The organism is Catenulispora yoronensis, from assembly GCF_039531695.1.
GTDB lineage: Bacteria > Actinomycetota > Actinomycetes > Streptomycetales > Catenulisporaceae > Catenulispora > Catenulispora yoronensis.
In genome coordinates this window covers 1-57,671 of sequence record NZ_BAAAQN010000020.1, presented here as the reverse complement: position 1 = coordinate 57,671, position 57,671 = coordinate 1, and the positions used below count along the sequence as shown (strand labels likewise).

Here is a 57,671-nt window from a genome sequence, read left to right as displayed (position 1 = left end):
GTCGAGCTGCTGGTCGAGCTGCTCGCGGTGGTGGAGGCGCTGCTCGCCGCCGTCGCCGCGCTCGTGGTGCCGCCGGCGCTGTCCTTCGCGGCGGCCTTCGACCCGGTGCTGCCGCAGCCCGCCGCGGTCACCAGCACGGCCGCGCCGGCCAGCGCCGCGCCCAAAGTCCGTATCCTCATTACTGGCTCCTCCCCTTGCCGCCGCCCGCATGCGGCGAACGCTCCACCACGACGGTCGTCGACTTGATCACCGCGACCGCCGCCGATCCGACTTCCAGCCCGAGCTCCTCGACCGCCTCCCGGCTCATCAGCGAGACGATCCGGAACGGCCCGGCCTGGATGTCGACCTGCGCCATCACGGTGTCCTTGACGATCGAGGTGACGATCCCGCGCAGCCGGTTGCGGGCCGAGGACAGCTCCGAACGCTCCTCCGGCCCCTCGCCGAGCGAACGCGCGAACGCCGCGAGCTCCGCCCCGGCGATGACGCGATGCCCGGCGTCGTCCCGGGCGGCGCTCAGCTTCCCGGCGTCCGCCCAACGGCGCACGGTGTCGACGCTGACACCCAGCAGTTCGGCGGCCTCGCCGATCCGATACACGGTCACGCCGGTAAGCCTAGCGCGCAGATGCGAGGGTGTATGACGAGGTGCCCTTGCAGATCCATAACGGAACGCCGCGATCGGGCCGCAACCGCTGTGAGGAGATCGACCGGGATCCCTGGGGCGGTCGCGCCCGGCAAGCTACGCGGTCGCGCCCCGCTGGGCCAGCATGTCCGACATCAGCCGGATCTCGGCCAGCTGGCCGTCCACGATGGTCCCCGCCAGCCGCAGCACCTGCGGCTGCTTGCCCAGACCGGCCTCGGCCTGCGCCATCTGCACCCCGCCCTTGTGGTGGGCGATCATCAGCTTCAGGAACTGGATCTCGGCGTCCTTGCCGTGGGCCGCCCGCAACGCCGTGAGCTGCTCGTCGGTGGCCATGCCGGGCATGAGGGCGCCGCCGGGGGCCATGCTGTGCGCGGCTCCCATCCAGGCCATCGGCTCGGCCGGGCTGTAGACGGGCAGCTGCCAGGCGGCCAGCCAGCCGAGCATCATGCCGCGCTGGTTGGCCTGGGTGTTGATGATGTCGAAGGCCAGGCGGCGCACCTGCTCGTCGTCGGTGGCGTCGCGGATCGTGAACGCCATGTCGACGGCCTGCTGATGGTGGATCGCCATGTCGCGGACGAAGCCCGCGTCGGCCGAGTCGCCGGCCGGCACGGAGGCGGACGACGATGCGGACGACGAGGAACTGCGCGCCAGCGGCCAGGCGCCGGCCGCGCCGACGACCAGGCCGACGACGACGGCGACCAGCACGGCCGTCATTGGCAGTCGGCGGCGGCCAGGAGCGGGAGCGGTGTCGGGATCGGTGTCGGATTCAGGATCGGTGTCGGAGTCGGGAGCGGAGTCGGAGTCGGATTCAGGAGCGGCGTCAGAGTCGGGATCGGTGTCAGAGTCAGGAGCGGAGTCGGGCACAGTTTCGCCAGCTCCATCGGCCCTGGCTTCGCCAGCTCCATCGGCCCTGGCTTCGGCAGTGCCGTCGGCCCCGCTGTCGGCCGTGACCTCGGTCGCATCCCCAGCAGCGGCCTCAGCCGAAGGCCCGGCCACCCCCGACCCCTCCGCCTCCTGGCTCACGCCTTGTCCTTGCCGCCGGTGCACACCGCCCCGGGCTCAGGCGTCTGCGGCCCCTGCACGAACGCCGCGAAGAACTTGTCGACCCGCGGGTCCGACGCGGAGTCCACGGTCAGCTGCTTGCCCCACGCGGTCAGCATGATCGCGCCGGGCTGCCCCGGGTAGGGGCTCATCAGCGTGTAAGGCGTCTGCGACACCTTCGCGGCCAGCGCCTTCACGTCGGCCTCCGGCGCGGCGGCGGTGTAGGTCACCCATACCGATCCGTGCTCCATCGCGTGCACGGCGTTCTCGTTGCGCAGCGCCTTGGTGTAGACCTGCCCGTTGCAGTTCTGCCACACCGGGTCGTGGTCGCCGCCGACCGGCGGCACCTGCCCGTACGCCACCGACGTCGTCACGTGGTTGCGCTTGCTCACCGTGAACCTGTTCAGCCCGGCGATGCCGGAGGTGTCGGGACTGGTGTCCGGCACCGCCTGCGCCGCGCCCTGCGCCGCCGACGCGGCCTTGGAGCCGCCGGAGTCGTGGTTCTGCGCGATCACGATCACGCCGGCCACCACCGCCGCCACCGCCACCGACGCGCCGCTGACGACGGCGATCCGCCGCCGGCGCAGCCGCAGGATCTCGGCCCGCCTGGCCTCGGCTATCTTCGCGCGCCGGTCGGTCGCCGTGGGTTTCGCACCGCGGGGCATGGACTCTCCTCATGATCGGATGTCGGCCAAGTCTAAAGGCCGGACAGACCTGGAGCAGACATCGCGGAAGGTCACCTTCTCCTCACGATGTGACAGGTCGGGCCGGGCCGCCGCGGAGCCCGTCGTCCGAACCGGGATGGCCAAGGCGACTAAGGCAACTACGACAGCACACGACAACGCACGACAGTGGCGGCCGCATTCGATGCCGCGGCCACCACTGTCATCGCAAGCCCTACTGCAATCGCAAGCCCTAGTGCAATCGCAAGCGCTAGTGCCTATGCCCCTTCCCCGCGTAGTGCTTCACAGGCCACTTCTTCGGGGCCTGATCCGACACCAGCTTCGACCCCGTGCACGAACCGGTCTCGCCCGACGGGCACGTCGTCGACGCATCCGTCGCCGCCTCGATGCCCTTGGTCCCGTCGTAGGCGGCCTCGAACGTCCAGTTCTTGCCGTCGTACGGCCAGGCGAGCGGGATCGTCACCAGGATGGTGCCCGGGTTCTCGTCGACCGCGGACTCCGAAAGGTCGGCCCCGGCCAGATACGCGCCGGTGAAGTCCGCGCCCTGGAGACACGTCTTGCTCAGATGCGCCCCCTCGCCGGTCCCGGTGGAGCTCAGGTGGGTGCCCTGGAAATCGGTGTTGACCAGGCAGGCGTAGTCGAAGTTCACGCCGTAGCATTGGTTGTTGGCGATGCTCTTGAACTCCAGCCCCAGCAGGTAGGCCGAGGCGAAGTCCGTGTCCTGGATGATCGCGCCGGAGAGTTTGGCGGCGTCCCCGAACAGATACACGCCGGTCATCGTGGTGCCGGTCAGGTTGGCGTTGCTCAGGTCGACCTCTTCCAGGTACGACTCGGACAGCACGGCCGCGTGGCCGACCGCTTCGTATTCCTGGAGCTGGACGTTGTCCATCCTCGCCAGCTTCAGGTTGCAGTTGGTCATCGACGCGCCGCACAGGTTGGCGTTCGACAGGATCGCGCCGCCGAGGTTGTGGTTCGCCAGCGTCCAGCCCTGCATGAGCGAGGACTGGGCATTCAGGTTCGACAGGTCCTGCGGCAGGCCGTCGATCGTGATGCCGACCAGGTTCATGAACGACCAGTTGAGGCCGATCTGCGAGAAGCCGATGATGCCGTGGCTCAGGTTCGTCAGGTGGGTCGCGTCGTCGGACCAGACCGGCGGGTTGGAGAACGTCGCCAACCGCAGGTCGCAGCCCTGGAAGTTCGTACCCTTCATCTGGGCGCCCGTGAAGTTCACGTCCTTCATGGCCAGGCCCGCGAACTTCGTACTCAGCAGCGCGCAGGAGAACCGCGCGCCTTGGATCGTCTTCGCGACCGAGAAGTCGACGCCGGCCAGGTTCGCCTTCGGCCCGCCGCTGTCGCCGCTGTCGGCGAACAGCGTGTTCGTCAGGTTCGCCTGCGCCAGGTAGGCGCCGGTCATCGTGACCCCGACGAACTTCTGGCCGGTCAGATCGACGTTGTCGAACCGCGCGTTCGAGAGGTTCGCGCCGGTGAAGACAGTGCCCTGCAACGACTTGACCGTCCGGAAGTCGGCAGCGGTCAGATCGCAGCCGGTGAAGTCCACCCCGCTCAAGTCCACCCCGGCGAACTGCGCGCCGTTCAGCTTCACCCCGGCCAGCTTCGTCCCCGCCAGCGAGTAGACCCGGCGGAAATCGGCCCCCGACAGGTCGCTGCCGTGGAAGTTCGTCCCGGTCAGATCCGCCCCGGCGAACTTCGCGTCGGTCATCGTGATGCCCGAGTAGTCCTCGCCGCTGATGTCCACGAACGAGTAGTCGGCACCCGGTGGGACGACGTTGCCGAGCCACTGCCTGGCATGCGCGGCCGACGGCGCGTCCACCCGCAATGAGTAGACGTAGCTTTTCGGCGGCACGTTCGAGGTCGACCAGCCGAAGAACTCGCCTCCGCTCGTTGGCACCCACAGCCCGAAAACACCGTTCGCCGGGCCGTCGATGGCGGAGAAGGAGTTGGTCTTCTCGTCATCGTCGTCCTTGAACAGGAACCGGACCGCCTTCTCGTCCGACGAGCCGCCGGTGGTGCTGCCGAAGCCGTTCGTCTTGACGACGTAGGCGGAGGCGGCGCGTTGAGTGAGGTAACTCTTGGCCAGCTGAGCGGGGTTCTTCGCCTCGACGCCGTCGGGCTGCACCGCGCAGTAGACGTAGTCGACGCTGCCCGAGCCGCCCATCCGGTAGAGGATCAGCGGTTCGCCGTCGCCGAGCGAGCTCTGGAAGGTCCAGAACTTGAACAGGACGTCGTCCTGCACCCGCCACTTGCCGCGGAACGGCCAGGTGGCGCTCATCTTCCGCCGCTCTCGTGGTGGCCGGGGCCGTCGTGGTCGTGGTCGTGGCCATGGCTGCCATGGTCGTGGCCGTCGTGGCCGTCGTGGCCGTCGTGGCCGTCGTGGCCGTCGTGACCGTCGTGGCCGTGATCATGCCCATGCCCATGCCCGCTCCCCACCGGACCCGCCGGATTGACCGGCGCCGGCGGCAGCCACTTGCTCACCGACGGCTGCGCCCGCCCCGTGGTGTCCAGGATCGTCTCGTAGTTCAACGTGTACAGACTCCGCAGCAAGTCCACCGTGAACCGCGCGGCGCACACCCCCTGCGTCATGACCAGGAACGATCCGTCGGGATTGAACAGGTCGACCCAGTACTGGCTCGGGGTGCTGCCGTCCCCGGTGTAGGACAGCACATAGATATAGCCCTTCGACTCCACCGCCAGATCGAGCAGCGTCGTGGACGTCCTGGGCACCAGCTTCATCGTCGGGATCTGGGTGCCGGGGTCGCCCGGATCGGCGAAGTAGTTGACCGGGTTGCCGTACGTGTCGAAGGCCTGCACCCGGTTGTTCGTGCCGGCCTCCAGCACCAGGATCCGACCGTCCAGCGCGGTGCAGATCGCCACCGGCGACTCGATCAGGCCGTCCCGCTGGCCGCTGCCCGCCGCCTGCGTGGCCATCGGCGCTGATACGTCGGGCCGGCCGACCGGCGTCTTGCCGTCGGCCGCCACATCCTTGACCACGTCCAGGATGAAGATCTTGTCGGTGGCGTTGTTGACCCCGACCAGGAAGCCCTGCGGGTGCATCATGCAGCGGTCCATCGGCATCGGGAACCGGCCGTAGCTCTCGTTGTTCCCCGGGGTGAACACCGGCGCCTGCGTGCTGGTCAGCGCCAGCCGGCGCAGATGCACGCCGCCGCCGGGGTTCGTGCCGGGGTCGAACGTGCCCCGGGTCGGGTCCAGGAAGAAGTTCCGGCCCAGACCGTCGTTCGAGCTGGCCAGGTCGTAGTCGATCAGCGGCTGCCCGGTGAAGGCGACCTTCGGGGCGCTCAGGCCCTTGGACGGGTATTGCAGCGCCGACAGGTTCTGCAACGCCCACATCGCATAGTTCTGCGGCGGCTGGTCGGGCGTGTTCGGGGGCAGGTTCAGGCCGGTGGCCTGCCAGCAGTAGCCCATCATCTCCGGGGCCTGCGCCACCGTGATCCCGGCGAGGTACTGGACCACCTTGCCCTTGTCGCCGTAGGGCGGCGGCGTCTTGACGGTTGCCGTCGGCGGCTGCGCGGTCGGCACCCAGCCGAGCTGGTTGACGCCGTTGACGGTCGTCATGCCGATCTTCTCTTCGTGGATGTAGACGCTGTTCTTGTCCAGCGGCGGGGTGTTGCTGTCGATATAGACCTTGAACGCCAGCTGCCCGGAGTCCACGACCGTGTCGATCCAGTCGCTGTTCCCCTGCCCGGACTGCCAGCCGTCCTCGGCGTAGAAGGCGACCAGGACCTTGACGGAGCCGCCGGACGGGAGCGCCGGGAAGGTGACGGTGATGTCCTCGCTCAGCGTCCCCGGCGGCAGGTGGTTGGTGACCACGCCGGCCGTCGCGCCGGTGTCGTAGGTGACGGTGACCGTGTAGTGGTCGTGCTGTTCGGGGAACTCGCTGAAGCTCTCCGACGGTGTCAGCGTCACCTTCAGCTCGACCGACCGGGTCAGGTCGGTCTCGTAGACGAACGGCGATTGCAGCACCTCGACCGTGGTCTGCGCCAGCTCCGCGAGGGTCACCGCGGCGTCGAGCACCTCCAGCGCCAGGTCGACGAACGGGATCGCGTCGGCGATCTCGGCCTCGGTGATCTGCTGGTACACCCACATGCCCAGCGAGGTCGCCGGGCTCAGGAACAGCGGCCCGAACTCGGTGGCCAGGCCGGTCGCGGCGGCGCCGGGGTCCTGCGAGGTCCCGATGTACGCCGCGGTCGCGCCGGTGACCAGGAAGCCGCCGACCGCGCAGGTCGCGAACAGCACGTCGGAGTCGGCCAGGATGGACTTCACAGTCGCGGAGTTGGTGATCGCCGCGGTGGCCCACATCAGGAACACCGGCAGCGCCAGCTCCGCCATGCAGGTCATGACCAGGCCGATCGGCGCGACCCCGGAGTTGTACTCGCCGGTGCCCAGCCCGCCCCACAGGAACCGCACGCTGCTGACCTTGTCCCACACCGGGACCGTGATCCGGGTCGGTTCCGGCGAGATCGGTATGCCGAACACGGTGTCCACCGGCGGCACCATCTTGACGAACTTGTAGTTCGGGTCCGACTCGAACGTGCCCCGCAGGTAGCCGGGGAGCTGCTCGACCCAGTTGTCGGGGAACGGCAGTACCTTTCCGTCGCTGCCGATGTACTGGACGCACGCCGACAGGTGCCGCAGCCAGTGGTTGGTGCACTCGATGGACAGGGTTCCGGTGCCGGCCGCGTCGGTGATCTGGATCGGCGCGGTGGCCGGTGTCTTGCCCCCGTCAGGATCCGGATACGAGAACCCCGCGGAGATCGGGCCCGGCTCGTCATGGAGCATGACCGAGACGGCGTAGGTCAGGCCGCTGACACCGGTGTTCAGCGAGCAGGTGGCCTGCGCGGTGGCGGTCGTGACGATGCTCGGCGAGGCCGGCTTGAACGCGACCGAGTACAGCGACTGCATGGTGTCCGGATCGGTGCCGTTCGGCACCAGGACGCCGGTGAGCAGCCCGTTCGGGTACTTCGCCGAGCTGATCACGATCGACACCTGGCCGTCGGCGATCCGCTGCGGCAGGTCACCGCGGTCGGTGCCGGTCCCGGTGTAGGGCAGCGGGAAGGCCGGGTCGTTGATCGACCAGAGCCCGTTGCCGGTCCAGGTCGGCACGGTCGGCGGAGCCTGGTACTCGATGCTGGAGGCGTCCACGGCCAGGCCGTTGGACGGCGTCAGGTTCTTCGCCGCCCAGTTCCCGGCGTCGGCGTTGGCGGCCAGGTCGAACGACCCGCGCGGAACGTGCCCGTGCGACTGTCCCGGGGCCGGCGCGGGACCGTCCGTCGTGGCGTTGTAGGTCGACGAGGTGACGCCATAGCGCGGGCGCCACAACACACCCTGCAGGGCGGTGTCGCTCTGCGACTCCTTCAGCGCCAGCTGGAGCGGCCCGGTCATCAGCTTCTGAACCGTGGCCGAGGGCACGGTGCTGAGCGCCTCGCTGCCCTCGATCTGGCTGGTGACCAGCCAGGCGTCGCCCTCGATCTCGATCTCCTGCACCAGGGTGCCGGTGTGCTTGCAGGCCTCGGCTATCAGGCTGCTGATGTAGGACGGAGTGGCACCGCCCTCGCTGGTGTCGAGATTGATCAGGTTCTGGTGGTGGTAGAGCAGGGCGATCGCGGCGTCGAGCGCGGTGACGTGGCCGGTGACGTGGTCCGGGAAGGTCGGGATGCCGTCCTTGCCGTCCTGTCCGTCGCCGAGCACTGCCACGGCCTGCTCCCAGGTCACGCCGTGCCGCGCGAGCTTCGGATGCACCTCGCGCGGCAGCTCGGTCCCGCGCCGGCGCGCCTGCTCCGCACGGTGCTGCCGGTACCGCTCGGCGCCGAGCAGTTCGCCCGCCAACGGGATGTGGATCGCCATGTGCACGACGTGGTCGACGACGCGCTCCCCGATCCGCTGCTTGACGCTGACCGAGTTGACGCCGATCGCGTCGGTGTGGAGGTCGGCCGCGACGAAGTGGGTCAGATGCCGGTCCGGGATCAGCCGCAGGACCGGCATCTCCCGCCGGGCCTGGGCCCGCGTGCGGTCGGTGTGCCGCTGGAGCGGCTGCCGGCGGGCGCCGTGCCGGAACGTGAATTCACGCTCCGGCTCCCCCGGATGTGCCAGATGTGCCAGGTCGTAATGCAGGACTCTGTGTTCCGTGGGACGCATGAGCGTACCCCCACCTTCCGTTGAACGCGCCTGGAAAACGGATGTCAGAAAGACCCCATCCGGCAAACACGCACGCCGAAGAACCGAGCGGCCTGGGCGTCGGCTTGCTCGGTGGGCGTGAACGAACGGATCCCCCCTGTGCATCGGTGTACCAGCGGCATCAGAAGGCTGCAATGCACACAGTCAGAGTTCTGTCACCTAGGGGAGTGCTTCCACCTGCGGGATCCGGTCCGTCATTTCGCGCGCTTATTCGGGTCCTGGCCCGCGCGCCGCAGGAGATTGCGCATCATCCCGCCGAAAACCAGGGCGTGAAACGGCGCGACGGCCCACCAGTACAAATGGCCGAACAACCCATGGGGAAAGAACAATGCCCGCTGGCTGTATCTTGTCCGGCCCTTGTCCGTCTCCTCCACCCGCATCTCCAGCCAGGCCAGTCCGGGCAGCTTCATCTCGGCGCGCAGCCGCAGCAGGCTGCCCCGCGTGATCGCCTCGACCCGCCAGAAGTCGAGCGTGTCGCCCAGCCGCAGCGAGTGCGGGTCCCGGCGCCCCCGCCGCAGCCCGATCCCGCCGACCATGCGGTCCAGCCAGCCCCGCGCGGCCCAGGCCAGCGGGAACGAGTACCAGCCGGTCTGTCCGCCGATCGCCTCCACGGCCCGCCACACCCGGTCGGCCGGGATGTCCACCTCGGCCTGGCGGAGGTCGCGGTACAGGCTGCCGCCGGCCCACGCCGGGTCGGTCGGCAGCGGATCGCTGGGCGCGCCCGGCACCGAGGCCGACGACCAGCGGGTCGTCACATTCGCCTCCTGCACCCGGGTCCGCGCCAGCCGCACCGCGTCGTCGAAGCCGACCAGGCCCTCCGGCGGGTCCGGCACCAGCTCGGCGATCCGCCGATCCGCGCACACCACCTCGTGGCGCAGCGACTCCACCAGGGGCCTGGCGATCGACGCCGGGACCGGGGTCACCGCACCCACCCAATGGCTGGACAGACCGGTGGTGAGCACCGGCACGGGCACGATCAGCCGCTTCGGCAGCCCGGCCACGCGGGCGTAGCGCAGCATCATCGCGCGATAGGTCAGGACATCCGGTCCGCCGATGTCATAGACGCCGCCCTCCCCCGACGCCTTCGCGGCGCCCACCAAGTAGCGCAGCACATCGCGCACCGCGATGGGCTGAATCCGAGTCCCGACCCACTTCGGCGTGATCATCGCCGGCAACCGCTCGGTGAGGTAGCGCAGCATCTCGAACGACGCGGAGCCCGAACCGATGACCACCGCCGCGCGGAGCTCGACGGTCGGGATCCCGCTCTCCCGCAGCACCCGGCCCACCTGCACCCGCGAGCGCAGGTGCGCGGACAACTCCGAGGGCGGAGTATCCGGCGGAGCCATGCCGCCCAAATAGATGATCCGCTTGACGCCGGCGTCCTTCGCGGCGCTCGCGAACGTCCGCGCCGCCAGCTCCTCGGTCTGCTCGAACCCGGCCCCGGTGTTCAGCGAGTGGATCAGATAGAAGGCGACGTCGCCGTCGGCCAGAGCCGGCCCCAGCGTCTCGGGCGCCAGCACGTCGCAGCGCACCCGCTCCACCTGATCGGCCCAGCCGTAGTCCCGCAGCCGATCGGGGTCCCGCGCCAGGCACCGCACCGCGAACCCGGCGTCCAGCAGCTCCGGGACCAGACGGCCGCCGATGTACCCGGTCGCCCCGGTCACCACCGCCAATGGTTTCATGACCCCACGACCTCGCCTCGATACCGATATGCGACGATTGTCGATTATATCCGCATCAACCGACGGAGACCCGATGACCGACGCGCCGACCGAGCCGATCGCCGACCGGACCGCCGAGCCGATCGCCGACCCGATGGATTTCTGGACCGAACGCCGCCTCTGCTCCCTGGCGACGGTCCGCAAGGACGGCACCCCGCACCTGGTCCCGGTCGGCGTCACCTACGATCCGCAGACCGGGATCGCCCGCGTCATCACCAGCTCCACGAGCGCGAAGGCCCGCCGCATCCTGGCCGCCGGGGCGCTGCCGGCCGCCGTCAGCCAGGTCGATGGCGCGCGCTGGACCACCCTTGAGGGCGTGGCCCGGGTGAATCAGGACCCGGACGCCATCGCCGACGCCGTGAGCCGCTACGCGAAGCGCTACCGCCGGCCCGGTGTGAACCCGCTCCGCGTCGTGATCGAGATCCAGGTGACCCGGGTCCTGGGAACGGTGAAGGTGCCGCTGCCTACCGCTTGACCAGCGCCCGGCGGCCCGCCTCGGCGACGACCCGAGCAGCGGTCTGCTCCGGAGTCAGCGCCGAGGTGTCGAACCACCACCCGACATCGCCGAACTCCCGCCGCATGGCCGCTTCCAAGCCCTCGTAGCCGTCAAAGAAGAACTGATGATCCGGATGGCGAATCGTATTGCGATAAACGCACGCGTCGATCCCCGGCGAGAGAACGACCAGCAGAACCGGCCGCGGCGCCAACCGGTCCACGATGTCGTCCACCTGCCGCCGATCGGGAAGCAGGGAATCGATCACCGGAGTGAACCCGGCATCCGCGAAGTTCGCCGACAGCATCGCCATATTGCGATTCATCAAATCGATCTGCCGGTTCCACTCCTCCACCGGCTCCTGCCCGAACCCGACCCGCCCGCCGAGCACCAGCCGGTTGATGAAGTCGCCGTCCAGGCAGGCGGCCCGCGGCAGCGACTCGGCGACCAGTCGCGACACCGTCGACTTCCCGGCCCCCGGCATCCCGGTGAGGATCAAGCACTCTGACTTCTCGGCACTGATCACGCCGGTGATCGTGTCCTGCGACACCTTGGCGGGCAAGCGATTTTCGCGGCGGGTGGAGCGGGACCACCGCCCCGCGTGTCGCATATGGGGGCATATCGGCCTCAATGGTTGAATTTCGAGCGTGAGACGTCTCGTACTCCTGCTGACCGGCCTCGCCCTGGTCACTGTCCTGGCCTCGGCCGGTACCGCGGCTCACGCGGCACCGGCTCCCCTCTCCATCACCTACGTCGCACGCTCCTGCGACAACTACAGCCAGGTGATGGCCAACAAGGCGCGCAACAACATCCAGGAGTCCCTCCGCGACCTGGGTCCCGACTCCAATTACAGCCGCAGCGAGGCCGTCTCCGCCGCGAAGGAGCAGGCCGGTACTCCCGCGCCGCCCTGCTCGCCCCTCGTCGGCTGGCGCTTCTCGACCGGGACCGGCTACACCGGCAAGACCGCGGCGACGCTCCAGCTCAGTACCGCCACCGGGCTGATGCGGTCCGACATCGTGACGCAGGGCTCCACCCCCGAGCTCGACGCCGCCGGCAACGACACCGGCCGGACGCTCGCCGGTGCGGTGACCGTGCAGCTCGACCCCGCCGAGCTGGACGCCGCCGGCGGCAACCGGCTCTGGGTCCAGGGCGGCACTCCCTCCGCGCCGCTCAACGGGATGCAGGACCAATACGGCTTCGCCGCGCTGCGCTGCGCCCAGGACGCCGTCAACGGCGACAATGTCGAGACCATCTCCTTCCCCTCCGGCGCGCGCCACGTCTTCTGCTACTACTACGCGATCACTCCCCCGCCGGGCGCGGGTCTGATCACCGTGGTGAAGAAGGTCATGCCGACGGCGAACGGGTCCGGTACCTTCCGCTTCGACGGCAACATCTCCTACGCCGACACCAACAACGACGGCGTCAACGACTTCTCTCTCACCGCCTCCGAATCGCAGGACGGCTCGCAGACCTTCGTCCGCGGCGAGACGCGCCCCGGCGACGAGCCGTGGACCTTCCAGGAGCAGTTCACCCCTGGCTGGCTCCCGCCCACAGCGCCGGACTGCACGCAGACCGCAGCCGACGGCGGTCCGGGCACCAGCGCGATCACCGTGACCAGCGCCGCCGAGGCGTCGATCACGCTGCACGCCGGCGACCACGTGACCTGCGTCTACACCGACAACCGCGCCGCCGGCCCGAGCTTGTTGCAGAAGGTCTCGCTGAACAACGTCGGCACCTTCGGCATCGATGTGCAGCCGCCGCCGGGCTCCCCGCCGCTGGGCATCCCGCCGGTGGTCACCGCGCAGGACGGGGTTCCGGTCACCGTGATCGGCGCCGACGCGGTCCGGCCCGGCGTGTACACGCTCTCCGAGGACCTCCCGGCCCGGGACGTCACCGGCTTCTGGTCGCTCCCGGAGGCGTACTGCGACGGCAAGAAGCTCGCGGTCACGACGACACCGCCGGACGCCGCGCACCCGAACGGCACCTGGCAGGCCTCCTACGACATCGAGTCGCCGGAGAACACCCGCTGCGTGCTGACCAACCACTTCAACCCGGCGGGCACCCTGGTCGTCGAGAAGGTCACCGAGGGGCCGGCGGGCAACGACACCGGCACCTTCCACTTCCAGATCACCGAGCACCCGGCCGACCGCCCCGCCAGACCGAGCGATATGACGCTGCGCGCCACGGCGATCACCACCTCGCCCGACAGCCCGACCCAGGCGCACCCCGACGGCCAGATCCTCGGCCCGGCCGCGACCGGACTGCACGTGGACAGCGCGCTGAGCTACACGGTCCAGGAACTGCTGCCCGCTCCGAACGAGTTCGGGTCCTGGCACCTGGTCAGCGCCGACTGCGGCGGCCGCCCGGCGCGCGTCGAGCCGGTCACCGCCGCCATCGAGGTGCGCATCACCCCGGACCAGCCGCACGCCGCGTGCCTGTTCACCAACCGGTTCGTCGCGCTGACCACGCTGGACGTCGCCAAGTCGTCCAGCGACGACAGCACCCTGCGCCCCGGCGCCGCGCTGCTGTCCCTGATCTGCTCGGACGACACCGCCGACCGCCTCACCCTGGCCGCCGCCCATCTCGCGGCCGCGCTGCGGCAGCACGCGTTCGCGGAGGACACCACGTGCACGGTCGGCGAGACGGCGACCGGCGCGGCGTCCGGAGTCACGGTCAGCACCAGCGCGACGCGCACGGTGGACGACGGCGCCCCGACGCCGCTGGAGCTCGGCTCCGCATTCGAGGTCAAAGCAGGCACACACACCACGATCGCGGTACTCAACACCCTGACGAAGAAGACGGTGCCCGGCGACCCCGACCCGGGCGGCTCGACCCCGCCGCCCACCACCACCCCGCCTCCGCCTTCGAAGCCGACACCGACACCGACACCCCCGCCGGCCAAGCCCGTACCCCCGGCCGCCAAGCCCCGGCCGTGGCTCCCGGCCACCGGTATGGACCTGCGTACAGCGGCCTCCGCGATCAGTCTGACGGTGACCGGCGGGGTCCTGCTGGCGGCGAGCCTCAAGCGGCGACGGGTCCGATAGTCCCGCGCCCACAACCTCAGGAACCCCAGCCGCCCCTAGGGACATCCCCGTAGAACCCACCCGACCAATCCGATCGGCCACCGGCTCCGAATGCATGGCGTCGAAGCGTCATTCAGGAGGTTCCGGTGGCCGATTCCACTCGGTGGCACAACGCCCGCTCCCGTCAGGACGACGCCGGCCGGGCGCGAGTCGCCGTGGTCGGCTCCGGCATCGCCGGGCTGACCGCGGCGTGGCTCCTTCAACGCCGCTATGACGTGCTGCTTTTCGAATCCGATTCCCGGCCCGGCGGCCATGCGCACACGCACGAGGTCGCCGACCCGACCGGGCGCATACTCTCCGTGGACAGCGGTTTCATCGTCCACAACCGCCGCACCTATCCGCACCTCATCCGGCTGTTCGACGAACTCGGCGTCGGCACGCAGCCCACCGACATGTCGATGAGCGTGCGTTGTGAAGGCTGCGGCCTGGAATATGCCGGGGCCAAGGGTCCGCGTGGCTTGTTCGCCACGCCCGGGCAGGCTCTGCGGCCAGGGTTCCTCCGGATGCTGTTGGAGGTGCGGCGTTTCCATCACGACGCGCGCGCCCTGCTGGACGGGTCCGCGCGGCCCGCCGCGTCCGGAGGCACATTAGGCGAGTTCCTCAACGCCGGCGGCTACTCCCGCTTCTTCACCGACCACTTCGTCCTGCCGCTGGTCAGCGCGGTGTGGTCGTCCGGGCGGGAGACCGCCGAACGGTATCCGGCGCGGTACCTGTTCGAGTTCCTCAACCACCACGGCATGCTGGCGGTGACCGGGTCGCCGCAGTGGCGCACCGTGACCGGCGGGTCGAAGACATACGTGGACCGCGCGCTGAAGGACCTGCACGCCGTGCACCTGAGCACACCGGTCCGCTCGATGCGCCGCGGCGCCGACGGTGTCCGGATCCGCGACGACGCCGACACCGTCCACGTCGTCTCGCACGTGGTCGTCGCCACCCACTCCGACCAGGCGTTGCGGCTGCTCGCCGACGCCACGCGCGCGGAGCGGGAGGTGCTCGGCGCGATCGGATACACGACGAACGAGACCGTGCTGCACACCGACGCGCGGATGCTGCCGTCGGCGCGCGCCGCTCGCGGTTCGTGGAACTACCTGCTGCCGTCGTGTGCCCGGAGCGAACGCGCGGCCACTGCGGCGGCCCCGAACCCGGGCGCGAACCGCGCCGTCGTGACCTACGCGATGAATCGCCTCCACCGCATCGAGTCCCCGACCGAGTACCTGGTCAGCATGAACGCCGCCGACCGAATCGACCCGGCCGCCGTGATCGAGCGCATGGTCTACGAGCACCCCGTCTACACGCCCGAATCGGTGGCGGCGCAGGCCCGCCTGCCCGAGCTGACCACCGCGCGCACTGCTTTCGCAGGGGCCTACCACGGTTGGGGCTTCCACGAGGACGGCTGCGCCTCGGGCGTCGCGGCGGCTGCCGCATTCGGGGTGACGTGGTGAACGCGCCGGCGTTGTACGAGTGCCGGATCCGCCATGTGCGGCACGGACCGGTCGTGAACGACTTCACCTACGGGTCCTACCTGTGGCTGGTCGACCTCGACGACCTGCCGCGCCTGCCCGGTCCGCTGCGCCTGCTCGCCGGCTTCCCGGCGGCCGACCATTTCTCGGGCCGCGACGGCTCCGTTCGCGGCGGCGTGGAACGTTTTCTGGCGGCGCACGGGATCGAGCTCAATGGCGGCAGGATCCTGACACTCACGGCGGCCCGGGTGTTCGGGTACGTGTTCAATCCGCTGACCGTCCACTGGTGCCATGACGCCGACGATCGGCTTGTCTGCGTCGTGGCCGAGGTCCACAACACCTACGGCGAGCGCCATGCCTATTTGCTCTTTCCCGATGCCGAGGGCCGTGCGCAGACCGACAAGGACTTCTATGTCTCGCCGTTCCTGCCGATCGAGGGCGGTGTCTATCGGATGCGGCTTCCGGAACCGGGTGAGCGGCTGAGCTTGTCGGTGCGACTGGATCTGCCGGGTGCGGCGCCGTTCGTCGCCAGCGTGCACGGGGTGCGGCGGGCTGGGACGGCGTCGGGGCTGCTGCGGTTGGCAGCGCGGTATCCGTTGGCGCCGCTGGCAGTGGCGGCCCGGATCCGGCGGCAGGGCGTCGCGTTGTTCCTGCGCGGGCTGCCGGTGGTGCCGCGAAGTCATCGAGGGAACTTGCGGGCGGGCAGCGGGGCGGCCTCAGCAGTAGCAGGGGCAACAGCGGCAGCGGCACGGGAAGGATGTGAGCATGCTCGGCGGTAGTGGCTGGTCGTTCCCGGCTGTCTCGGCAGTGAACGCGGCGGTGTTGTTCGTGGTGTTCACCGGTGTTTTCGCGGCGGGCCAGGCGCGGCAGCGCCACCGGTATGTCGATGCGACGTGGGGCAGCGCGTTCGCCGTTGTGGCGGTGGTGACGCTGGTCTTGTCCGGCGGCGGGGATACGCAGCACTGGGACACGGTCCGCAGAGTGTTGCTGGTGGTGTGCACCGTGGTGTGGGGTGTGCGGTTGTCGGTGCATATCGCGTGGCGGGGCCGGGGTGCGCCGGAGGATCCGCGATACGCGGCGATGCTCGCGCGAGCCGGAGGGAACCCGACCTGGGCGGCGTATTCGCGGGTGTACTTGTTGCAGGCCGCGCTGGTCTGGTTCATCTCGCTGCCGGTGCAGGTGGGGATCTTCGTCTCGGGCCATCCGGTCGCCGGAGCGGTGCCGGTGGTGACGCTGATGGTCGTCGGTCTGGGGCTGTGGCTCGTCGGGGTGGGCTTCGAGGGGATCGGGGACTGGCAGTTGGCGCGGTTCAAGGCCGATCCGGCGAACCGGGGGCGGTTGATGACCGCCGGGCTGTGGCGGTACACGCGGCATCCGAACTACTTCGGCGACGCGTGCGTGTGGTGGGGGCTGTTCCTGATCGCGGTGAGCACCTGGCCCGCCGCGCTGACCATCGCCTCGCCGGTGGTGATGACGTGGCTGTTGACGTCCGGCAGCGGCAAGCCGTTGGTGGAGGCGCGGTTGTCAGCGGCCCGTCCCGGTTACGCCGACTACGTCGCTCGGACCAGCGGCTTCATCCCCCGGCGTCCCCGCCGCCCCGACCCTCGGCACCGGCAGGACGTCGGCTGAGCGCCGCCGCGACCGCAGCTGGAGGATGCGAGCGCTGCCGATGCCCGTGGCGACCGCGCCGGAGGTCGCGGCGGCGGCGAGCAGGGTGACGGCCAGCGGGAAGCGGCCGTGCCAGACGAGGAACGTGACTTGGACCGGCTGGGCGTTCTGCGCGATGAACACCACAAGGGCGATCGCGATGACGACCGCCGCGCAGATCGCGATCCAGGCATAGGCGGTGCGGGTCCGGTACGAAGCCTGCTTCGCCTTCCGCTGCGGCTTCTCCATGACCTGCGTCTTCTCGGCAATCCGCGTCTTCTCCACGACCAGGGTTCGGTCCCGGATCGGAACGGGATTGGCCGGCGGCCGCCATCGGCCCGAAGTTCACCCGCAAGAAGTAATAACGTCCCTCGAAGCGGTTCCAGATCGGACCAATCCGAAACCGCCGGTGCGTCGAACCTATTACGTGCGGAGAGACCTGGAAGACTCGGCCCGGCAGCCTGCCGCCGTGGGCATCGACCACTGGAGACGACAGCCAATGCTCGGACGTTCCGGCCCCAAGAGCGACACCGCCGAGGCCGTGGCCACGCTCGAGTCCTGCCTGCACCAGGTCGCCCTCGGCGACCGCGGTGCCTTCGACACCGTCTACCAGCAGCTCGCCGGTCCGGTGTACGGAGTGGCGCGACGGGTGCTGCGGGACCCGGCGCAGGCCGAGGAAGTGGCGCAGGAGGTGCTCGTGGAGATCTGGCGCACCGCCGGCCGCTACGACCCGGCGCGCGGCACGGTCCGGGCGTGGGCGCTGACGATGGCGCACGCCCGCGCGGTCGACCGGGTCCGCTCGGTGGACGCCAGCAACCGCCGTGAGGCGCGGGTGGCGGAGATGATGACCGAGCCGCCGTTCGACGACGTCGTGGAGGCCGTCGAGGCGCACCTGGACCGGCAGCGCGTCCGGCACTGCCTGGAGACCCTCACCGACCTCCAGCGGCAGTCGGTGACGCTGGCCTACTACGGCGGCTACACCTACGCTCAAGTCGCGCGGCTGCTGGAGACGCCGCTCGGCACCGTGAAGACCCGCCTGCGCGACGGCCTGGCCCGGCTGCGCGACTGCCTGGGGGTGGGAGCATGACCGCCATCGACCCGGAGATCCACGCCCTGACCGGCGCCTACGCCGCCCACGCCCTGGAGCCGGCGGAGCAGGCCGCCTTCGAACGCCACCTGGAGCGCTGCCCCACCTGCCGCCAGGAGGTCGCCGAGCTGCGCGAGACCGCCGCCCTGCTGGCCTCCGCCGCCGCCGAACCGCCGCCGGCCCGCCTGAAGGCCGCGGTCGACGCGCAGATCGCGGTGACCCGGCAGGTGCCACCGATCGTCACCGCCACCCCGGCCCCGGCCCCGGATCGCGGCGCCGGCCGGCCCCGGCGGCGCTGGGTCACGGCGCTGGGCTGGGGCCTGGCCACCGGCCTGGCCGCCACGGTGGCGGTCCTCGGCGTCCGCGTGGCCGATCAGCAGAACCAGCTCGACCAGGCCAACCAGCGCGACGCCGCGATGGCGGCCCTGCTGGCGGCCCCGGACACCCGGGCCGACTCGGTCCCGGTCAGCACCGGCGGCAAGGGCATGGTGCTCGCCTCGCGCAGCCACGACGAAGCGGCGATCGCGATCAACGGCCTGACGAAGCTGCCCGCGGGCCAGGCCTACCAGCTGTGGATGATCGGGCCGTCCGGGACCCGCTCGGGCGGCGTGCTGCCGACCGGCGACAACGGCACCGCCGGATCGGTGCTGGCGCGCGGCCTCGGCGACGCCCGCACCATCGGCCTGACCATCGAGCCCTCGGGCGGATCGGCGCAGCCGACGACCACGCCGATCATGCTGCTGCCGATGCCGGTGTGAGGGCGGACGGCGTCCAGGAGCGCGGGGTGAGGACCGGCTGATCCGGGGGGGGCGGCGGCCGGTCGGGCTGCTGAAGGGATCGGTCGAGCCGGACTGCCGGTCGAGCCGGGCTTCCGGGCTTCCGGGCTTCCGGGCTGTCGGTGTGCCGAGGTGCGGGCTGTCGGTGTGTCGGGCTGTCGGGCTGCCGGTGTGCCGATCGATTAATCGGTCGGCAGGTCGGCCGGTCGGACCGGTCGCTAATATCAGAGTTCTGTCTAGATGCGGCTTCCGCAGCGAGGAGACTCTGGCCATGACCCACGATCGCGAGCCCGACCGCCGTTCGTTCCTGCGGGCCGTGGGAGTCGGTGCCGCCGTTGTCGGCTTCGACGCCGGATCGCGCGCCTGGGCGACGCAGGCCGGTGCGGACGGCGGGCTCGGCGCCGAGCGGGTTCCGCATCTCGACGGCACGTTGCTCACCGATCCGGCGGCGCTGGCGCCCTACGCCGACGACTTCGGCCATCTCGTCACCGGCCGGACGCCCAGTGCGGTGCTGCTGCCGGGCTCGGTCGGCGACATAGCCGCGATGATCCGGTACTGCGGGCCTCGGCGAATAGACGTCGCGCCGCGCGGTCAGGGGCATCAGTGCTTCGGGCAGGCGCAGGTGAAGGCGGGCTTGGTCATCGACATGGGACCGCTGCACGCGATCGCCGTGGACCCGGCTCGGCGCACCGTGGAGGTACAGGCCGGCGCGGTGTGGAGCGCGGTGCTGGACGCGTGTCTGGCGCACGGCCTCACGCCGCCGGTGTTCACCGACTACATCGAGCGGTCGGTCGGCGGCACGCTGTCGGCCGGCGGCCTCGGCGGCGCCGCGCAGCATCATGGTGCGCAGGTCGACACCGTCGTCGAGCTCGATGTCGTGACCGGCACCGGGGAGGTCGTGACCTGCTCGGCGCACCGCCACGCCGAGCTGTTCCACGCCGCGCGCGCCGGGCTGGGCCAGGTCGGGGTCATCACCCGCGCGGTGTTGACGCTGGTGCCGGCGCGCGCCCGGGTGCGCAAATACACGCTCACGTACGCGACCGTCGCGGAACTGACGGCGGCGCAGCGGCGGGCGGTGCGGGACGGGCGCTTCGACTGGCTGGAGGGCGCGGCGGCGGCGCTGCCCGGGGGCGGTTGGCAGTATCAGCTCGAAGGCGCGGTCTACTACGACGCCGCCGCGCCGGACGACCAGGCGCTGATCGGCGACCTGGGGTTCCAGGGCCCGCCGGTCGTCGCGGAGTTCGACTATCGCGGGTTCGTCGACGACCTCGCGCCGGCCATCGCGTATCTGAAGGCGTCGGGCGAATGGTACGACCCCCATCCCTGGTCCGACCTGCTCCTGCCGGACGCGGCCACCGACGCCTACGTCACCGCGGCCATGGCCGGCCTGACGCTCGCCGACGTCGGCCCCAGCGGCGTCATCCTGCTCTACCCGATCCCCCGGGCCCGCCTGCGCACCCCGCTGCTGCGGACCCCGGACTCGGATCTGGTGTTCCTGTTCGCCGTCCTGCGCACCGCCGCGCCCGATCCGGGCGCGCTGCCGGCGGCGGCGATGCTGGAGGCCAACCGCGCCCTGTACCTCCAAGCGCAGGCGTTCGGCGGCACGATCTATCCGGTCGACTCCATCCCGATGACCGCTGCCGACTGGCGTGTGCAGTACGGGGATCAGTGGTCCGCGTTCCGCGCCGCCAAGCACCGCTTCGACCCGCACGGCATTCTCACTCCGGGTCAGGGGATTTTCTCGCGGCCAGCAGGATAGGGCCGCCCGGCACGGTCGGGAACCGCCGGTCGTCGCCGAAGCCGGCGGTCCGCAGCGCCTCGGCGGCGCGGTCGGTATCGGAGGCGGAGTTGCCGCCGTTGAGGTATCCGGTCCAGGCCGCCACGGCCTGCCGCAGCGGGTCGGAGAAGGCCTGGTGGGTGCCCGCGACCAGCCATCCGCCGGGCCGCAGGGCGGTGTGCAGGCGCGGCAGCGCGGCGGTCAGCGCCGGGCCGGACAGGAACGGGATCGGGAGCCAGACCAGGTCGTAAGCGTTCTGCTCCGAGATGTCGCCGACGTCCTGGAGCCGCACGGCGATCCGGGCGGCGGCCTCGGGACCGGCCTGCTCCAGCTCGGCCTTGGCCAGGTCCAGGGCCCGCTGCAGGACGTCGACGCCGACGACCTCGGCCGCCGGGAACTCCGTCGCCAGGACGACCGCGAGCGCCGCCACGCCGGTGCCGACGTCCAGGATCCGGGCTCCGGCGCGGGCCAGGCGCTCGGGCAGCCCGGGCAGGGCCGGGACGACGCGTCCGGCGATGGCCCGGCCGGTGGCGGCGGACGCGCGGCCCTGGTTCAGCAGCACCTCGTCGCTCTGCTGGGCCCAGCGCTGCTCGGCGCCGGGGATCTGCTCGGACTCGGCGGCGTCGAGGGCCTGGCGCAGACCGCTCAACCGGGCCGCGACGACGCTTCGGCCGGTCGCGGGGTCGGCGGGCTCCAGCACGGGATGGACGGTGAAGCCTCCGGCGCCGCGCCGCACGAGTCCGGCGGCTTCCAGCACGGCCGTGCGTTCGGGATTGGTGGCGAGCACGTTCTGGAGCGGGGCCGCGGTCGCGTCCCGGAGGGTGCCGATCATCGCGGCGAGCGCCCACGGCGCGGACTCCAGGAGCTGGGTAGGGTCGGTGTCGAAGTCTGGCACGCGGCCATCCTCCGGCAGCCGCCGCCGGCGCGCATCAGTCACTTGACGGACCGCTTCCCACCCCGGCCCCGCTGGTGCGGAACCCGCGCTCCCGCGCGAGCGCCGAACCGGTCACCCCGGACGGATAAGTTGTGGCCATGTCACCCTCTTGGAACGACCAGCTGGCCGACGCTTTCAGTATCCTGCTCGGCCATCCGCTCTCCGATCACGACCCGCAGGCTGAATACGCCGCCTACTACAGCGGCAACTTCCTGAGCGAATCCGAATTCAACCGCGAGCCCGTCTGGCTGGAACCCGAGGCGCTGTCCGGCGAGGCCGTCCTCGACGACACCCCGTTCCTGCTCTACGACCAGGGCGAGCCGGCCATCGAGCTGTCCGCCGCCGGCTCCCTGTTCGAGATCTGGGATCCGGACGGCCGGCTGCCGGCCGCTCTGCACGCCGACCTCGCCCCGGCGTACTTCAGCTCCTCGCACGCCCGCACCGGGCTGATCCGGGGCCGCGATCTCGGCGCCGTCCTGGCCCGCCACGACGCGGCCCTGCTCGCCGAGGCGCCGGGCACCTGGTCGGTCTGGCAGGCCCGGATGGCCTCGGACGGCACGCTGGTCGACGCCCTGCGCGCGGCCGTGGGCCTGGGCACCGGCCCCGACCTGGTCGCGGAGTTCGACGGCGAGGCGGAGGAGGAGTGGGAGCAGGCCCTGGCCGCCGTCCCCGACGAGCGTCTGCGCAACCACCTGAAGCTCGCCTGCCAGGACGGCTGGAGCGGCGAGGGGCTCGCCTACGCGGGCAGCGAGCCCGACGGCGAGCCGATCCTGGAGGAGCAGGGCTGCGAGACCATCGCCGCCTGGGAGGACGGTTCGGGCCAGGTCGACATCAGGGTTCTGCGGTTGAGCGAGCTCCTCGCCGGGCGCGTAGCGCGCTGAGGCTGCCGAACGCCGCGCGCCCGGCGATCGCGCCCGGCGATCGGACCCGGCGCGGATCAGCCCCCTGAGTGCCGATCGCCCAGGACCTCCGCCAGGACCCGGGGATCGGCGTAGTCGCGGAACGAGGCGATGAGGCCGTCGCGGATCCGCAGGATCTGGACGGACGTGACGCTGAACGAGCGGCCGGTCGTGGTGACGGCACCCTTCGTGCGCATCTCCACGACCACCACTTCGGGGTCCTGGGTCTGGTGGAGCTCGGAGATTTCGAAGTCCTCCAGCCGCATCGGAGAGGACATCGCGCGGCGCGCGTACTCCTGGATGGCCGTTCTGCCGGCCACGCGCGCCGGGGCCTCCGGAGTCCCCGAGAACGGCATGTCGATCACCGCGTCGGGGGTGAACAGCGCGGCGAAGCCGTCGGCGTCGCCGGCGAGGATCAGGTCGCGGCGGCGGGCCAGGAGGTCGGCGGGCGTGGTGGACGGCATGAGGTTCTCCCCCTCGGTCGGTTCATTCAACGCTTGTTCAATGAACCAGCGTAGGTCCGGCCGCGCGCTCGGTCAACGCTCGTAGAATGAACGGATGGCCGACCCCCAGCCCCCGTCCCGCGCCGAACAGCGCCGCCGGACCGAAGCCCGCATCCTCGACGCCGCGACGCGCACCTTCTTCGACGTCGGCTACGAGCGGACCACGATCCGGGCCGTGGCCGCGCTGGCGGAGGTGGACGCCGGGCTGGTGATGCACTACTTCGGGTCGAAGCAGGACCTCTTCCGGCGCGTCATCGACGCCGCCCCGGTCCCCTCGCTCGATGCCGGCCCCGGCGGGGCGGCCGAGGCCGTCCTGGCCGGACTCGCCGACCGCCTGACTAACGAGCCGGTCGCGTCGCTGACCATCCTGCGCTCGATGCTGACCCACCCCGAGGCCGCCGGCGCCGTCGGCTCCGCCGCGACCCGCTACCAGGCGACCATCGAACGCGCGATCCCCGCCGAGGACGCCGACCTGCGCGCGGCCGTCATCAGCGCCGTCGTCCTGGGCGTCACCATCTCCCGCCACCTGCTGAAGACCGACGCCCTCGCCGACGCCGACCCCGAGCACGTCATCAGCCTGCTGCGACCGGGGATCGAGGCGCTGGCCGGCTCCGGCCCCGGCTCCACCGACCGGCCGGGCCCCACCGACCGGCCCGACCCGCCCGACGCGGATCGCTAAGCACTCGCCCAGAGCCGCTACCGGCATCCGAGCCGTGCCGGCCTCAAGGCCGAGACGGCTCGGAACGCGCGGCGGGACCGGAATCGCAAGGCCGCGCTGACAGTGGGAGCGATGTCAGCGGCCGCGGCGGGTGCGATCACGGCGTATCGGACGATGCGCGGCTCGACGCGCTAGGTGCGTGGTGCGTACAACCGGCTCCGAGGATCAGCCGATGCCGGTGACCTGGAGCGCCGTGGTCCAGTTCGTCCTGATCGCGCTCCGCGCGGCGGCCAGGGTTATGCGGCCGGAGCACACGGCGTTCTTCAGCTTGGTCTCGACCCCGTCCTTGGTGCTGGCGGTCGGGCTGCCGTAGTACGGCTCCGGCCACAGGTTGGACGGGTCGCGCGGCGCGCCGCCGAGCTCCAGCGGCACCAGGTGGTCCTCCTCGTAGTCGGCCATGCTGGTGTCGCTGTATCCGTAGTCGATGATGCCCTGCGCCTTGAGCGGGTTGGTGTACGACGTCGGCGGGCGGACGGTCGCGGTCCAGCCCGAGACGCAGATCGTGGAGCCGATGGTCGACTGGGTCACCGACGGGTTGTAGGCGCCGGGGGTGCACGCCGAGTCCGGGAGCGGCAGGCGGGAGTGCGAGCAGGTGCTGGCGTGGGCGGTGGCGGCGGTGGACAGGAGCAGGCCGCCGACGGCCAGGGCGAAGGCCGATCCGGCGGCGGTGGTGCGGGCAGCGGTGGTGCGGACAGCGGCTGTGCGAGCAGTGCCGGTGCGGGACAGCAGCGAGCGCATGGGGTCTCCTGGGGGGGGTGGAGTCAGGGGGGACACAGGTCCTGGCGGACCCCGGCCGTGCCGCCCGGGGTCGCCTGTCATGACAGCACCGCTGCGACCCCGTGCACAGGGATCGGCGGGTGAACTTTCGCAGCGTTTTGCGACTCCGGAGCCGGTCGCGGACAAGAACTCCCCGGAGCGCGCGAATAAATGGTCTGAGTACCTTTGCCGCAGCCCAGGGCGCATTAGGGTCCACAGCAGTCGCAGGAGAGTGAGGACACCCCATCATGGCGGGCTTCGACCCCAGCCCGATCCGCCGACTCGTCGAGCTGATCTGCACCGATCCGGACCTGCGGGTGGTCACGGAGGACGGCCGGATAGCGCGCCCTGTTCAACCTCCGGTCTTCGAATCGCTGCCGCACGCGGAGAAGGTGTGCCAGGCCGCGGTGAAGGTGGTGGAGGACGGCACCGGGACGGTGTTCAACGTCTCGTTGTGCGACCTCTCGGTGTTCCGCGTGGAGGCGCCGCCTGCGCCGGAGTGCTCACGGCCGAGGGCGGCGCCGGCGCGGAAGCTGGTGCGGCAGTCGGCGTAGCCCTTGGTGCGCCTGCGCCGTACGGAAGCCGATGAGCCTGGTGGAACGCATGGATGCCTCCCTAACCGTGGATGAGCCGGGGTGCGTGCGCTGCTTGGCCCGTCGGCCGGGGTGGTGCCGACAGGAGCGATCCGCGACTTGGTATAGACCTGTTGGTCTATACCTCTGGGGAGTCTGGCAGCGCCATGGCGGACATGTCGGCAAAGTCTGAGTAAAACCTCTGATTCACCGGCTCGGAACCCACGCCAGGCTCACGCCTGACCCGCGCCGGGCCCGCACCGGACGCCGGGCGGCCGCCGATCAGGCCCGCCCCGACCGCCGTCCGTCCGCGCACGCCGAAGCGCTCGGCCGGAGGACCTCCGGCCGAGCACCTCAGTACCCTGCTGTGCCTTGCTGCCCTACTATCGTGAACCCGTGGTCGGGCCCGGACCGCGACCGATCGTCCCAGCCGTCTCAGTCGTCCGAGTCGTTCGACGGGATGAAGGCGCCCGGGACCTGGTCCGGGGCGTAGATCTTGTCCTCGCCCGGGTACGGCTTGGTCCACCCGCTCGCCTCGTACCAGCTGTAGTGGTTCATCTGCTGGGGGTTGGCGAAGTCGGGCCGGGCGGTGCCGCCGGTGGTGTGCTGCTGCGACAGCCAGGTCTGCCACTGGGACGCGACCTGCTGCTCGCCGGCGGGGATCGTGGTGGTGGCGGCGTTGCCGACGGCGGCCGCCTTGGCGGTGGCCGGCGCGGCGGCGGCCGCGGCGGCCGGAGCCGGGGCCGGGGTGTCGACGCCGCAGCTCGGCGGCGTCTTCAGACCGCCGGTCAGCGAGGTCTGGTTCGGCAGCGCCGTGAACGGCGTGTAGTCCGGCTTGTCGGTGAACGCGGTGGTCATCGGCGTGGCCGCGGCGTCCATCTGGTTCATCGGGTGGACGCCGAGGATCTGCTCGATGGTGCGGACCATCGTGATCTGGCTGTAGTAGCGGCTGTCCACCACGCCGTGCTGCGCGTAGGGGCTGATGATCTGGATCGGGGCGCGGTGGCCGTCGACGTGGTCCAGGCCGGCCTGCGAGTCGTCCTCGACGACGAAGATCGCCGAGTCCTTCCAGTACTGGCTGTGGGTGATGGTGTCGACGATCTGGCCGACCGCCAGGTCGTTGTCGGCGACCTGGGCCGGGCCGTTGGCCGGCCCGCCGGTGTGGTCGCTGGACAGCCAGAACATGTTGAGGTTGGCCGGGCCGTTCTTCAGGAAGTCCTGCTGCCAGATCTGGGCCCGGTAGATGTCCGGCACCGAGGTGTCGAACTTGGGGAAGCCGGGGACCGAGACGTTGTTCAGCGACGGGATCGGCGAGGAGGACACCAGCGGGTACTGGGTCGCCGAGCCGGTCGCGGCCATGGTCTTGGCGTCGCAGTACAGGTTCTGCCAGGTCGCGTCGGCCGGCTTGGTCAGGAACTGCTGGAACTCGCCGAAGTCGCGCACGGTCTTGCCGGCCGCCTGCGCGCCGGACCACAAGGTGCCCGAGGCCTGGTGGCCCAGGGCGTCGTCCTCGGTGTCGTAGCTGCGCTGGTACTCGCCGGCCGAGGACTCGGTGTACTCGGGGTTGTCCGCCTGCATCAGCCAGTTGTGGCCCTCGGCGGAGTTGGTGCCGGTGTCGTAGGTGTTGTCGTACAGGCCGAACTGCTGGGCCAGCGCGTGCTGGTTCGGCGTCACGGCCTGGCCGTACTGGGTCAGGGTGGGGTCGCCGTTGCCGCGCGCGTCGTCGCCGAAGACCTGGTCGTAGGTGCGGTTCTCCTTGACGATCAGGAAGACGTGCTTGATCGTCGAGGGGTCGCCGATCCGCGCCGGGACCGGGACCGGGGTCTTGTTCCCCTTGCCCTTGGCGTAGGTGACGGAGTTGTCGGTCCAGCCGTTGTACTGGAAGACCTTGTCCGTGTAGTTCTTGATCGCGCGGTCGTCCGGCAGCGTGAACTTCTGCAGGCTGGACGTGGTGTCGTGGGTGCCGTGGCCGGCCGCCACCACCGGGCGCAGGGCGTCGATGCCGCGGGTGTTGGACACCAGCACCTGGTTGCCGACCGTGGTGATCTCGGTCGGGAAGTAGTCGGTGGGCAGCAGGCCGATGTAGCGGGCCGGCTCCTTCGCCGAGCTGAAGCGGTAGACCGCGACCGCGTTGGCCCGGCCCAGGGTGACCAGCAGGCGGCCGTCCTTGGTCAGGGTCACCGCGTCCGGCTCGTAGCCGACGGTGGCCTGCGGCCAGGGCTGGGTCTCGATGGTCTGGACGACCTTGTCCTTGGCGGTGTCGATGACCGAGACCGTGTTGGAGGCCGTGTTGGTGACGAACAGCGTGCCGCCGGAGGCGTACACCGCGGTCGGGTGCAGGCCGACGGTGATGCTGCCGACCGCGGCCGCGGCGTCGGCGGTGTTGATGACGCTGACGGTGCCGGAGGTGGCGGCGCCGGTGGCCGGGTCGGCCGGCACCTGGGTGCCGTAGGAGTTCAGCGTCTGGTCGGCGGCGGTGGCGACCCGGCCGCCCTCGTTGCTCACGTAGAGCTTGCTGCCGACCAGCACCAGGCCGCGCGGGGCGTTGCCGGTGTTCCAGCTCTGCTTGATGGTGCCGGAGGCGACGTCGATCGCCGCGACCGTGTTCTGGCCGTTGACCGCGACATAGGCGGTGGCGCCGTCGGCGGTGAACACGATGCTGCCGGTCAGCGCCAGCTGGCCGGCCGCGGTGGCGGCGATCTTGATGTCCACCGGGTTGGCCAGCGTGCCGTCGGCGTTCACCGAGAACTTGGTCAGGCCGCCCTGGCGGCCCAGCAGCAGGGTCTTGCCGTCGGGCGAGTAGGTCGGGGCGGTCTGCCCGACGTCGTTGCCGCTGATCTTCAGGTTCGCGGTGGACCCGCTGCCGACCACCTGCTGGACCTGCCAGCTGCGCAGGTCGACGATCACCAGCGCCGCGCCGCCGTCGGCGACGGTGGCGGCCACGTGCGTGCCGTCCGGGCTGACCGTCGAGGCCATGATCTTGCCCTGGTTGACGACCAGGCGGGTGCCGATCGGGTTGATGTACTGGTCGGAGGAGATGACCTGGCCCTTGTTGGTCAGCTGGCCCACCTGCTGGGTGCCGAGCTGCTTGGTCGAGGCCGAGCCGATCGTGGCACCGGTGAAGACCAGGGTGACCGTGGCCACCCCGGCCTTCGCCAGGCGTCCCCGGCCGGTCGCGGTCTCGGCCGGATCGACCGTCTTGCCGGTGGGCTTTCTACGGCGTTGCACTTGCATGGATTGATCCTTCGGGAGTGGTTGGGACCTAGTGCGAAGGAAGGAGGTCGACGTTGCCGTCGAACTGCCACAACGGGTTGGGGGCGTCCCCGTCATGGGTTTTCAGCAGGAAGTAGCCGTTCACTTCCTTGGGTCCGTCGCCGTCGGCGATGTAGCGCCCGTTGGCGGTGACGTCGAGTTGGTAGATGGCCTGGCCGGTGATGGCGACGTTCGGCACGTGCCAGCTGACGACGCAGCGCCAGTCGTTCCCGGGGCCCTCGGGCGCGCTCAGCCCGTCGGCCTTGGTGCACGCCGCCGAGGCCGCCAGCTGCGCCTCGGTGACGGCCGGCCGGTGCAGCTCGTCCTCCTGGAGCCGGTACAGATGAGCGAAGTTGACCGCGAGCGAGTTCTGGAGCTTCTCCTGCGTGATCCCGGACCCGGTGCCGCCGCCGGCGATCGCGACCACGCCGACAGTCGCCGCGAACAGCGCGGCCAGCGGCGCGACGCCGAGCGTCAGCACCCGGCGCCCGGCGTTGTCGACGGTGAGGTTGGTGAAGTCGCGGCGCAGAAAGAGCAGATAGGCCAGCGCGGTGGCGACGACCGCCCAGACCAGGCTGACCGCGATACCGATCAGCAGCGGACTGAGTTGCTGCGGATCGGTGAACAGGCCGTTCCAGGAGATGAACGCGTAGCCGGGCAGGGCGAAGCGCACGGCCACCGGCAACGGCAGCATCTGCGCCAGCTGCATCGCCAGCGCGGCGACGGTCGGCAGCAGCAGGCCCATCGGCGAGCGGCCCAGCGCGACCGAGCCGAGCAGGCCGATGGCGGCCAGCGCCAGGGTCGGCGCCAGGACGCTGAGCCAGGCCAACAGCACCTTGGCGGCCGCGTCGCCGCCGACGAGGCTGTGGCCGTCCAGCCCGATCAGGGGCTTGTCACCGACGGCGAGCAGGCCGCCGACGATCCCGGACAGCGCCAGGCCGACCACCAGCAGCAGGATCACGGTCACCGCGGCGAGCGCCTTGGCCGCGAAGATGCGGCGCGGCGAGCGCACCGCGACCAGCAGATGCCGCCAGGTGCCGAGCCGGTCCTCCGCGGCGAAGACGTCGCCGGCGACCAGCGAGGTGAGCAACGGCAACGCCCAGGTCCCGGCGAAGCCGAGCACCACCAGCGGCCCGGACCACCCGGAGGCGTGCATCCACCGGCCGAACAGCGTGTCCGAGGGCAGCGTGCTCTGCTGCTTGATCGCCACGACCGCGAGCCCGGGACCGAGGAAGCAGGCCAGCACCAGCAGCCGAACCCGCCACGGCGAGAACAGCTTGACCAGCTCGAACCGATAGGCACGGGACACCGGGACCGGGCGGGACTCCGCCGGCGCGGCGTCGGCGACGGGAGTCTGGTCGAGGGTCGCGGTCATGAGGCGTCGTGCTCCTTGGCTCGCTCGGCCGGATCCTTCTGGCCCTGCTCGGCAGAGTGCGGCTGTTCCGGCTCGGCCGGGGGCTGCTGCTCTTGCTCGGCAGAGTGCTGCTGACCCTGCTCAGCAGGAAGCTGCTGATCCTGCTCGGTCAGCGCGAGGAAAGCCGCCTCCAGCGGCGAGACGACCGGCGCCAGTTCGCGCACCGCGATCCCGGCGCCGACCAGGCGGACCACCAGTTCGTCCAGCGCCGGCACCAGGGCTCGCACCACCACGACCTCGGGGTCCTGCCGTGTCCCGGCCGCGCCGGGCTCGACCACGGCGATGCCGGGCACCTGGTCGGCGATCCCGCGGGCGGCCAGCGGATCCGGTGTGCGGACCCGGTATTCGAGCTCGCGGTTCTCGGCGGAGAGCTTGGCCAGCGGCCCGGAGAAGACGACGCGCCCCACGGACAGGATCGTCACCTCCGAGCACAGCGCCTCCAGGTCGTCCATCCGGTGGCTGGAGAGCACCACCGTGGCGCCGTCGGCGGCCAGCCGGTTCAGGACGCCGTGGACGTGCTTCTTGCCGGCCGGGTCCAGCCCGTTCGCCGGCTCGTCCAGGACCAGCAGCCGCGGCTTGGTCAGCAGCGCCGCGGCCAGCCCGAGGCGCTGGCGCATGCCGAGCGAGAACCCGCGCACCTTGTCGTCGGCGACCTCGGTCAGGCCGACCTGGTCGAGCGCTTCCTCCACGCCGGCGGTCCGCACGTCGCGGTGCCGCAGCCTCGCCAGCGCCGTCAGGTTCTGCTTGGCGGTCAGCGCCGGGTACAGACCGGGTCCGTCGACGAACCCGGCGATCCCCTCGGGCGCGGCCAGGGCGCGCCCCACCGGTCTCCCTAGAATCTCCAGGCGGCCTTCGTCCGCCACGGCCAGACCCAGCAGCAACCCGAGCAGCGTGGTCTTGCCCGCCCCGTTCGGCCCGACCAACCCGTGGATCTGGCCCCGCGCCACATCCAGGTCGACCCGGTCGAGCGCGACGACGTCCCCGAAGCACTTGGTGATCCCTTGGCCCCGTACAGCGGTAGTCGTCTCCATGAGCCCCTCTTTCATTCAGCCCTGTGGAACGTAGGCAGGTCATGTGACATGCGTGCCTGCGTAGGTTGAATGCTCAGAGAACGGAAGAGGACTGGCTTACGCCGCGCTCGCGAACGGGGTGGACCGGTTACCCAGAGTTCTTAACCACCAGGATCACCACCGCCAGCACCAACACACTGAGACCGGCGCCGAGCAGCATCAGCGGGCGCTCGCGGGTGCGGGACGCGTGGCGCGCGCCGCCGTCGTCAGTGTCCGCGGGCTCCGGCGGGACCAGGCCGTCGTCCGTGGACCCGACGATCGGCACGCCCCCGCCGGGGGTGTCCGCCGACGGCACCGGCGCGGGCATCGGCCCGAGGAACAGCGAGGGGCTGCGCGGGGATTCGCCGAACACCGCCGGGCCGACCTGCCCGACCCGGCCGGACAGCTCGCGGCGGACCGCTTCCAGCAGCTCCCGGGCCCGTTCGGCGCTGACCCGGCGTTCGGGGTCCTTGCGCAGCAGGCCGAACAGGACCCGGTCCAGCGGCCCGGCGTTCCGCGGCGGCTCGGGTTCCTCCAGCATCACCGCGGTGGAGGTGGCGATGAGGCTGTCGCGCCGGAACGGGGACCGGCCCTCGACGGCGAAGTACAGCGTCGCGCCGAGCGAGAACAGGTCGGAGGCGGCGGTCGCGGCCTGGCCGCGGGCGCGTTCGGGCGACATGAACTCCGGCGTCCCGACCGCGATGCCGAAGGGCGTCAGCGCGGTGAGGCTCTCGCCGTCGGGGGCGTCGCCGGAGGCGAGGCCGAAGTCGGTGAGGATCACGCGTCCGTCGGAGGCCATCAGGATGTTCGAGGGCTTGACGTCGCGGTGGTGGATCTGGCGGGCGTGGCAGGCGCTCAGGGCGTCGAGCACGGCGAGCCCGACGCGGGCCGCCTCGCGCGGGCCGACCCGGCCGTCGGCGGCGACCTGCTGGGCCAGGGTCCGGCACTGGACCAGCTCCATGACGATCCACGGCCGGCCGTCGTCCTCGACGACGTCGAGCACCTGGATGATGTTCGGGTGGTGGGCCACGGTCACCGTGTGCAGGGCCTCGCGCCACGCGCGGGTGAGCCTGGCGCTCTTGTCGGCGTCGGGCAGGTGCGTCGCCAGGCGCACCTCCTTGACGGCCACGGCCCTTGATTCAAGCTCGTCCTGTGCCTCCCACACGTCCCCCATCCCGCCGGATCCCAGCTTGCGGATCAGGCGGTATCTGTTGTCGACGATCCGGATCGGACCGGAGTCCGCCATGAGCTCGCCCCCCTGACTTGCTCTGACTATCGCAGTGCGCGACAACGTACTACAGGGTTCTGTTTCCGTTGGCGCATTGGACACAACTGGCGGCTACCGGCCCTCCACACCGCGCTACTGCAGCGGCTGTCGCAGGCGGCTGACAAAGTCCGCCGGGAACAGCGAGCGCCCCGGGGCCACCGCGACGTTGCCCTTCACCGCGGTCCGGGCCCGGGTCGCCTCGGTGAGGAACGGGGTCTGCGCGGCGTCGTCGGGGATGAACACCGTCTGGCCGCGGTGCAGCCCCAGGTCGGTGCCGACGACGACGCAGCCGGTCCGCACCTCGGCGAAGCTCTCGTCGCTGGCGACGCCGATGGCCAGCGGGTCGTGCAGGAAGCCGTGGTCCCGGCCGGTGAAGGTCAGGTAGGCGTTCAGGTAGTCGCGCAGCAGGGCGGCGGTGAGCCGGGCGTGGTCGGTGCCGGCGGCGTCGATCTTGGCGACGTCGTCGGCGGTCAGCGGCGCGTGGTGGGTGACGTCCAGGCCGACCATGGTGTACGGGATGCCGCTGGCCACGACGAGGTCCGCGGCGTCGGGGTCGGCCCAGATGTTGAACTCGGCCACCGAGGTGATGTTGCCCGGCACGAGCGCCGCGCCGCCCATGAACACCAGGTGCGCGACCCGCCGGGCGAACTCCGGGTCCAGGATCAGCGCGGCGGCGATGTTGGTGAGCGGCCCGGTGGCCACGACGGTGAGTTCGTTCTCGTATACGTGGCTGAGGCGCAGGAGTTCGAGCGGCGCGAGGCTCTGCTGTTCGGGGACGGCGGAGTCCGGCAGCTCGGCGCTTCCCAGGCCGCTCGCGCCGTGGAAGTCGCCGCCGATCGGGACCCGGCTGATCGGCCGGCCGGCGCCCCGGTACACCGGCACGTCGTGGTCGATGCCGAACGCGGCGGCGAGCGCCCGGGCGTTGCGGAAGGTGAGGTCGACCGGAACGTTGCCGCCGACGGCCGTATAGGCGAGCAGCTCCCATTCCGGGCGGGCCAGCAGGTAGTGCAGCGCGGCGGCGTCGTCGAGTCCCGGATCGCTGTCCAGAACCAGTGGCCGTCGGGGCATCGTGCGTTCCTTTCGTGGATCCCAGGCTTCTGCGACAGCCTAGTGACGCGGTCCGCACAGCATGGCGCTGCCCGGGATTAACCCGCGCCCGCCGTAGTGTTCCTGCGTAGCGGAAGCTGTGAGCGCTGATCACCCCCTGAGGAAGATCTGAAATGTCGAAAGTATGGTTCATCACCGGCACGTCCAAGGGCTTCGGCCGGGAGTGGGCCGAGGCCGCGCTGGAGCGGGGCGACCGCGTCGCCGGCACCGCGCGGGACCTGGCCACGCTGGACGCGTTGGCGAAGCAGTACCCGGACACGTTCCTGCCGCTGCGGCTGGACGTCACCGACCGGGACGGCGACTTCGCGGCGGTGCGGCGGGCCGCCGAGCACTTCGGACGCCTCAACGTAGTGGTCAACAACGCCGGCTACGGGCACTTCGGCACCATCGAGGAGCTGACCGAGGCCGAGGTGCGGGCCCAGTTGGAGACCAACCTGTTCGGGGCGTTGTGGGTGACGCAGGCGGCGCTGCCGATCCTGCGGGAGCAGGGTTCGGGCCACATCATCCAGGTGTCCAGCATCGGCGGCGTCAGCGCTTTCCCGGGCATCGGCGCCTACCACGCCTCGAAGTGGGGTCTGGAAGGCTTCTCGCAGGCGCTGGCCGGGGAGGTCGCGCCGTTCGGCATCCACGTGACGATCGTCGAGCCGGGCGGCTTCAGCACCGACTGGGCCGGGCCGTCGGCGGTCCGCAGCGCCGAGCTGCCCGCGTACGAGGCGTTCTGGGCTGCGGACCGCGAGCGCCGGACCGGCATGCAGCGCGGCAACCCGTCGTCGACGAGCCCTGCGATCCTGAAGATCGTGGACGCCGAGCAGCCGCCGCTGCGCGTCTTCCTGGGCCGCACGCCGCTGTCCACGATCGAGGCGGACTACGCCTCGCGGCTGGCGACGTGGCGGGAGTGGCAGGACGTGGCCGTGGCGGCGCACGGCGAGGACTGAGGGTACTGACGAGGGTGCCGACTCACCCCATCACGCGGATGGGCCGGCCGGCCCGGAAGGCGGCGATGTCCTCGACGGCGCCGCCGTAGAAGGTCTGGTAGAGCTCACGGGTCACGTAGGCGATGTGGCCCGTGAGCACCGCGTTCGGCAGCGAACGCAAGGGATGGTCGGCCGGGAGCGGCTCGGTGTCGTAGACGTCGAGCGCGGCGGCGCGGATCCGCCGCTCGCGCAGCGCGTCGACGAGCGCGGACTCCTCGACGATCGGCCCGCGCGAGGTGTTCACGAAGATCGCCGAGTCCTTCATCAGCGCCAGGTCCGGCGCGCCGACCAGGCCGGTGGTGCGCGGGCTGAGCACCAGGTGGACGGAGAGCACGTCGCTCTCGGCGAACAGCTGTTCCTTCGTCACCGCGCGCGTGCCGTGCTCGGCGGCCTTCTCCGCGGTGAGGTTCTGGCTCCAGGCGATCGTCGACATCCCGAACGCCTGACCGATCCGGGCGACCTTGGATCCGAGGTTGCCCAGGCCCAGCAGGCCGAGGGTCTTGCCGTGCAGGCCGGTGCCCAGGCCCAGCTGCCAGCCGCCGGTCCGCATCGAGGCGGTCTCCTCGGGCAGGTTCCGCGCCGCGGCGAGGATCAGGGCCCAGGTGTGCTCCACGGTCGGCGAGGCGTCGTATGCGGTCCCGCACACGGTGACCCCCAGGCGCCGCGCGGCCGCGAGGTCGATGGCGGCGTTGCGCGGCCCGGTGCTGACCAGCAGCCGCAGGTTCGTCAGGCGTTCCAGGACCTCGGCCGGGAAGCGGGTCCGCTCGCGCATCACGACGACGACGTCGAAGTCGTGCAGGCTGCGCACGACGTCGTCGGCGTCCCGGAACGGCACGGTGAACACGGCGACGGCGGCGTCCAGGGAGTCCCAGTCGGCCAGCTCCCGGGCCACTTCCTGGTAGTCGTCGAGGATTGCGATCTTCATAGGGGCAACCATAAGGGAAGCCTTCCACGCGGTCCGTCGCGGCGAACCGGCTGCCGAACTGGGTGAGGAACCGGGTGCCGAACCGGCTACCCCTAGACCCCGGCCAGTCCGGCCGCCGTCGCGAGCACCGGCTCCAGCCGCCGCACCGCCTCCAGATGGTCCCCGGTCCAGATGATGCGGACCCCGGTGGCGGTGGCCTGGCCGTCCGGGTCGTAGAGGTCGCGGCGCACGGCTTCGGCCAGGCGCACGGTGGTCCGGTGGTCGGAGGGCTGCGGCTCAGGCACGGCGGCCCCGCCCTCCAGGCCCTCGGCCAGGTTCTCGTACCAGCGCAGGATGCGTTCGGCCAGGACCAGCAGCTCCTTCTGGGCCGCGGCCCGGTCGGCGGCGGGCAGCCCGGTCGGCGAGCGCCGCCACAGCTCCAGCACCGCGTCGGCGGCCAGCCGCAGCACGACGACGCCGGTGACCAGGGTGGTCATCTCGCCGAGCGGGACGGCTTTGGACCCGCGCTCCGCCAGGTAGGTGCGGAAGGCGTCGTCCAGGCGGCGGGCGGCGGCGGCCGCACGGCGGCCTTCCTGCGGGGCGTCGAGGGCCGCCGGGCCGGTGCCGCAGCAGGACACCGCGTAGTCCACGGCGCCGACCAGGTAGCGGGCGCTGTCGGCGTAGGCCTCGGCCAGGGCTTTGCTGACGGCGGCGGCCGCGCCGCGCGGCCAGAAGAACAGTCCGACGACCAGGCTCACGGCGCAGCCCAGGGCGATGTCCTCGATGCGGACGTAGATGAGCGACAGCCCGGCGGGCTGGGAGATGTTGAACAGGATCACCAGGGTGACGGTGAACGCGGCCTGGCCGGCGGCGAACGAGATCGCGGCCGGGACGATCCCCGCGACCAGCACCGCGAGCGGGAGCAGGAGCCACAGCACGGGCCGATCGTGGCCGATGATCTGGAGCAGCCCGGCGCCGAGGACGGATCCGGCGACGGTGCCGCTGATCGCGCGGTACGCGTTCTGGCCGGTGTTCAGGGCGTTGGAGCGCAGCACCGACAGCGTGCCGAGCATGACCCAGAAGGAGTGTTCGACGCCGGTGCGGTCGGCCAGCGCAGTCGCGATGCCGAGGCCGACGGCGCCGCGGATGCTGTTGTGCAGCCAGACCGAGTGCGGTTCGAGGTGGGCCAGGGCGCGTTCGCGGGCGCTGGCGAAGGCCCCGGTCGCCGACTCCGGTTCGCGGCCGAGGAGCCGGTCGGTCCAGCGGCGGCGGTCGGCGGCGCGGGCGGTGACGATGTTCTCCGCGACCTGGAGGACGACGAAGGCGACTTCCTGGGCCCGGAAGGACACGTCCAGGCTGTCGATGAACCCTTCGACGCCGACGCCGGTGGTCGTCGGTTCGGTGCCGGTGGTCGTCGGTTCACTGCCGTGCGCGACGGCATCACCGGCGGCGCGCGGAAGCGGCAGCCGGATGACGGCCCGCTCCTCCATCACCGTCAGAGCGCTGCGAAGCTCCTGCGCCGCCTGTCGCAGCCGGTCCACGTCGTGGCGCGGGTTCTCCAGCAGGTCGGCGGACAGGTCCAGCACCTCGGCGGCGGCGCGCCGCACCGCGACGGACTCGGCGTCGGTGGTCAGGTCGTCCTCGTCCTCCGGCCCGGACTCGGCCAGGATGGCGGTCAGCCAGGTGAGTTCGTCGACGAGGCGCACCAGGGCGCGCGATCCGGTCGACAGGCCGGTGGGCCGGTAGGGGGTCTTGAGGAAGATCCCGCGCAGGGTCCTGGCGGTGGAGACCGTCTCCTGCGCGCAGTCCACGCACTGGACGAACGTCCGGCCGCCGACCTTGGCGCTGTAGTGCTGCGCCTCGGCGCGCAGCTGTCCGGCCGCGGCCCGGCAGACCTGCGCCGCCGGCCGCGCGAGCGGGAACTCGAAGGTGCTCGGCCACAGGAACGTGACCGCGAGCATGGCCGCGCCGGTGGCCAGCAGCACACCGAACAGGCGGTCAGGGATCTGCGACAGCGGCGCGGCCGTGGACACCGGCAGGATGAAGCCCAGCAGCAGCGCGGTGGTGGCGCCGGCCAGCACCGAGCTGACCACGCCGGAGAACAGCACGGCGAAGCCGACCAGGACGGTGGCGCCGACCGCCGTCCACACCGACTGCGCGGCCAACGATCCCAGCACCACCAGCACGATCCAGGCGGCGCCGAGCGCGGCGTGCGCGCGCAGCCGCTCCACCCGGGTCCCGGAGAAGTCGACCAGCAGCAGCATCGCGATGGCGCCGAACGCCGCGAAGCTGCCGGTGACCGGCGCGTGGAAGACCTGCGAGCACAGCGCGAACAGGGAAGGCATCACCAGCGCGGTCCGGGCGGCGCGCCGGGTGGCGGCGTAGCCGGGGTCGCGGGGGCGCAGCCAGGCCGTGAGCTGTCGCAACGGGTTCACGTTCACATACCTCACCGGGGTCGTCGGCGGATGGCCGCGGGGAATCGGAACCGTTCTCACACCGGCTCGACGCTGTCGATCCGTCGCCGTTCGAAGACCAGCCGCACCGCCGCCGAGCCTTCACCGACCGCGGTGGCGACCCGCTTCACGCTCCCGCTGCGCGCGTCGCCGACGGCGAACACCCCGGGGATGCTGGTCTCGAAGGACAGCGGCGCCCGGTGGTCGGACCGCCACTCGCCGTCCAGGTCGTGGCCGGTCAGCAGGAACCCGTCGCGGTCCTTCACGACCTGGCCGTCGAGCCACGCGGTGCAGGGCATCGCGCCGATGAAGACGAAGACCGCGCTGACGTCCAGATGCGAGTACTGATTCGTGACGCGGTCCACGATCTCCAGCCCGGTCACCGACGTCCCGGCCCGCAGCGCGACGGCCTCGGTCCGGACGTGCACACGGATCCTCGGGTTGGAGCGGACGGCGTCGATCAGGTAGCGGGACATGGAGTGCTCCAGGTCGGCGCCGCGGACCAGGAGGTGGACCACGCTGGAGGTCCGGGTCAGGAACAGCGCGGCCTGCCCGGCGGAGTTCGCGCCGCCGATGACGGCCACCGGCTTGTCCTGCGAGCGCCGGGCCTCCGAGACAGTCGCGGCGTAGTGCACGCCGTTGCCCTCCCAGGCCTCGATCCCGGGCACGTCCAGGCGCCGGTACTCGGCCCCGGTGGCGATGATGACGTCGCGGCCCTTGAACACGCGGCCGTCGGCGCAGGTGACGTAGTGCACGCCGTTGCTGGTGGCGAAGTCCGTGACGCGGGCGTTGCGGTGCAGCCGGACGCCGAACTTCGCGGCCTGGACCATCCCGCGGCCGGCCAGCTCGGCGCCGGACAGGCCGGCGGGGAAGCCGAGGTAGTTCTCGATCCGCGAGGAGGTGCCGGCCTGGCCGCCGAACGAGGCCGAGTCGACGATGGCGGTGGCCAGCCCTTCGGAGGCCCCGTACACCGCCGCCGCCAGGCCGCCCGGTCCCCCGCCGATGACCAGCAGGTCGCAGACGTCGTCCTCGGGCTCGGCGGCGGTCGGCGGCTCGCCGAACTCGGCGGCGAGGTCGGAGGGCTGCGGGTTCCGCAGCAGCGGACGGCCGGGGATGATGACGATCGGCAGATCGGCCACCGGCACCCGCAGCTCGCACAACAGCGCCTCGGCCTCCGGCTCCTCCTCCAGGTCGAGCCAGTTCACGCCGGTCCGGTTCAGCGAGAAGGCTTGGAGCAGGGCTCTGCACCGCTCGTCGTAGCGGGAGCCGATGAGCGTCAGGCCCGCGCCCTTGCGCAGCAGGTTGGCCCGGCGGTCCAGGAACGCCCGGAGGATGTGCTCGCTGAGCTCGGCGTCCTGGGCTATCAGGGTCTGGATGGCCGCCAGCGGGACCTGCAGCACCCGGCCGGCGGCGCGGGCCAGACCGGTGAAGCGGGCCCGCTCACCGGTGATCATGCCGATCTCGCCGAGGAACTCCGCCGGACCGTAGGCGGCGACCACGCGCTCGTGCCGGCCGCCGAGCCGGTCCACGACCTCCGCCGCGCCTTCCAGGACGACGAAGAAGTCGTAGGACGGGTCGCCGGCGGTGAAGAACACCTCCCCGGACACGACCTCCCGCTCCAACCCGACCGCCGCAAGCCTCGCCAACTGGCGCTCCGTGAGGAGCACGGGAGGTGCGAAGCCTGGGTTCTTCTCCATCTGTGGTTTTCCTCCACCTGGGCGATGCGCGCGTTCGTCCGTAGTGAGGACAGTCTGCTTCAGTTGTTCGCAGGCCGCATCGTATGTATGCGCGAGTGATCAGGATGTGGGATGGGCGGGCGACCCGGGGTCGGTCCCCGAACGGTCCGCAGCCGGTCAAGCAGGTGGTAGCGCGGTGGTGAAGTCGCCGCCGAGGTAGCGGACCTCGGGATCGTCGGGATCAAGCGGTTGATCCGCGAACCGGTCCCGGAACCGCTCGGAGTCGTCCTGGGGGTGGTAGCCGAGGCGCCGGGCCGGGCCGAGGTCGCACCAGCCGGTACGGTTCGCCGAGGCCCCGAAGACCAGTTCGAAACCCAGGTCGGGGGCGGTGGCCAGGGCGTGGAACAGCCGGACGGCGTCGGCCGGGCTGAGCCAGGTGTCGAGCATGCGGCGGGTGTGCGGCTCGGCGTAGCAGGCGCCCAGGCGGGCGCACGCGACCTGGAGGCCGTGGCGGTCGTGGTAGTAGGAGCCGAGGGCCTCGCCGAAGACTTTCGAGACGCCGTAGAGGGTGTCGGGCCTGGGCCGGGCTCCGACGCCGAGCTTGGTGTCCGTGAAGTCCGCGCGCTCGTAGTAGCCCACGACATGGTTGGTGCTCGCGTAGACCACCCTCGGCACGCCGGCGCGCACGGCCGCGTCGAACACCTGGTGGGTGCCGTCGATGTTGGCGTGGAGGATCGCGGCGAAGTGGTCTTCGACCGGGATGCCCGCCAGGTGGATGACGACGTCGACGTCGGCCATCGCGGCTTCGATCGCGGCGGGGTCGGTGATGTCGCCGATGATCCACTCGACGGCGTCGGAAACCGGGCCAGTGTCCGGGTCGGAGTCCGGCTCTGCTGGCGTCACCAGATCGAACCCGCGCACGCTCCAGCCCAACGCGGCCAGCCCGCCGCGCAGAATCGTCCCGACCCCGCCCGCCGCGCCGGTGATCAGCACCCGGCCGGGCCGCGCCTGCTCGTCCACCACGTGCCACGTCCTCCCTCACCACTGGCCGACCGGGCAGACAGCCATCCGACTGATGGCACGGGCGGCTCCGATGTCCGATCCTTGACCGGTGCCCGCTTAGACGGCCACCGGACTCAGGAAGAGGTACCCATCATGACAACCATCGGACTCGGCGGCATCGAGATCTTCCCGCTGGCGCTGGGCGGCAACACCTTCGGATGGACCAGCAACGAGGCGACCTCGGAGGACGTCCTGGACGCCTTCACCGCTGCCGGCGGCACGCTCGTCGACACCGCCGACGGCTACTCCGCCTGGGTGCCCGGGAACCACGGCGGCGAGTCGGAGACGATCATCGGCGCCTGGATGGCGAAGCGCGCCAACCGCGGCGACGTCGTGGTCGCCACCAAGGTCAGCTCCCACCCCGACTTCCGCGGCCTGGCCCCCGACACCGTCGCGGCCGCCGCCGACGCCTCCCTCAAGCGCCTTCAGACCGACTACATCGACCTCTACTACGCCCACTTCGACGACCGGAGCACGCCGCTGGCCGAGACCGCCGCCGCCTTCGACGCCCTGGTGAAGGCGGGCAAGGTCCGCGCCATCGGCCTGTCCAACTACAGCCCCGAGCGCATCCGCGAATGGTTCGCCGTCGCCCGCCGCGACGGCCTCACGCTGCCCGTGGCGCTCCAGCCGCACTACAACCTGGTGAAGCGGGCCGACTACGAAGCGGGGATCGCCCCGATCGCCGCCGAGGAGCAGCTCGCTGTGTTTCCCTACTACGCGCTGGCCAGCGGTTTCCTGACCGGCAAGTACCGCACCAAGGACGACCTCCAGAGCTCGGCGCGGGGCGGGGCGGCCGCCGGTTATCTGTCCGACGCCGGCCTCGCCGTGGTGGACGCGCTGCACACGATCGCGGCCCACCATGGCGTCGAACCGGCCACCGTCGCCCTCGCGTGGCTGCGTCAGCGCCCGCAGATCGCCGCTCCGCTCGCGAGCGCCCGCGTCGTGGATCAGCTGCCCGCCCTGCTGGCGTCCGCCGGGTTGGAGCTCGACGCGGACGAGGTCGCGGAGCTCGACGCGGTGTCGGCACGAGTCGAGCAGTAGATCGGGCAGTAGATCGGGCAGTAGATCGGGCAGTAGATCGGGCAGTAGGTCGGGCAGTAGGTAGAGCAGATCGAGCAGTAGGCCGAGCAGTAGGCCGGAATCGGCTCGACAAAGGCGCACCCGATCCGGAATGCTGTCGGGTGCGCCTCCCGGTGCGCAGGAAACGGATACTTCGTATCTATAACGTCCCTAAGGTAGGGCAGGGTCAGAGTGCTTCGTCGCTCTGATCCGGGCCTGAGAGCTTCGGCTCGTGCTAACCAGGCGAAAGCCCAGGAGCGGAATCCGTCTCCGACCGGTTCCCTCGGGAACGCTAGATCTCGGGAGGCGTGTTGTCGTCCAGCCCCAGCCGCTCGACCACCGCAGCCATCGCCTCGGGCGTGCGAGCCGCGATCGACAGGCTCCCGTTGGCGTCCGGGTCGTCGGGATCCGTCTTGTGGTTCAGGACCACGTCGGGACCGCCGCGAAGCTGGTTGGCGCCGAAGTCCTGCCACGTCAGGAATCCGAGCGACGGGTACGCCTCGTCAAGGCGAGCGCGCTGGTCGTCGGTCAGGGTGCTGTAATCGGCGATGGTGTGCTGCGCGACAGCCGCGGCGTCGAACACGCCCGGATCGCCCTTCTCGGGCTCGGCCCGCAGTGTGGAGAGCACGTGCTGCGCCGAGAACGGAATGTTGACCATCGCGAACGCCAGAGCCCACTCCGTGATGCTGCGAGCGGTCAGCTCCATGCACCGGGGATCGTCGGGGCCGTCCGCGAGGTCCTCGGCGAGCTCCCACTCCGGGCGCGCGTAGTTCAGGACGTAGACCGGCGGGTCGTCGTCCTTCATGGCGTCGGACTCCCGGTATCCCCAACTGAAACAGGCCTCGTACTCGGCCATGAATATGCCGTGGAACGGCGGGATCACGTCCTCGGCGATGTCGTGCTTGCGCAAGTAAAAGACGGTGCGCGCATCGGGGTAGCGGCACGGCCGGTCCATCGGATGCGTCCAGTACAGGAACGGCATCTGGCTGAAGGAGTTCTCCGCCAGCGCGTACCACTCGTTGATCGCCGGCGGCACCACCGCGGCGTACCCGTAGTCCTCGTCGGCCTCGTCGAAGCCCTCGAACTCCTCGTCCTCGGGCTCGGAGTCACCGGTCATGTCCGCCGGCGGCCACTCCGTCCGCGGCTCCCAGACATTCCCCGCCCCGACGAACCCCCACTCCCGCTGCACTTCACGCAGGAGATCCCAGCGCGCGGCCCGGTCCTCGCACGCGGCGAGACGGCCGGCGAACCCGCTGTAGTCGATCATCAGTGCATGCTACCGATCATCGGCCCCTTATCCGACATCGAGCAGTCGGCGTTCGACCCGTCCCGTCTCCGCGTCCCGCAACCGCCGATGGATCGCCAGCGACTCCGCCAATCCCGGCCGCGCCAGGTCCGCACGGCCTTGCCGCCAATGGCTCACGCCGATCCCCTCCAACGCGCGCGCCTCCTCCAGCGGGGCCCCGATCGCTTTGGCGATCTCCAACGCGGACTCGTGATGCGCCCGCGCCTCACCGGGATCGCCTCGATCGTCGGCGAGGAACCCGATCATGTTGTGGGCCTCGGCCTGCCCGGCCCGGTCGTCGAGCGCTGTGAAAAGGCTCAGCGCCTCGACCATGTGGCTCCGGGCCTCGTCCAGCTTGCCGAGCTTGCGGTCCACGGCACCCCGGTGCAGCAGGACGTGCGCCTCCCCGGGGCGGCTGCCCATCGCCCGGCACAACGCCAGTGATTCGGTCAGCAACGCCGCGGCCGCCGTCGCGTCGCCGGTGGCGAGGCGCACACACGCCAACTGGAACAGCGCGTTGGCCGTCCCCAACGGCATCGTGTCGGTGTGCAGCAGCTCCAGCGCCGAGGTGAGCGCTTCGGCGGCGGCGGCGTAGCGGCCGGTGAGGCGCTGGACGTAGGCCATGTCAATCAGGGCATTGGCTTGCCCGAGCCGGCTGTCGATCGCGCGGAACAGCCCCAAAGCCTGAAGATGCATCTCCTCGGCGTCGCCGTACCGGCCCATCGACTGGTTCAGGTCGCCGAGATGCGCCAACGCGTTGGCCTGCCCGCGCCGGTGGCCGACCTCCCGGTACAGCAGCAACGCCGTACCGAGGTTCTCCGTCGCGGCGGCGTACTCCCCCAGCATCTGCTGGATGTGGGCCCGCGTGACCAGCGTCTGCGCCTGCCCGATGCGGTCCCCGAGACGCTCGTACAGCGCGTGCGCCTCCCGGAGGTCCGCCTCGGCGGCGGCGTACTCCCCCAGCACCCGCCGCACATCGCCGACCTCGGCGAGCGCCCAGGCCTGCGCCGCCGGCTCGTCCATCGTGCGGTACATCTCCCACGCCTGCATCAGGTCCTTCTCGCCGTCGCGGAAAGCACCCAGATAGCGTTGCAGGACACCGCCGCGCAGCAGCGTCGCCGCCTCGCCCCGCACGTCGCGCGTTCGCCGCGCCGCCGCCAGGGCGAGCCGGTTCAACGTCCACGCCGGTCCCCATTGGCTCCGTCCCCGCAGGAACTCGTAGAAGGCCGTCGCCAGCGCCACAATCTCGGCCGGATGTTCGGACGCGGCCGCTTCGGTCAGCGCCAGTACGTTGGCCGACTCAGCAGTGAACCAGGCCACTGCCTCCGCCTCGTCGCGCAGCGGCACGGCGCCCCGGGCCCGGCGGTCGACCGACAGCCGCTCCAGCAGCCGCGGACGGTCGGCGTGGCCGCCGGGCGCGAGCAGCCGGTCGGCCGCGACCGCCGTGGCCAGGTAGTGGTGCAGCAGCCGCCGCACCGCCGACTCCCGGGTCTCCAACTCGTCCACGGTCGCCAGCGACCGCGCGTGCTCGCGCAGCAGATCGTGCATCCGGTACCGGCCCCGCACCGGCTCCTCCACCAGGTGCCGCTCCTCCAGATCCCGCAGCGCCAGCCACGCCTGCGCCGGTTCCACGCCGCTCAGCGCCGCCGCCGCGTAGGGCTCGATGTCGTCGCCCGGCGGCAGCCCGAGCAGCCGGAACAACCGCTGCCGCTCCGGGGCCAGGTCGCGATAGGAGCAGGCGAACACCGCCGACACCGAGACGTCCTCGGCGCTGAGCGCGGTCATCCGGCGGTTCGCCTCGGCCAGGTCGGCGACCAGGTCGGCGGTCTGCCACACCGGGTAGTGCCGCAGGCGCGAGGCCATCAGATGCACGGCCAGCGGCAGCCGTCCGCACAGGCGCACGACCTCCCGGACCCCCGGGTCGTCGGCGCCCACCCCGGCGCGCGCCGCGCGCACCGCGAACAGCCGCGCGGCGTCGTCGGCGCTGAGCACGTCGAGTGTCACCGGCACGGCGTCGTCCAGCGCCATCAGCCGGCGCCGGCTGGTCAGCAGCACCAGGCAGCCGCCGGCGCCGAACCCGGGCAGCAGCGGCCGGACCTGGTCGCTGTTCGCCACGTCGTCGAGCAGGAGCAGCATGCGCTTGCCGGCCAGCCGTGCGCGCCACAGCCCGGCGCGCGCCGCCGGATCGGCCGGGATCCGTTCCGGCGGGACGCCGACCTGGAGCAGCAGCGCGGCCGCGGCGTCGGCGGCGTTCATCGGCTGCGCGCCGGGGGTGTGGCCCTGGAGGGCGAGGTGGAGCTGGCCGTCCGGGAACTCCGGGGCGAGGCGGTGCGCCAGGTGCACGGCGAACGCGCTTTTGCCGACGCCGGGCATGCCGTCGATGCTGAAGATCGGCGCGGTCGCGCCGGGCGAGGACCGGTGCGCGGCGGCGGTGGCGACGGCGTCGAGCAGGCCGGCGGTCTCCGCGTCGCGGCCGGTGAAGCCGGTGATGTCGCGGGGCAGGTTGGCCGGGGTGGGCGGGGGCTGGTCGGGGTCGTCGGCGGGAGTGGGTGCGGGGGCGGTGGACGCAGTCACGGTGCCGGCCGCTGCGGCGGTGGCGACGGCAGCGGCGACGGCGGTGACGGCGGTGACGGACGCCGCTTCGCCGTCGGACGCCGGATCCGGGACGTCCGTGGTCCGGGTCGAAGGCTCGGGCGCGCGCTCGGGCACCGTGATGGCAGGCCCCTGATGAGCGGGCTCCGGGTCGGCCTGCGCTGTCGGCGGAAGCGGAACAGATGGCGCATCCCCGTCGGCGGCGAGGATGCGCCGCTGCGTCTCCCGCGCCACGGCCGACGGCTCGATGCCCAGCTCGTCGACCAGCGCGCGTCGCAGCCGCCGGAAAACCTCCAGCGCCTCGGCGCGGCCGCCGGACCGGTGCAGGGCCTCCATCAGCTGGACGTGCAGGCCCTCGCGCAGCGGGTGTTCGCCCGTGGCCTTCGTCAGCCGGGACACGAGTCCCTCGTGGCGCCCGAGCCGCAGCGCCGCGTCGAAGTACCACTCCAGGGTCTCCAGGCGGATCTCCACGAGTTCGCGCACCGCGGGTCCGAGCAGGTCGACGGGAGTGTCGGAGACCGGGGTGCCGCGCCACAGCACCAGCGCCTCGGTCGTCCACCGGCCGACGGCGGGCCAGTCGTCGGCCTGGTGGGCCTGGCGCGCGTAGCCGGCGAGGCGGGTGAAGACGGCGGCGTCGAGTTCGCCCTCGGCCACGCGGATCCGGTAGGCCGAGCCGACGGCGTCGATGCGGGCCGGGTGGCGGGCGCCGGGCGGCTCCTCGGCGGTGCTGATTCGGGTGCTGATTCCGCCAGTCGCAGTCCCGGCCCCGGGACCAGTCCTGGTCCCAGCTCTGGTCCCAGCTCCCATTCTCGTCTCGATACCGACGCCGATCCCGCTCCCGATCCCGATCCCGGTCGTCTCGTCGCCTCCGCTCGACGAGCCCGCTCCGGCCGGATCGCCCGGATCGCCCGGATCACCCGGCCCGGGTGGTCCGGGTGGTCCGGGCGATCCGGGTGGTCCGGCCGGTCCGGGTGGCTCCGCCGCCTCCAGCAGCCGCCGCAGCCGCGCCACGTGGTTCTGCAACGACGCGGTCGCGCTGGCCGGCGGCCGGTCGCCCCACAGCGCCTGCCGCAGCGTGGCGGCCGGCACCGGCTCGCCGGCGTGGAACAGCAGCACCGCCAGCAGCGCCCGCAGCTTGGCCCCGGGGACGTCCACCCGACGTCCCTCGGCATGCACTTCCAGGGGCCCGAGGACTCCGAATCGCAACACTCTGACACACTCCTGGGCACCGAGGAGGGAACCGCCGCACCGAGCCGGCGGCCGCCACGCGCGCCGAGCAGATTTTCGATGGTAGCCGCTGGGAAAGTCTTAAGGTCGAAGAACGAATACGTTTCCTGTGAAAGACGCGCCGATGGCCGGTAGTCGTTACACGGCACTGAGGGGCCGACCCGGCGGTCGGCCCCTCAGTGTTCTGTTTTCGCTATGCGTTTGTTATGCGTTCACCGGACTGCCGGACCGAACCAGCGGGTGAGCGCGTCCGCCAGCGGCTCCTCGGACTCCGCCGTCCAGGCCGCGAAGCCGTCGGGCCGGACCAGCAGCGCCCCGGAGGGGGCGTCCGCGCAGGTGCCGTAGGTGACGTCGACGCGGTCGGCCCACCCGGCGGCCGTCTCGCCCCACCGCTCATCGGCGTCGAACACGAGCACCTGCCCGCGCCCGGACCGCTGGAGCTCGGCCAGGCGCACCGGGCCGTCGGCGGTCCCCACCTCCAGGTCGGGGCAGAACCGGCCGATCAGGTCGGTCTTCGCGCCGAAGTCGTAGCGCAGGTCGTTGCCGCCCATCAGGTCGGTCAGCCAGCGGTTGGCGTCGTCCTGTTCCAGCAGCTTGGTGAAGATGCCGCGCAGGGCGTCGGTGTGCGGGCCGGGCCGCATCAGCGCGACCTGGGCGCGGGTGTTGTCCAGCACCCGCTCGGCCACCGGGTGGCGCTCGGCGGTGTAGGTGTCGAGCAGCGCCTCGGGGGCCCGGCCCCGCGCCACCAGGGCGAGCTTCCAGCCCAGGTTGACCGCGTCGCCCAGGCCCAGGTTCAGGCCCTGGCCGCCGAACGGGGAGTGGATGTGCGCGGCGTCGCCGGCCAGCAGCACGCGGCCCTCGCGGTAGGTGTCGGCCTGGCGCGCGTTGTCGGTGAAGCGGGTCACCGAGGACACGGAGTGCACGGTGACGTCGGCGCCGCTGATCCGGCGCAGCGCACCTTGGAACTCCTCGACCGTGACCGGCGCGTCCCGGTCGGCCGGCGGGCCGTCGAACTCGACCAGCAGCAGGCGGCCCGGGGTGGGGCCGTTGACCGCGAAGCCGGTGGCGGTGCGGTTCCAGCCGCGCGGCAGGAACTCGGGGTCGTCGATGTCGGCTATCGCCTGATAGCCGGTGATCACGCCGTCGGTGCCGGGGAAGGCGAAGGAGCCGCCCTTGCGCACCGTCGAGCGGCCGCCGTCGGCGCCGACCAGCCAGTCGGCGCGCAGCTCGTAGGGCTCGTCGGAGTCAGGGCCCTGCAAGGTCAGGGTGACGCCGTCGGCGTCCTGCTCCCAGCCGTGCAGCACCTGTCCGCGCCGCACCTCGACGCCCAGCTCGGCGGCGCGCTCGGCAAGCACGGCCTCCAGCGCCTGCTGCGGGACCGGCAGCATCCGCTCCTCGCCGTAGTCGCTCTCCCGCAGGACCCACATCCCGGCGAAGTGGCCGCGCAGGCCGTTCGCCCGCAGCCGCTCCACGAACTGGCGCAGCTGCTCCCCGCCGAGCGCGCGCAGCCGGTCGCCCAGCCCGCGCCGGTCCAGCGCCTCCACCCCGCGGCCCTGGATCGCCCCGGCCTTGGCCCGCTGGTCGACCTCGGTCAGCCGCTCCAGTACCACCGTCTCGACCCCGGACAAGCGCAGCTCGCACGCGACCATCAGCCCGACCGGTCCGCCCCCGACCACCACGACCTGCATGTCACCACTCCTTAACGGCGTTCAATTTAACAGTGTTAAGCATGACCTGAACATCGTTAAACTGTCAAGGTGAAGCTGGAACGCGAAGCGATCGTCGACGCCGCCATCAAGCTCCTGGACGAGGTCGGCCTGGACGGCCTGTCCATGCGCCGGCTGGCCAAGGACCTGGACGTGCAGGCCCCGGCGCTCTACTGGCACTTCAAGAACAAGCAGGAGCTGCTGGACCACATGCTGGTCGCGATGAGCACGGAGGAGCTCCGCGTTCCGCGCCCCGGCCAGCCCTGGGACGAGTGGCTCGTCGAGCGCACCACCCGCCTCTACCGCGGCCTGGGCGAGCACCGGGACGCCGCGCGGCTGGCCGCGAGCACCCGCCCCACCCCGGACCTGCTGCCCGGGATCGAGGCCATGGTCAGTGCCCTGACAACGGCGGGGTTCACGCCGGCGGAGAGCCTGCACAGCATCTTGGCGATCAGCAACTTCGTCACGGGGTCGGCGCTGGAACGCGAGGGCACGCGGGAGCACGGCGACGGGGCGATCCCGGATGTGACGCCCTTCCCGCTGCTCCGGACCGCGACCGCCTCGGGCCTGGACCCCGATGTCGTTTTCGACCACGGCCTGCGGATTCTCGTCGGCGGGATGCGGGCGATTCTCACGGAACGCGGACACTACGGACAAAACGTCTGACGCCCACGAGTTTCTCACGCCCGTTCCACATGCTTGACCGCGTTTGCTCGTGACCTGCGCGCATGTAAAGATCGCAGATTTGTGATCACTGACTCTTCGGGCCCGCCCGCACAGCCAGCTCCCGCCTACGCCGCAGGCCACGCGGACGGCGCCCACGGCGACGGCCGCCGGGCCGCGGGCCGGGCCGGGGCCGCCGCGGTGATGCTGGGCGCGCTCGGCGTCGTGTTCGGCGACATCGGCACCAGCCCGCTGTACGCGATGCAGACCATCTTCAACAGCGACGGCGGCCAGGTCGGCACCGCCCAGGACGCCGTCTACGGCGTGGTGTCGCTGGTGTTCTGGGCGATCACACTGATCGTGTCGGTCAAGTACGTGACCTTCATCCTGCGCACCGACAACGACGGCGAGGGCGGCATCATGGCCCTCACCGCGCTGATCCAGAAGCTGGACTTCCGCTCGGCGAAGACCAAGCTGTTGCTCGTCGCGCTCGGCATACTCGGGGCGTCGCTGTTCTACGGCGACGGCATGATCACCCCGGCCATCTCGGTGCTGTCGGCCGTCGAGGGCCTCAAGGTCTCGGCCCCGGGCCTCGGCGACTACATCGTCCCGCTGACCGTCGTCATCGTCATCGGCCTGTTCGCGATCCAGAAGTTCGGCACGGCGCTGGTCGGCGGCCTGTTCGGCCCGGTGATGACGGTCTGGTTCCTCATCATCGCGGTGGCCGGCGGCGCGGAGGTCGCGGCGCACCCCAGCATCATCAAGGCCCTGTCTCCCCTCTACGGGGCCAAGTTCCTGGTGAACCACGGCGTCGTCGCCTTCGTCGCGCTCGCCTCGGTGGTACTGGCGGTCACCGGCGCCGAGGCCCTCTACGCCGACATGGGCCACTTCGGGCGCAAGCCGATCCACCGCGCGTGGTTCTTCCTCGTCTTCCCCGCGCTGACGCTGAACTACCTCGGCCAGGGCTCGCTGATCCTGCGCCGCCCCGCCACCATCTCCAACCCCTTCTTCCTGCTCATGCCGGGCTGGGCGCAGCTGCCGATGGTGCTGCTCGCGACGGTGGCCACCGTGATCGCCTCGCAGGCCGTCATATCCGGGGCGTTCAGTGTCACCCGGCAGGCCATGCAGCTGGGCTTCCTGCCGCACCTGACCATCCGCCACACCTCCGAGCACGAGATCGGCCAGGTCTACGTGCCGGCCGTGAACTGGTTCCTGTGCTGCACGGTCACCATCCTGGTGCTGGGCTTCGAGTCCTCCGCCGCGCTGGCCTCGGCCTACGGCGTCGCGGTGACCGCCACGTTCATGCTCAACACGATCCTGTTCCTGGCGGTGGCCCGCGTCCTGAAGGGCGCCGCGCCGTGGAAGATCGCCCTCGGCGCGCTGGTCTTCCTCACCATCGAGCTCGCCTTCTTCGCCGCCAACCTCACCAAGGTCGTGCACGGCGGCTGGCTGCCGCTGCTGGTCGCCGCCGCCGTGTTCACGGTGCTGAGCACCTGGCGCCGCGGCCGCGAGATCGTCACGCCGAACCGCACCGAGCTGGAGGGCCCGCTGCGCGCCTTCGTCGACGAGGTCAACGCCATGGACCCGCCGGTGCACCGGGTCGACGGCGTCGCGGTGTTCCTCAACGCCAACATCGAGACCACGCCGCTGGCCCTGCGCGCCAACGTCGAGCACAACCACACGCTGCACAAGACGGTCGTCATCCTGTCCATGGTGGTGGCCAAGGTCCCGCACATCCCCGTGAGCGAGCGCCTGGTCTTCGACGACCTCGGCCACCACGACGACGGCATCATCCACGTCACCGCGCGCCTCGGCTTCCAGGACGAGCCCGACGTCCCGCGCATCATGCGCCAGGCCGCCGCGCACCCGGACGCCGGGGAACTCGCGGGGATCGACCTCGACACGGTGTCCTACTTCCTGTCGCGGATCGCGATCGTCCGGACCGACGCCAAGGGGATGCGGGCCTGGCGCAAGCGGCTGTTCCTGGCCGTCGCGCACAACGCCGCCAGCCCGGTCGACTACTTCCGGCTGCCCGCCGACCGCAGCGTGATCATGGGGGCGCACGTCCCGGTGTGACCGGGGCCCCGGCCCGATCCGCCGGTCACGCCGGGGGTGAGAAGACCCGCCCCAGGTGGTAACGCAGGACCTTGATGGCGGCGTCCGCCGAGCGCTGGCCCAGCAGCACGCTGAGACCGAGCCCGGCGGACGCCGCCATCAGCATGACCGCCTCCTGGCGGGCGTCCAGCCGCGGATCGGCGTCGCCGGCCTGCTGGGCGGCGGCGAGCTGACCGGCCAGCAACTCCTCCATCTCGGCCGGCCCCGCGAGGAACGGCTGCCCGGCCAGCGCGGGATCGGTGACGGAGAGCACGGCGTACTCGGTGTAGACGAGGTGGAACGTCCGGCCTTCCTCGTCGGTCGGGACCGCTTCGAGGAGCACCGCTTCGACGATGTCCCGGGGCGACGGCGCCGCGGTCGCTGAAGCCGACGATCCCTGCGCCGACGATCCCTGCGCCGACGCACCCGCGGTCCGCACCCGATCCCGGACCCGCTCCCCCATCCGCGCCGCCAGCCGGGTCAGCGCGGCGAGCAGCAACTGCTCCTTCGTGTCGAAGTAGTACTGCACGAGCCGCACCGAGACCCCCGCCTCGATCGCGACCGACCGCATCGTGACCGCGTGCAGCCCGCTGCTCGCGGCGGTCCGGAGCAGCGCGTCGACGATGTGCGCGCGGCGCTCCTCGTGATCCGCCAGCTTCGGCATCCAACCCCTCCAAACTTTTTCGTGGTACAAACATACCATCAAGTGCTGCGGTTTCAGGGGCAGGAAGGGGCGAATCATGACCAGGACGAGCGTCGGCCACTTCGTGAGCGAGGAGGCCCGAGCGAAGTTCCTTGAGGCGTACGACCGGGCGATGGAGCTGTGGCCGAGCCCTCGGCGCGCGGTGGACGTCGAGACCAGCTACGGCACTGTCCACGTCCACTGCTACGGTCCCGCCTCCGCCGCGGGCGAGCCGATCGTGCTGCTCCACGGCCACGCGGGCCACGCGTCCAACTGGTCCCCGCAGATCGCCGCGCTGGGAGAGCACCACCCGGTCTACGCGATCGACACGCTGGACGACCCGGGCCGCAGCGTCCAGCGCGTCGTCGCCACCGGCTCGGAGGAGAACGCCGCCTGGCTCGGCGAGGTGCTGAGCGGCCTCGGACTGGACCGCGTCCACCTGGTGGGGCTCTCCTACGGCGGCTGGCTCACCCTCAATCAGGCCATTCACTCACCCGAGCGCCTCGCCTCCATCGCACCCCTGGACCCCGGCGGCATCGAGAAGGTCCCGGCCCGCTTCTACTTCCACATGATCGCCGGCCTGTTCGGCATGCTCGCCCCGCGCCGCCTGCGACCGGCCGTAGGACGCCTGCTCGCCAACCCGGCCCTCAGCGCACCCCGCGAAATGATCGCCCCACTGATGCTGGGCATGCGGAGCTACCGCCCCAAGACCCGCCCCGCCGCCCGCCCGTTCACCGACGAGGAGCTGGCGTCGATCGCCCTACCGACCCTGGTCCTGGTGGGGAAACGCAGCGCACTGCTGCGCCCGCGCCAGGTCCTGAAGCGCGTCACCGCACTCATCCCGGGCGTCCAGGCAGAGATCGTCGAACACGCCGGCCACGGACTCAACCTGGAGCGCCCCGACCTGGTCAACGAACGGCTGTTGCGGTTCATCGCGAGCTGCCGCCAGCAGACTCGGGCCTGATCGGCCAGGAGCCTGGTCAAGGCTGAACCCGTTCGCGATCGCTTTTCGATCGGGCTGCCGCCGACGGTGCCGGTATCCGCCGGCCCCCGAGGGACAGAACGTCAGCGGATACCGAGCTTCCGCATGAATCGCAGACCCTTGATGGTCTTGTCCACCTGCTTGGTCCAGTCGGTGTCCGGCGGGTTGCTCAGGACCTGCTTCTTGAGCACGGCCACGTTCTGGACGTCGGTGTACTTGAGCATGCCGGCGTCGCCGTGGCGGCTGCCGACGCCGGAGGCCTTGAAGCCGCCGGACGTACTCTTCTTCGAGGCGTAGGAGGCGGCCAGGCCGTCGTTGATGTTGATGTTGCCGGCCTCGATGCGGCGGCCGACCGCTTCGGCGGCCCGGCGGTCGCCGCCCCACACGCTGGCGTTCAGCCCGTACTCGGTGTCGTTGGCCATCGCGATCGCCTCGTCGACGTTCGAATACGGATATATGGCGGTGACCGGGCCGAAGGTCTCCGCCTTCGCCAGCAGCATGGTCGGGGTGATGTCGGTGAGCACGGTCGGCTCGAAGAACGCCGGGCCCAGATCGGGGCGCGGCTTGCCGCCGGTGAGCACCGTCGCGCCCTTGGCGATGGCGTCCTCCACATGCGCCTGCACGCGTTCCCGCTGCCCGACGCTGACCAGCGATCCCATGTCGGGCGCGAAATCGTAGGTGGCCTCGACCCGGATCGCCCGGACCGCTTCGAGGAAGCGCTTGGTGAACTCGTCCTTGCGTCGCTCGGAGACGTAGATCCGTTCGATGTGCATGCAGGCCTGGCCGGTGTTCAGAAAGGCGGCCATGACGGTGCCGGCGATCACTTCGTCCAGGTCGGCGTCGTCCAGGACGATCAGCGGGTTCTTGCCGCCGAGTTCGAGCGTGCAGCCGACCAGGTGCCGGCCGGCCTGCGCGCCGATCACCCGGCCGGTCGCCGTGGAGCCGGTGAACATGACGTAGTCGGCGTTCTCAACCAGCGTGGCGCCGATATCAGGGCCCTCACCGCACACGATCTGGACCAGTCCGTCCGGCATCCCGGCCTCGTACAACAGGCCGACGCCGTAGGCGACGTTCAACGTCGACTTGTTGTCCGGCTTCAGCACAACACCGTTCCCCGCGATCAGCGCCGGCATCGCGTCGGACAAGCTGGTGGCGAACGGAAAGTTCCACGGCGAGATCAGGCCGACGACACCCTTGGGCCGACGCACCTCGGTCGACGTGGAAACGAGCGGCACCACGCCCCCGTGCTTCCTCTCCTTCAGGATGCGCGGTGCCGCCTTGATGTAGTGGCTGGTCACCATCAACACGTCGCAGGTCTCTTCGAACGCCATCCGGCGCGCTTTGCCGGTCTCCACCTGCATCAGGTCGGCGACGACCAGGCCGTGGCCCAACAGCAGCTCGTGGAACCGCTTCATCACGCCGATCCGCCGCTTGAGCGGCCACGACGCCCACACCGCCTGCGCCTTCCGCGCCGCCGCGTAGGCCAGCTGCACATCGCCCGGATCGGACTGGGGCAGATCCGCGACCTTGTCACCGGTGTACACCTCGGTCACGGAGTACGTGCGACCGCTGGTGGACACGACCATGCCGGTGAGCTTCTCCAGCAGTTCGGAAGTGACCGATGAGGGCAGGCTCATGGCGGAACTGTAACGCGTTCTACTTAACCTGTCTCGCGTTGCGCGAAGCGAATCACTCGGCAGCCGCACCACCCCGGGTCGGGCCGGGCGGATAGCCGGCCACGTCGTGAATGATGACGCCGGCCTGCGGAGTCTGCGGCACTTTGATCCCGGCCTGTGCCGGCGCGGAGCTGAGCAGCGTGGCGCCGAGTGTCGCGATGGTGAGGGCGACGGCGGTACGACGGAGTTGCATTAGGGTTCCCCTCGATGACTGTGCAGTGCTGTCGTTCTCGGACAACTTCACTGTCGTCGACGGGGAGCCGCCGCACCTGAGCAACGATTACTCAGGTGGTCGCCCACCCCGGGCGTTTGACTTGCTCGACAGACCATTGCGCAACGCCGGTGACAGGAGCACGAGATGGGCGTCTACGACTCGATCGGCGGAGCTCGCACCCTGCGCACGGTGGTCGACGTCTTCTACCGCCGAGTGCTGGCCGATCCCACGCTCAAGGGCTTCTTCTCGGACGTGGACGTCGAACGCCTGGCCGCCCACCAACGCTCCTTCCTCGCCATGGCACTCGGCGGCCCCGACCTCTACGGCGGCCGCCACCTGGCCGAAGCCCACGAGGGACTGGCAATACACGAGGCCGACTTCGACGCGATGAGCGGCCACCTCGTGGGCGTCCTCCGGGACCTAGGCGTCAGCGGCGAGGAGTTGACGCAGGCCATCGAACGCATCGAGAGCTTCCGCGATGCGGTGGTCGAACCCCCGGACGTCAACCAGCAAGCACACTGACAAGCTCCACCCGGCTGGCGACACCCAGCTTTGTATAAGCATTCTGCAAATGATTGTTGACTGTCCGCACGGACAGAAACAGCTGCTCGGCAATGGTCCGACTGGCCATCCCCTCCGCAGCCAAACGGCAGATCTCCGACTCCCGCTGTGTCAACGTGCCGACCGAACGCGCCTGCACCACCAGCAACGGAGTCTGCGCACCTTCACACAACGCCGCCAACTCAGCCGCCCGCGCCGCAGCCAACGCCGCCTGGCGCGACCCTCCACGCTCCTGCCACGCGGCAGCGGCCGCCGACGCAGCCTCGGCAGCAGCGAGCATCATGCCCGACTCGGCAAACTGCTCGACCGCAGCCTGAAGCCCGACAGGATCCTGATCCGCAAGCGCCGACACGTAGGCTGCCCGCACACCAACAGTCGTCTGATCGCAATGGACTGCCACGTCCCGCAGCAGCGACCGAGCCTGCGACGCAGCGCCCAGCCTCGCCGCATCGTGCAACAGCTCAATACACGTGGCCCGTCGCTCCTGCTCAGCAGCCTCATACGCAGCGTCCAACAAGATCCGACTACCCCGCGTAGCATCGCCACCAACAGCCGCCGCCCACGCACGCGCCTGCGCGACCATGCCCACCGACGACGGCAGAGCACTGAGTTCCTCAACGGCCTTCATCGCCTGCTCGGCATCGCCAACCTGGGCCAACGCAGTAGCCAGACAAGCCGTCGCCAGATAGCCGGGCCCGACCAACCCACGCGCCCTCGCCACCGCGATCCCATCCCGAGCCCACCGCGCAGCCGCCCTCGGCCGCCCTGACGCCAACAGAATCCGGCCGAGCAGCCACGAATAGCTCGCCTGCGCCTGAGCCAGACCATCCTCCACCGCATAGTGCAGCGCTTGCGTCATCGCCGCAGCCGCCTTAAGCAGACGCCCCGCCGCATAGTCCACCAAGGCCTCAGCCATGAGCTCCGAACCCTGATGCACAAACATCGACTCGGGTTCATCAGTTGCCCACGGCCGTCTGCTCCCGACAAGCACCGCCTCCGCACGTTCGCAGGCCCCCGTGGACGCAAGCGCATACGCCTCCGCGATCGCCCGCAGGCGAGACGGCCGCGCGTCAACCGCCGGCGCCGCAAACCGCGCCAGCGCCAAAACCGGCTGCTCAGCAAACGCCAGCTGCATCGCCGCAAGCGCCGACAACTCGCCATGCAACGGCTCGGGCAACTCTCGGCACGCGGCATCAAGAATCGCAATGCCGTCATCGAGCCGACCAAGCCCCCAGCCCACCACAATCGCCCGAGCCTGGGCCAACCGCTGCCGCAACGAATCCGGCGCGGCCAACTCGGTCGCCGCCGCCAGCACACCATCAGCCTCCTCGGACCGACACTGCGCGTGCAACGCCTCACTGAGCAGCACCCGAGCTTCAACACTGTCCTCAGCAGCCAGCGCCCCGCGAGCCAACCGCTCCAACCCCGCATGGTCCGCCGTATGCCGCGCCAACCGCCCAGCCCGCAACAACAGCTTCGCATCCGCCGTACCGGTCGCCGCGAGCCTCCACGTCGCCACCCGCAACGGATCCTCACGACGCCGCAGCCCATGCTCCTCAACCCGCAACGCCTGCCCGGTAAGCGTCGCCCGCGCCCGAATGCGCGTCATCGAACTCTGCAACACCTGGGCATACACAGGATGCGCAAGCGTGACCTCATGCCGCCGACGATCCGTCCGCACCTGAATCAGGCCACTGGATTCCAACTCCTCCAACGCCTCGATCGGCCGCACCGTCGCCAGCTCATCAAGACCCAGCGGCTGACACAACGCCAACAAGTCCAGAACCGCCCGGCCATCACCCCCGACCGCCCGAATCCGATCACCGACCAACTCCAACAACCGAGGACTGCTGGGCAGCTCACCCACCAGATGCCACACCCCGGCCTCCCTGCTCAACGTCCCATCAGCCGCCGCACCGAACAACAACTCGCGCAAATACAACGGATTGCCACGACACGCCTGCCAAAAGACCGTCGAAGCCCCGAACTCCACCTGGTCCCCCAGCGCCTCATGCAACAGCGCATCCATCCCCGCACGATCCAGATCCGCGAGATCAATGCGAACAGTCCGATCCCCGGACCACAGCGCCGCCAACGCATCCGGCATCGGCTCCCCACTCCGCACCGTCCCCACCAACAAGATCCGCCCCGCCGCAGCCTGCTGACACAACAACCCCAACGACAACCGATCCAACGCCGGAAAGTCATCAACAAAAACCAGCAACCCCGCCTCCCCCGCCAACGCCGCCAAATCCTGCCGCGCCACCTCCGCCAACCGCCCCGCATCCGGCTCCGCCACCGAATCCGACCGCAGCAAAAGCGCCAACGCCCCCAACGGAATCTCAGCCGCCGCCCGACTGGCCGCCACCCGCACCCCCCGCCACCCGCCCACCTCCGCCACCTCGACGCACTCCTCAGCAAACCGCGTCTTACCAACCCCCGGCGGCCCGCACACCACCACCAGCGACGCACCACCCAACGCCCGCCGAAACCGGGCCAACTCCTCATCCCTGCCCGTCAGCGGCCACCGGCTCGCCACCTGCGTCAGACCCGCCACACCGGCGAGATTAGTGCATCAGTTCGCTGATCGTTAACGCCCAACCCGTCGGCCGCAAGCCCCACGCACCACCCACCGCCCCCGAGATTGTCAGTCCCCTGCCTGGGTTTTTGGTTCGTTCCCCTCGGTCACGTCGGCAGGGCTTTGCCTACAGTGCCGCCGACCGGGTGTCCAGTCCACGCTGTACGCAACCGCCGCCAACACCTCAAAAGCAA

General features: G+C 70.9%; 45 protein-coding genes (1 of these 45 running past the window's edge). 17 read left to right on the top strand and 28 right to left on the bottom strand.

The window, feature by feature from the left end:
* The 7 genes from modA to ABD481_RS18295 form a co-directional block, all read right to left on the bottom strand.
* A protein-coding gene (modA, locus tag ABD481_RS18325; protein WP_344666897.1) for a molybdate ABC transporter substrate-binding protein crosses the window boundary here: on the bottom strand, positions 1-179 show its start. Its footprint begins 703 nt before the window's first position; 179 of the gene's 882 nt are visible here — the first part of the coding sequence; its start codon is at positions 177-179; its stop codon lies off the left edge, out of view.
* Positions 179-601, bottom strand: a complete 423-nt coding sequence (locus tag ABD481_RS18320) for a TOBE domain-containing protein (RefSeq protein WP_344666896.1) — start codon at positions 599-601, stop codon at positions 179-181. The genes modA and ABD481_RS18320 overlap by 1 nt, the downstream gene beginning before the upstream one ends.
* A 135-nt stretch (positions 602-736) precedes the next feature.
* On the bottom strand, positions 737-1,354 hold the full coding sequence (locus ABD481_RS18315) for a DUF305 domain-containing protein (protein ID WP_344666895.1): 618 nt from the start codon (positions 1,352-1,354) through the stop codon (positions 737-739).
* A gap of 305 nt (positions 1,355-1,659) precedes the next feature.
* Entirely contained in the window at positions 1,660-2,346 is a 687-nt protein-coding gene (locus ABD481_RS18310; protein WP_344666894.1) for a thioredoxin-like domain-containing protein, read from the bottom strand.
* Between the two features lie 268 nt (positions 2,347-2,614).
* Positions 2,615-4,654 carry a pentapeptide repeat-containing protein gene (locus ABD481_RS18305; RefSeq protein ID WP_344666893.1) on the bottom strand — a complete coding sequence of 680 codons (2,040 nt, stop codon included), beginning with the start codon at positions 4,652-4,654 and terminating at the stop codon, positions 2,615-2,617.
* A complete protein-coding gene (locus ABD481_RS18300; protein WP_344666892.1) occupies positions 4,651-8,535 on the bottom strand; it encodes an NHL repeat-containing protein in 3,885 nt (1,294 codons plus the stop codon). Before ABD481_RS18300 ends, ABD481_RS18305 begins: the two co-directional genes overlap by 4 nt.
* Before the next feature lie 233 nt (positions 8,536-8,768).
* Complete coding sequence (locus ABD481_RS18295; RefSeq protein WP_344666891.1) at positions 8,769-10,256, bottom strand: SDR family oxidoreductase; 1,488 nt, start codon at positions 10,254-10,256, stop codon at positions 8,769-8,771.
* A 73-nt stretch (positions 10,257-10,329) separates the two neighbouring features.
* Between ABD481_RS18295 and ABD481_RS18290 the strand changes: the two genes are divergently transcribed.
* Positions 10,330-10,770, top strand: a complete 441-nt coding sequence (locus tag ABD481_RS18290) for a pyridoxamine 5'-phosphate oxidase family protein (protein ID WP_344666890.1) — start codon at positions 10,330-10,332, stop codon at positions 10,768-10,770.
* On the opposite strand, the gene ABD481_RS18285 is transcribed toward ABD481_RS18290, so the two are convergent.
* Entirely contained in the window at positions 10,760-11,350 is a 591-nt protein-coding gene (locus ABD481_RS18285) for an adenylyl-sulfate kinase (protein ID WP_344666889.1), read from the bottom strand. The genes ABD481_RS18290 and ABD481_RS18285 overlap by 11 nt on opposite strands.
* 85 nt (positions 11,351-11,435) lie before the next feature.
* Between ABD481_RS18285 and ABD481_RS18280 the strand changes: the two genes are divergently transcribed.
* The 4 genes from ABD481_RS18280 (at position 11,436) to ABD481_RS18265 (ending at position 16,960) form a co-directional block, all read left to right on the top strand.
* Positions 11,436-13,832: a hypothetical protein gene (locus ABD481_RS18280; RefSeq protein ID WP_344666888.1), complete on the top strand. Its 2,397-nt coding sequence runs from the start codon at positions 11,436-11,438 to the stop codon at positions 13,830-13,832.
* Positions 13,833-13,957: 125 nt separating this feature from the next.
* The gene (locus ABD481_RS18275; protein ID WP_344666887.1) at positions 13,958-15,313 is read left to right on the top strand and encodes an NAD(P)/FAD-dependent oxidoreductase; all 1,356 of its coding nucleotides are present in this window, start codon (positions 13,958-13,960) and stop codon (positions 15,311-15,313) included.
* Positions 15,310-16,110, top strand: a complete 801-nt coding sequence (locus ABD481_RS18270; RefSeq protein WP_344666886.1) for a DUF1365 domain-containing protein — start codon at positions 15,310-15,312, stop codon at positions 16,108-16,110. Before ABD481_RS18275 ends, ABD481_RS18270 begins: the two co-directional genes overlap by 4 nt.
* Positions 16,097-16,960: a DUF1295 domain-containing protein gene (locus tag ABD481_RS18265; protein ID WP_344666885.1), complete on the top strand. Its 864-nt coding sequence runs from the start codon at positions 16,097-16,099 to the stop codon at positions 16,958-16,960. Before ABD481_RS18270 ends, ABD481_RS18265 begins: the two co-directional genes overlap by 14 nt.
* Here the strand turns inward: ABD481_RS18265 and ABD481_RS18260 are convergent.
* Positions 16,856-17,263 (bottom strand): lipopolysaccharide assembly protein LapA domain-containing protein, encoded by a 408-nt coding sequence (locus tag ABD481_RS18260; protein ID WP_344666884.1) that lies wholly within the window; start codon positions 17,261-17,263, stop codon positions 16,856-16,858. The genes ABD481_RS18265 and ABD481_RS18260 overlap by 105 nt on opposite strands.
* 214 nt (positions 17,264-17,477) lie before the next feature.
* Between ABD481_RS18260 and sigK the strand changes: the two genes are divergently transcribed.
* The 3 genes from sigK (at position 17,478) to ABD481_RS18245 (ending at position 20,600) form a co-directional block, all read left to right on the top strand.
* Positions 17,478-18,065 (top strand): ECF RNA polymerase sigma factor SigK, encoded by a 588-nt coding sequence (sigK, locus tag ABD481_RS18255; RefSeq protein ID WP_344666883.1) that lies wholly within the window; start codon positions 17,478-17,480, stop codon positions 18,063-18,065.
* The gene (locus ABD481_RS18250; RefSeq protein WP_344666882.1) at positions 18,062-18,823 is read left to right on the top strand and encodes an anti-sigma factor; all 762 of its coding nucleotides are present in this window, start codon (positions 18,062-18,064) and stop codon (positions 18,821-18,823) included. Before sigK ends, ABD481_RS18250 begins: the two co-directional genes overlap by 4 nt.
* Before the next feature lie 289 nt (positions 18,824-19,112).
* Positions 19,113-20,600 (top strand): FAD-binding protein, encoded by a 1,488-nt coding sequence (locus ABD481_RS18245; protein WP_344666881.1) that lies wholly within the window; start codon positions 19,113-19,115, stop codon positions 20,598-20,600.
* Here the strand turns inward: ABD481_RS18245 and ABD481_RS18240 are convergent.
* On the bottom strand, positions 20,560-21,513 hold the full coding sequence (locus tag ABD481_RS18240) for an SAM-dependent methyltransferase (RefSeq protein ID WP_344666880.1): 954 nt from the start codon (positions 21,511-21,513) through the stop codon (positions 20,560-20,562). The genes ABD481_RS18245 and ABD481_RS18240 overlap by 41 nt on opposite strands.
* A 137-nt stretch (positions 21,514-21,650) precedes the next feature.
* Between ABD481_RS18240 and ABD481_RS18235 the strand changes: the two genes are divergently transcribed.
* Complete coding sequence (locus tag ABD481_RS18235) at positions 21,651-22,433, top strand: hypothetical protein (protein ID WP_344666879.1); 783 nt, start codon at positions 21,651-21,653, stop codon at positions 22,431-22,433.
* 56 nt (positions 22,434-22,489) lie between these two features.
* Here ABD481_RS18235 and ABD481_RS18230 read toward each other — a convergent pair whose 3' ends face one another.
* Entirely contained in the window at positions 22,490-22,915 is a 426-nt protein-coding gene (locus ABD481_RS18230) for a nuclear transport factor 2 family protein (protein WP_344666878.1), read from the bottom strand.
* Positions 22,916-23,009: 94 nt separating this feature from the next.
* On the opposite strand from ABD481_RS18230, the gene ABD481_RS18225 reads away from it, so the two are divergent.
* Positions 23,010-23,633 (top strand): TetR/AcrR family transcriptional regulator, encoded by a 624-nt coding sequence (locus ABD481_RS18225; protein ID WP_344666877.1) that lies wholly within the window; start codon positions 23,010-23,012, stop codon positions 23,631-23,633.
* Positions 23,634-23,837: 204 nt separating this feature from the next.
* Here ABD481_RS18225 and ABD481_RS18220 read toward each other — a convergent pair whose 3' ends face one another.
* A complete protein-coding gene (locus ABD481_RS18220; RefSeq protein WP_344666876.1) occupies positions 23,838-24,410 on the bottom strand; it encodes a hypothetical protein in 573 nt (190 codons plus the stop codon).
* A 266-nt stretch (positions 24,411-24,676) separates the two neighbouring features.
* On the opposite strand from ABD481_RS18220, the gene ABD481_RS18215 reads away from it, so the two are divergent.
* The gene (locus ABD481_RS18215; protein WP_344666875.1) at positions 24,677-24,982 is read left to right on the top strand and encodes a hypothetical protein; all 306 of its coding nucleotides are present in this window, start codon (positions 24,677-24,679) and stop codon (positions 24,980-24,982) included.
* A 453-nt stretch (positions 24,983-25,435) separates the two neighbouring features.
* On the opposite strand, the gene ABD481_RS18210 is transcribed toward ABD481_RS18215, so the two are convergent.
* The 5 genes from ABD481_RS18210 to ABD481_RS18190 all read right to left on the bottom strand — a co-directional run bounded on the left by ABD481_RS18210 (position 25,436) and on the right by ABD481_RS18190 (position 33,050).
* Entirely contained in the window at positions 25,436-28,234 is a 2,799-nt protein-coding gene (locus ABD481_RS18210) for an alkaline phosphatase family protein (RefSeq protein WP_344666874.1), read from the bottom strand.
* Between the two features lie 28 nt (positions 28,235-28,262).
* Positions 28,263-29,627 (bottom strand): ABC transporter permease, encoded by a 1,365-nt coding sequence (locus ABD481_RS18205; RefSeq protein ID WP_344666873.1) that lies wholly within the window; start codon positions 29,625-29,627, stop codon positions 28,263-28,265.
* Complete coding sequence (locus ABD481_RS18200) at positions 29,624-30,697, bottom strand: ABC transporter ATP-binding protein (RefSeq protein ID WP_344666872.1); 1,074 nt, start codon at positions 30,695-30,697, stop codon at positions 29,624-29,626. Before ABD481_RS18200 ends, ABD481_RS18205 begins: the two co-directional genes overlap by 4 nt.
* A gap of 127 nt (positions 30,698-30,824) precedes the next feature.
* On the bottom strand, positions 30,825-31,961 hold the full coding sequence (locus tag ABD481_RS18195) for a serine/threonine-protein kinase (protein WP_344666871.1): 1,137 nt from the start codon (positions 31,959-31,961) through the stop codon (positions 30,825-30,827).
* 114 nt (positions 31,962-32,075) lie between these two features.
* The gene (locus ABD481_RS18190; RefSeq protein WP_344666870.1) at positions 32,076-33,050 is read right to left on the bottom strand and encodes a nucleoside hydrolase; all 975 of its coding nucleotides are present in this window, start codon (positions 33,048-33,050) and stop codon (positions 32,076-32,078) included.
* A 152-nt stretch (positions 33,051-33,202) separates the two neighbouring features.
* Here ABD481_RS18190 and ABD481_RS18185 point away from each other — a divergent pair, with 152 nt between their 5' ends.
* Positions 33,203-34,024 carry an SDR family oxidoreductase gene (locus ABD481_RS18185; protein WP_344666869.1) on the top strand — a complete coding sequence of 274 codons (822 nt, stop codon included), beginning with the start codon at positions 33,203-33,205 and terminating at the stop codon, positions 34,022-34,024.
* Between the two features lie 22 nt (positions 34,025-34,046).
* On the opposite strand, the gene ABD481_RS18180 is transcribed toward ABD481_RS18185, so the two are convergent.
* The 4 genes from ABD481_RS18180 to ABD481_RS18165 form a co-directional block, all read right to left on the bottom strand.
* Entirely contained in the window at positions 34,047-34,988 is a 942-nt protein-coding gene (locus ABD481_RS18180) for a D-2-hydroxyacid dehydrogenase family protein (RefSeq protein ID WP_344666868.1), read from the bottom strand.
* A gap of 92 nt (positions 34,989-35,080) precedes the next feature.
* Positions 35,081-37,402 (bottom strand): FUSC family protein, encoded by a 2,322-nt coding sequence (locus ABD481_RS18175; protein WP_344666867.1) that lies wholly within the window; start codon positions 37,400-37,402, stop codon positions 35,081-35,083.
* A 56-nt stretch (positions 37,403-37,458) separates the two neighbouring features.
* Positions 37,459-39,117, bottom strand: coding sequence for an FAD-dependent oxidoreductase (locus ABD481_RS18170; protein WP_344666866.1), 1,659 nt, complete (start codon positions 39,115-39,117; stop codon positions 37,459-37,461).
* A 156-nt stretch (positions 39,118-39,273) separates the two neighbouring features.
* Positions 39,274-40,119 (bottom strand): NAD-dependent epimerase/dehydratase family protein, encoded by an 846-nt coding sequence (locus ABD481_RS18165; protein ID WP_344666865.1) that lies wholly within the window; start codon positions 40,117-40,119, stop codon positions 39,274-39,276.
* Positions 40,120-40,251: 132 nt separating this feature from the next.
* On the opposite strand from ABD481_RS18165, the gene ABD481_RS18160 reads away from it, so the two are divergent.
* Positions 40,252-41,199 (top strand): aldo/keto reductase, encoded by a 948-nt coding sequence (locus tag ABD481_RS18160; RefSeq protein ID WP_344666864.1) that lies wholly within the window; start codon positions 40,252-40,254, stop codon positions 41,197-41,199.
* Positions 41,200-41,509: 310 nt separating this feature from the next.
* On the opposite strand, the gene ABD481_RS18155 is transcribed toward ABD481_RS18160, so the two are convergent.
* The 3 genes from ABD481_RS18155 to ABD481_RS18145 all read right to left on the bottom strand — a co-directional run bounded on the left by ABD481_RS18155 (position 41,510) and on the right by ABD481_RS18145 (position 48,009).
* The gene (locus tag ABD481_RS18155) at positions 41,510-42,484 is read right to left on the bottom strand and encodes a hypothetical protein (RefSeq protein ID WP_344666863.1); all 975 of its coding nucleotides are present in this window, start codon (positions 42,482-42,484) and stop codon (positions 41,510-41,512) included.
* Between the two features lie 27 nt (positions 42,485-42,511).
* The gene (locus ABD481_RS18150) at positions 42,512-46,249 is read right to left on the bottom strand and encodes an AfsR/SARP family transcriptional regulator (RefSeq protein ID WP_344666862.1); all 3,738 of its coding nucleotides are present in this window, start codon (positions 46,247-46,249) and stop codon (positions 42,512-42,514) included.
* 284 nt (positions 46,250-46,533) lie between these two features.
* Positions 46,534-48,009 (bottom strand): FAD-dependent monooxygenase, encoded by a 1,476-nt coding sequence (locus ABD481_RS18145; RefSeq protein ID WP_344666861.1) that lies wholly within the window; start codon positions 48,007-48,009, stop codon positions 46,534-46,536.
* Between the two features lie 69 nt (positions 48,010-48,078).
* Here ABD481_RS18145 and ABD481_RS18140 point away from each other — a divergent pair, with 69 nt between their 5' ends.
* Positions 48,079-48,693, top strand: coding sequence for a TetR family transcriptional regulator (locus ABD481_RS18140; protein WP_344666860.1), 615 nt, complete (start codon positions 48,079-48,081; stop codon positions 48,691-48,693).
* 201 nt (positions 48,694-48,894) lie between these two features.
* Positions 48,895-50,766, top strand: coding sequence for a potassium transporter Kup (locus ABD481_RS18135; RefSeq protein ID WP_425559212.1), 1,872 nt, complete (start codon positions 48,895-48,897; stop codon positions 50,764-50,766).
* 25 nt (positions 50,767-50,791) lie between these two features.
* On the opposite strand, the gene ABD481_RS18130 is transcribed toward ABD481_RS18135, so the two are convergent.
* Positions 50,792-51,448: a TetR/AcrR family transcriptional regulator gene (locus tag ABD481_RS18130; protein WP_344666858.1), complete on the bottom strand. Its 657-nt coding sequence runs from the start codon at positions 51,446-51,448 to the stop codon at positions 50,792-50,794.
* A 76-nt stretch (positions 51,449-51,524) separates the two neighbouring features.
* Here ABD481_RS18130 and ABD481_RS18125 point away from each other — a divergent pair, with 76 nt between their 5' ends.
* The gene (locus tag ABD481_RS18125) at positions 51,525-52,430 is read left to right on the top strand and encodes an alpha/beta fold hydrolase (protein WP_344666857.1); all 906 of its coding nucleotides are present in this window, start codon (positions 51,525-51,527) and stop codon (positions 52,428-52,430) included.
* 101 nt (positions 52,431-52,531) lie between these two features.
* Here the strand turns inward: ABD481_RS18125 and ABD481_RS18120 are convergent, their stop codons facing one another.
* A complete protein-coding gene (locus tag ABD481_RS18120; protein ID WP_344666856.1) occupies positions 52,532-54,085 on the bottom strand; it encodes a succinic semialdehyde dehydrogenase in 1,554 nt (517 codons plus the stop codon).
* Between the two features lie 52 nt (positions 54,086-54,137).
* Complete coding sequence (locus tag ABD481_RS18115) at positions 54,138-54,317, bottom strand: hypothetical protein (protein ID WP_344666855.1); 180 nt, start codon at positions 54,315-54,317, stop codon at positions 54,138-54,140.
* Between the two features lie 165 nt (positions 54,318-54,482).
* On the opposite strand from ABD481_RS18115, the gene ABD481_RS18110 reads away from it, so the two are divergent.
* A complete protein-coding gene (locus tag ABD481_RS18110) occupies positions 54,483-54,860 on the top strand; it encodes a group I truncated hemoglobin (protein ID WP_344666854.1) in 378 nt (125 codons plus the stop codon).
* Here ABD481_RS18110 and ABD481_RS18105 read toward each other — a convergent pair.
* Positions 54,841-57,456, bottom strand: a complete 2,616-nt coding sequence (locus ABD481_RS18105; protein WP_344666853.1) for a helix-turn-helix transcriptional regulator — start codon at positions 57,454-57,456, stop codon at positions 54,841-54,843. The genes ABD481_RS18110 and ABD481_RS18105 overlap by 20 nt on opposite strands.
* Between the last annotated feature and the right edge of the window lie 215 nt (positions 57,457-57,671).

What these genes read in the sequence shown, in the direction of transcription:
- ABD481_RS18305 (WP_344666893.1), bottom strand. Translation starts at nt 4,654, where the DNA reads ATGAGCGCCACCTGGCCGTTCCGCGGCAAGTGGCGGGTGCAGGACGAC.
- ABD481_RS18310 (WP_344666894.1), bottom strand. Translation starts at nt 2,346, where the DNA reads ATGCCCCGCGGTGCGAAACCCACGGCGACCGACCGGCGCGCGAAGATA.
- ABD481_RS18315 (WP_344666895.1), bottom strand. Translation starts at nt 1,354, where the DNA reads ATGACGGCCGTGCTGGTCGCCGTCGTCGTCGGCCTGGTCGTCGGCGCG.
- ABD481_RS18225 (WP_344666877.1), top strand. Translation starts at nt 23,010, where the DNA reads ATGGCCGACCCCCAGCCCCCGTCCCGCGCCGAACAGCGCCGCCGGACC.
- ABD481_RS18155 (WP_344666863.1), bottom strand. Translation starts at nt 42,484, where the DNA reads ATGATCGACTACAGCGGGTTCGCCGGCCGTCTCGCCGCGTGCGAGGAC.
- ABD481_RS18210 (WP_344666874.1), bottom strand. Translation starts at nt 28,234, where the DNA reads ATGCAAGTGCAACGCCGTAGAAAGCCCACCGGCAAGACGGTCGATCCG.
- ABD481_RS18220 (WP_344666876.1), bottom strand. Translation starts at nt 24,410, where the DNA reads ATGCGCTCGCTGCTGTCCCGCACCGGCACTGCTCGCACAGCCGCTGTC.
- ABD481_RS18160 (WP_344666864.1), top strand. Translation starts at nt 40,252, where the DNA reads ATGACAACCATCGGACTCGGCGGCATCGAGATCTTCCCGCTGGCGCTG.
- ABD481_RS18265 (WP_344666885.1), top strand. Translation starts at nt 16,097, where the DNA reads ATGCTCGGCGGTAGTGGCTGGTCGTTCCCGGCTGTCTCGGCAGTGAAC.
- ABD481_RS18250 (WP_344666882.1), top strand. Translation starts at nt 18,062, where the DNA reads ATGACCGCCATCGACCCGGAGATCCACGCCCTGACCGGCGCCTACGCC.
- ABD481_RS18125 (WP_344666857.1), top strand. Translation starts at nt 51,525, where the DNA reads ATGACCAGGACGAGCGTCGGCCACTTCGTGAGCGAGGAGGCCCGAGCG.
- ABD481_RS18235 (WP_344666879.1), top strand. Translation starts at nt 21,651, where the DNA reads ATGTCACCCTCTTGGAACGACCAGCTGGCCGACGCTTTCAGTATCCTG.
- ABD481_RS18130 (WP_344666858.1), bottom strand. Translation starts at nt 51,448, where the DNA reads ATGCCGAAGCTGGCGGATCACGAGGAGCGCCGCGCGCACATCGTCGAC.
- ABD481_RS18110 (WP_344666854.1), top strand. Translation starts at nt 54,483, where the DNA reads ATGGGCGTCTACGACTCGATCGGCGGAGCTCGCACCCTGCGCACGGTG.
- ABD481_RS18180 (WP_344666868.1), bottom strand. Translation starts at nt 34,988, where the DNA reads ATGAAGATCGCAATCCTCGACGACTACCAGGAAGTGGCCCGGGAGCTG.
- ABD481_RS18190 (WP_344666870.1), bottom strand. Translation starts at nt 33,050, where the DNA reads ATGCCCCGACGGCCACTGGTTCTGGACAGCGATCCGGGACTCGACGAC.
- ABD481_RS18170 (WP_344666866.1), bottom strand. Translation starts at nt 39,117, where the DNA reads ATGGAGAAGAACCCAGGCTTCGCACCTCCCGTGCTCCTCACGGAGCGC.
- ABD481_RS18120 (WP_344666856.1), bottom strand. Translation starts at nt 54,085, where the DNA reads ATGAGCCTGCCCTCATCGGTCACTTCCGAACTGCTGGAGAAGCTCACC.
- ABD481_RS18115 (WP_344666855.1), bottom strand. Translation starts at nt 54,317, where the DNA reads ATGCAACTCCGTCGTACCGCCGTCGCCCTCACCATCGCGACACTCGGC.
- ABD481_RS18215 (WP_344666875.1), top strand. Translation starts at nt 24,677, where the DNA reads ATGGCGGGCTTCGACCCCAGCCCGATCCGCCGACTCGTCGAGCTGATC.
- ABD481_RS18295 (WP_344666891.1), bottom strand. Translation starts at nt 10,256, where the DNA reads ATGAAACCATTGGCGGTGGTGACCGGGGCGACCGGGTACATCGGCGGC.
- sigK (WP_344666883.1), top strand. Translation starts at nt 17,478, where the DNA reads ATGCTCGGACGTTCCGGCCCCAAGAGCGACACCGCCGAGGCCGTGGCC.
- ABD481_RS18230 (WP_344666878.1), bottom strand. Translation starts at nt 22,915, where the DNA reads ATGCCGTCCACCACGCCCGCCGACCTCCTGGCCCGCCGCCGCGACCTG.
- ABD481_RS18195 (WP_344666871.1), bottom strand. Translation starts at nt 31,961, where the DNA reads ATGGCGGACTCCGGTCCGATCCGGATCGTCGACAACAGATACCGCCTG.
- ABD481_RS18135 (WP_425559212.1), top strand. Translation starts at nt 48,895, where the DNA reads ATGCTGGGCGCGCTCGGCGTCGTGTTCGGCGACATCGGCACCAGCCCG.
- ABD481_RS18145 (WP_344666861.1), bottom strand. Translation starts at nt 48,009, where the DNA reads ATGCAGGTCGTGGTGGTCGGGGGCGGACCGGTCGGGCTGATGGTCGCG.
- ABD481_RS18300 (WP_344666892.1), bottom strand. Translation starts at nt 8,535, where the DNA reads ATGCGTCCCACGGAACACAGAGTCCTGCATTACGACCTGGCACATCTG.
- ABD481_RS18185 (WP_344666869.1), top strand. Translation starts at nt 33,203, where the DNA reads ATGTCGAAAGTATGGTTCATCACCGGCACGTCCAAGGGCTTCGGCCGG.
- ABD481_RS18205 (WP_344666873.1), bottom strand. Translation starts at nt 29,627, where the DNA reads ATGACCGCGACCCTCGACCAGACTCCCGTCGCCGACGCCGCGCCGGCG.
- ABD481_RS18245 (WP_344666881.1), top strand. Translation starts at nt 19,113, where the DNA reads ATGACCCACGATCGCGAGCCCGACCGCCGTTCGTTCCTGCGGGCCGTG.
- ABD481_RS18200 (WP_344666872.1), bottom strand. Translation starts at nt 30,697, where the DNA reads ATGGAGACGACTACCGCTGTACGGGGCCAAGGGATCACCAAGTGCTTC.
- ABD481_RS18290 (WP_344666890.1), top strand. Translation starts at nt 10,330, where the DNA reads ATGACCGACGCGCCGACCGAGCCGATCGCCGACCGGACCGCCGAGCCG.